The sequence below is a fragment of the Streptomyces sp. S3(2020) genome (assembly GCF_013044505.1).
Classification (GTDB): Bacteria; Actinomycetota; Actinomycetes; order Streptomycetales; family Streptomycetaceae; genus Streptomyces.
In genome coordinates, this window is sequence record NZ_JABERD010000057.1 from 1 (window position 1) to 51,764 (window position 51,764).

The 51,764-nt window shown below is 71.0% G+C and carries 48 protein-coding genes; 25 read left to right on the top strand and 23 right to left on the bottom strand.

Translation table 11 applies throughout. From position 1 onward, the window contains the following. Positions 1-47: 47 nt before the first annotated feature. Both HLK59_RS19760 and HLK59_RS19765 read right to left on the bottom strand, forming a co-directional pair. Positions 48-734 (bottom strand): ABC transporter ATP-binding protein, encoded by a 687-nt coding sequence (locus HLK59_RS19760; protein ID WP_171142797.1) that lies wholly within the window; start codon positions 732-734, stop codon positions 48-50. Beyond that, a complete protein-coding gene (locus tag HLK59_RS19765; RefSeq protein ID WP_171142798.1) occupies positions 731-1,264 on the bottom strand; it encodes a PadR family transcriptional regulator in 534 nt (177 codons plus the stop codon). The genes HLK59_RS19760 and HLK59_RS19765 overlap by 4 nt, the downstream gene beginning before the upstream one ends. Before the next feature lie 910 nt (positions 1,265-2,174). Between HLK59_RS19765 and HLK59_RS19770 the strand changes: the two genes are divergently transcribed. The 3 genes from HLK59_RS19770 to HLK59_RS19780 all read left to right on the top strand — a co-directional run bounded on the left by HLK59_RS19770 (position 2,175) and on the right by HLK59_RS19780 (position 4,801). Beyond that, positions 2,175-2,372 carry a hypothetical protein gene (locus HLK59_RS19770; RefSeq protein ID WP_171142842.1) on the top strand — a complete coding sequence of 66 codons (198 nt, stop codon included), beginning with the start codon at positions 2,175-2,177 and terminating at the stop codon, positions 2,370-2,372. Beyond that, a complete protein-coding gene (malQ, locus tag HLK59_RS19775; protein WP_171142799.1) occupies positions 2,373-4,451 on the top strand; it encodes a 4-alpha-glucanotransferase in 2,079 nt (692 codons plus the stop codon). It abuts the gene before it with no gap. A gap of 83 nt (positions 4,452-4,534) precedes the next feature. Further along, the gene (locus tag HLK59_RS19780; protein WP_171142800.1) at positions 4,535-4,801 is read left to right on the top strand and encodes a hypothetical protein; all 267 of its coding nucleotides are present in this window, start codon (positions 4,535-4,537) and stop codon (positions 4,799-4,801) included. A gap of 78 nt (positions 4,802-4,879) precedes the next feature. Here HLK59_RS19780 and HLK59_RS19785 read toward each other — a convergent pair whose 3' ends face one another. Beyond that, the gene (locus tag HLK59_RS19785) at positions 4,880-5,482 is read right to left on the bottom strand and encodes a TetR family transcriptional regulator (RefSeq protein ID WP_171142801.1); all 603 of its coding nucleotides are present in this window, start codon (positions 5,480-5,482) and stop codon (positions 4,880-4,882) included. Between the two features lie 156 nt (positions 5,483-5,638). Between HLK59_RS19785 and HLK59_RS19790 the strand changes: the two genes are divergently transcribed. Next, on the top strand, positions 5,639-7,084 hold the full coding sequence (locus HLK59_RS19790) for an FAD-dependent monooxygenase (protein WP_171142802.1): 1,446 nt from the start codon (positions 5,639-5,641) through the stop codon (positions 7,082-7,084). A gap of 18 nt (positions 7,085-7,102) precedes the next feature. On the opposite strand, the gene HLK59_RS19795 is transcribed toward HLK59_RS19790, so the two are convergent. Further along, positions 7,103-7,624, bottom strand: a complete 522-nt coding sequence (locus HLK59_RS19795) for a MarR family transcriptional regulator (RefSeq protein WP_171142803.1) — start codon at positions 7,622-7,624, stop codon at positions 7,103-7,105. Between the two features lie 143 nt (positions 7,625-7,767). Between HLK59_RS19795 and HLK59_RS19800 the strand changes: the two genes are divergently transcribed. The 3 genes from HLK59_RS19800 to HLK59_RS19810 all read left to right on the top strand — a co-directional run bounded on the left by HLK59_RS19800 (position 7,768) and on the right by HLK59_RS19810 (position 10,385). Continuing rightward, positions 7,768-8,724, top strand: coding sequence for an EamA family transporter (locus tag HLK59_RS19800; RefSeq protein ID WP_171142804.1), 957 nt, complete (start codon positions 7,768-7,770; stop codon positions 8,722-8,724). A 111-nt stretch (positions 8,725-8,835) separates the two neighbouring features. Continuing rightward, complete coding sequence (locus tag HLK59_RS19805; RefSeq protein ID WP_171142805.1) at positions 8,836-9,438, top strand: sigma-70 family RNA polymerase sigma factor; 603 nt, start codon at positions 8,836-8,838, stop codon at positions 9,436-9,438. Next, complete coding sequence (locus HLK59_RS19810; RefSeq protein WP_171142806.1) at positions 9,435-10,385, top strand: CU044_5270 family protein; 951 nt, start codon at positions 9,435-9,437, stop codon at positions 10,383-10,385. The genes HLK59_RS19805 and HLK59_RS19810 overlap by 4 nt, the downstream gene beginning before the upstream one ends. Before the next feature lie 58 nt (positions 10,386-10,443). On the opposite strand, the gene pepN (HLK59_RS19815) is transcribed toward HLK59_RS19810, so the two are convergent. Next, positions 10,444-13,020, bottom strand: coding sequence for an aminopeptidase N (pepN, locus tag HLK59_RS19815; RefSeq protein WP_171142807.1), 2,577 nt, complete (start codon positions 13,018-13,020; stop codon positions 10,444-10,446). 237 nt (positions 13,021-13,257) lie between these two features. Here pepN (HLK59_RS19815) and HLK59_RS19820 point away from each other — a divergent pair, with 237 nt between their 5' ends. After that, a complete protein-coding gene (locus HLK59_RS19820; protein ID WP_171142808.1) occupies positions 13,258-13,743 on the top strand; it encodes a DUF1203 domain-containing protein in 486 nt (161 codons plus the stop codon). On the opposite strand, the gene HLK59_RS19825 is transcribed toward HLK59_RS19820, so the two are convergent. Then, the gene (locus HLK59_RS19825) at positions 13,740-14,756 is read right to left on the bottom strand and encodes an aspartate-semialdehyde dehydrogenase (RefSeq protein ID WP_171142809.1); all 1,017 of its coding nucleotides are present in this window, start codon (positions 14,754-14,756) and stop codon (positions 13,740-13,742) included. The genes HLK59_RS19820 and HLK59_RS19825 overlap by 4 nt on opposite strands. 383 nt (positions 14,757-15,139) lie before the next feature. Here HLK59_RS19825 and HLK59_RS19830 point away from each other — a divergent pair, with 383 nt between their 5' ends. Both HLK59_RS19830 and HLK59_RS19835 read left to right on the top strand, forming a co-directional pair. Beyond that, on the top strand, positions 15,140-15,685 hold the full coding sequence (locus HLK59_RS19830; RefSeq protein WP_171142810.1) for a sigma-70 family RNA polymerase sigma factor: 546 nt from the start codon (positions 15,140-15,142) through the stop codon (positions 15,683-15,685). 1 nt (position 15,686) lies between these two features. Beyond that, entirely contained in the window at positions 15,687-16,421 is a 735-nt protein-coding gene (locus HLK59_RS19835; RefSeq protein ID WP_171142811.1) for a hypothetical protein, read from the top strand. Positions 16,422-16,489: 68 nt separating this feature from the next. Here the strand turns inward: HLK59_RS19835 and HLK59_RS19840 are convergent, their stop codons facing one another. Continuing rightward, entirely contained in the window at positions 16,490-19,783 is a 3,294-nt protein-coding gene (locus tag HLK59_RS19840; protein WP_171142812.1) for a S8 family serine peptidase, read from the bottom strand. 166 nt (positions 19,784-19,949) lie between these two features. Continuing rightward, positions 19,950-20,477: a CGNR zinc finger domain-containing protein gene (locus HLK59_RS19845; RefSeq protein ID WP_171142813.1), complete on the bottom strand. Its 528-nt coding sequence runs from the start codon at positions 20,475-20,477 to the stop codon at positions 19,950-19,952. A gap of 110 nt (positions 20,478-20,587) precedes the next feature. Here HLK59_RS19845 and HLK59_RS19850 point away from each other — a divergent pair, with 110 nt between their 5' ends. The 9 genes from HLK59_RS19850 (at position 20,588) to HLK59_RS19890 (ending at position 28,454) form a co-directional block, all read left to right on the top strand. Continuing rightward, positions 20,588-21,031, top strand: coding sequence for a VOC family protein (locus HLK59_RS19850; RefSeq protein WP_171142814.1), 444 nt, complete (start codon positions 20,588-20,590; stop codon positions 21,029-21,031). Between the two features lie 2 nt (positions 21,032-21,033). Further along, positions 21,034-21,918 carry a pyridoxamine 5'-phosphate oxidase family protein gene (locus tag HLK59_RS19855; RefSeq protein ID WP_171142815.1) on the top strand — a complete coding sequence of 295 codons (885 nt, stop codon included), beginning with the start codon at positions 21,034-21,036 and terminating at the stop codon, positions 21,916-21,918. A gap of 9 nt (positions 21,919-21,927) precedes the next feature. Then, positions 21,928-22,386, top strand: a complete 459-nt coding sequence (locus HLK59_RS19860; protein WP_171142816.1) for an NUDIX hydrolase — start codon at positions 21,928-21,930, stop codon at positions 22,384-22,386. Between the two features lie 93 nt (positions 22,387-22,479). Beyond that, entirely contained in the window at positions 22,480-22,881 is a 402-nt protein-coding gene (locus HLK59_RS19865; protein WP_171142817.1) for a hypothetical protein, read from the top strand. Further along, entirely contained in the window at positions 22,878-23,699 is an 822-nt protein-coding gene (locus HLK59_RS50495; protein WP_206327337.1) for a hypothetical protein, read from the top strand. The genes HLK59_RS19865 and HLK59_RS50495 overlap by 4 nt, the downstream gene beginning before the upstream one ends. 240 nt (positions 23,700-23,939) lie before the next feature. Next, positions 23,940-25,691, top strand: coding sequence for a TIGR03767 family metallophosphoesterase (locus tag HLK59_RS19875; RefSeq protein WP_171142818.1), 1,752 nt, complete (start codon positions 23,940-23,942; stop codon positions 25,689-25,691). A 112-nt stretch (positions 25,692-25,803) separates the two neighbouring features. After that, positions 25,804-26,943, top strand: coding sequence for a serine hydrolase domain-containing protein (locus tag HLK59_RS19880; RefSeq protein WP_171142819.1), 1,140 nt, complete (start codon positions 25,804-25,806; stop codon positions 26,941-26,943). Between the two features lie 267 nt (positions 26,944-27,210). Continuing rightward, the gene (locus tag HLK59_RS19885; protein ID WP_171142820.1) at positions 27,211-27,879 is read left to right on the top strand and encodes a hypothetical protein; all 669 of its coding nucleotides are present in this window, start codon (positions 27,211-27,213) and stop codon (positions 27,877-27,879) included. A 98-nt stretch (positions 27,880-27,977) separates the two neighbouring features. Continuing rightward, positions 27,978-28,454, top strand: a complete 477-nt coding sequence (locus HLK59_RS19890; RefSeq protein WP_171142821.1) for a hypothetical protein — start codon at positions 27,978-27,980, stop codon at positions 28,452-28,454. Between the two features lie 98 nt (positions 28,455-28,552). On the opposite strand, the gene HLK59_RS19895 is transcribed toward HLK59_RS19890, so the two are convergent. Together HLK59_RS19895 and pepN (HLK59_RS19900) are read right to left on the bottom strand one after the other, a co-directional pair. Continuing rightward, positions 28,553-29,599 carry a hypothetical protein gene (locus HLK59_RS19895; protein WP_171142822.1) on the bottom strand — a complete coding sequence of 349 codons (1,047 nt, stop codon included), beginning with the start codon at positions 29,597-29,599 and terminating at the stop codon, positions 28,553-28,555. A 214-nt stretch (positions 29,600-29,813) separates the two neighbouring features. Continuing rightward, complete coding sequence (gene pepN, locus HLK59_RS19900) at positions 29,814-32,387, bottom strand: aminopeptidase N (RefSeq protein ID WP_171142823.1); 2,574 nt, start codon at positions 32,385-32,387, stop codon at positions 29,814-29,816. Positions 32,388-32,579: 192 nt separating this feature from the next. Here pepN (HLK59_RS19900) and HLK59_RS19905 point away from each other — a divergent pair, with 192 nt between their 5' ends. Further along, the gene (locus HLK59_RS19905; protein ID WP_171142824.1) at positions 32,580-33,236 is read left to right on the top strand and encodes a DsbA family protein; all 657 of its coding nucleotides are present in this window, start codon (positions 32,580-32,582) and stop codon (positions 33,234-33,236) included. 207 nt (positions 33,237-33,443) lie between these two features. Here the strand turns inward: HLK59_RS19905 and HLK59_RS19910 are convergent, their stop codons facing one another. From HLK59_RS19910 to HLK59_RS19925, 4 genes are all read right to left on the bottom strand, one after another. Beyond that, positions 33,444-33,674 carry a hypothetical protein gene (locus HLK59_RS19910; RefSeq protein WP_171142825.1) on the bottom strand — a complete coding sequence of 77 codons (231 nt, stop codon included), beginning with the start codon at positions 33,672-33,674 and terminating at the stop codon, positions 33,444-33,446. Between the two features lie 67 nt (positions 33,675-33,741). Then, a complete protein-coding gene (locus HLK59_RS19915) occupies positions 33,742-35,181 on the bottom strand; it encodes an FGGY-family carbohydrate kinase (protein ID WP_171142826.1) in 1,440 nt (479 codons plus the stop codon). Positions 35,182-35,198: 17 nt separating this feature from the next. Continuing rightward, positions 35,199-36,263, bottom strand: a complete 1,065-nt coding sequence (locus tag HLK59_RS19920; RefSeq protein WP_171142827.1) for a 2-hydroxyacid dehydrogenase — start codon at positions 36,261-36,263, stop codon at positions 35,199-35,201. Further along, positions 36,241-37,098, bottom strand: coding sequence for a DeoR/GlpR family DNA-binding transcription regulator (locus tag HLK59_RS19925; RefSeq protein WP_240982525.1), 858 nt, complete (start codon positions 37,096-37,098; stop codon positions 36,241-36,243). Before HLK59_RS19925 ends, HLK59_RS19920 begins: the two co-directional genes overlap by 23 nt. A gap of 184 nt (positions 37,099-37,282) precedes the next feature. Between HLK59_RS19925 and HLK59_RS19930 the strand changes: the two genes are divergently transcribed. Genes HLK59_RS19930 through HLK59_RS19940 form a run of 3 tightly spaced genes read left to right on the top strand, consistent with a single transcriptional unit; the run spans position 37,283 to position 40,131 of the window. Next, positions 37,283-38,722 (top strand): FGGY-family carbohydrate kinase, encoded by a 1,440-nt coding sequence (locus HLK59_RS19930; protein WP_171142828.1) that lies wholly within the window; start codon positions 37,283-37,285, stop codon positions 38,720-38,722. After that, the gene (locus tag HLK59_RS19935; protein WP_171142829.1) at positions 38,719-39,342 is read left to right on the top strand and encodes a histidine phosphatase family protein; all 624 of its coding nucleotides are present in this window, start codon (positions 38,719-38,721) and stop codon (positions 39,340-39,342) included. The genes HLK59_RS19930 and HLK59_RS19935 overlap by 4 nt, the downstream gene beginning before the upstream one ends. A gap of 12 nt (positions 39,343-39,354) precedes the next feature. Next, a complete protein-coding gene (locus HLK59_RS19940; protein ID WP_171142830.1) occupies positions 39,355-40,131 on the top strand; it encodes an SAM-dependent methyltransferase in 777 nt (258 codons plus the stop codon). Positions 40,132-40,334: 203 nt separating this feature from the next. Here the strand turns inward: HLK59_RS19940 and HLK59_RS19945 are convergent, their stop codons facing one another. The 8 genes from HLK59_RS19945 to HLK59_RS19980 all read right to left on the bottom strand — a co-directional run bounded on the left by HLK59_RS19945 (position 40,335) and on the right by HLK59_RS19980 (position 48,894). Then, the gene (locus tag HLK59_RS19945) at positions 40,335-40,976 is read right to left on the bottom strand and encodes a superoxide dismutase (RefSeq protein ID WP_171142831.1); all 642 of its coding nucleotides are present in this window, start codon (positions 40,974-40,976) and stop codon (positions 40,335-40,337) included. A gap of 105 nt (positions 40,977-41,081) precedes the next feature. After that, positions 41,082-42,464 carry an amino acid permease gene (locus tag HLK59_RS19950; protein WP_171142832.1) on the bottom strand — a complete coding sequence of 461 codons (1,383 nt, stop codon included), beginning with the start codon at positions 42,462-42,464 and terminating at the stop codon, positions 41,082-41,084. A gap of 113 nt (positions 42,465-42,577) precedes the next feature. After that, positions 42,578-43,468: a TauD/TfdA family dioxygenase gene (locus HLK59_RS19955; RefSeq protein ID WP_171142833.1), complete on the bottom strand. Its 891-nt coding sequence runs from the start codon at positions 43,466-43,468 to the stop codon at positions 42,578-42,580. Positions 43,469-43,479: 11 nt separating this feature from the next. Continuing rightward, on the bottom strand, positions 43,480-44,811 hold the full coding sequence (locus HLK59_RS19960) for an LLM class flavin-dependent oxidoreductase (protein WP_171142834.1): 1,332 nt from the start codon (positions 44,809-44,811) through the stop codon (positions 43,480-43,482). A 76-nt stretch (positions 44,812-44,887) separates the two neighbouring features. Next, positions 44,888-45,613 carry an ABC transporter ATP-binding protein gene (locus HLK59_RS19965; RefSeq protein ID WP_171142835.1) on the bottom strand — a complete coding sequence of 242 codons (726 nt, stop codon included), beginning with the start codon at positions 45,611-45,613 and terminating at the stop codon, positions 44,888-44,890. Next, positions 45,589-46,434 (bottom strand): ABC transporter permease, encoded by an 846-nt coding sequence (locus HLK59_RS19970; RefSeq protein ID WP_171142836.1) that lies wholly within the window; start codon positions 46,432-46,434, stop codon positions 45,589-45,591. The genes HLK59_RS19965 and HLK59_RS19970 overlap by 25 nt, the downstream gene beginning before the upstream one ends. Further along, positions 46,431-47,498: an ABC transporter substrate-binding protein gene (locus HLK59_RS19975; protein ID WP_171142837.1), complete on the bottom strand. Its 1,068-nt coding sequence runs from the start codon at positions 47,496-47,498 to the stop codon at positions 46,431-46,433. The genes HLK59_RS19970 and HLK59_RS19975 overlap by 4 nt, the downstream gene beginning before the upstream one ends. 202 nt (positions 47,499-47,700) lie before the next feature. Beyond that, the gene (locus tag HLK59_RS19980; protein WP_240982526.1) at positions 47,701-48,894 is read right to left on the bottom strand and encodes an ROK family protein; all 1,194 of its coding nucleotides are present in this window, start codon (positions 48,892-48,894) and stop codon (positions 47,701-47,703) included. 424 nt (positions 48,895-49,318) lie between these two features. Here HLK59_RS19980 and HLK59_RS19985 point away from each other — a divergent pair, with 424 nt between their 5' ends. Next, entirely contained in the window at positions 49,319-49,897 is a 579-nt protein-coding gene (locus HLK59_RS19985; protein WP_171142839.1) for a biotin transporter BioY, read from the top strand. Positions 49,898-49,986: 89 nt separating this feature from the next. Here the strand turns inward: HLK59_RS19985 and HLK59_RS19990 are convergent, their stop codons facing one another. Continuing rightward, positions 49,987-50,715, bottom strand: coding sequence for a hypothetical protein (locus tag HLK59_RS19990; protein ID WP_171142840.1), 729 nt, complete (start codon positions 50,713-50,715; stop codon positions 49,987-49,989). Between the two features lie 240 nt (positions 50,716-50,955). Between HLK59_RS19990 and HLK59_RS19995 the strand changes: the two genes are divergently transcribed. Continuing rightward, positions 50,956-51,764 (top strand): serine/threonine-protein kinase (locus HLK59_RS19995; protein WP_240982528.1); only part of this gene is annotated, 809 nt, incomplete at its 3' end.

Sequence of the window (51,764 nt, forward strand, 5' to 3'; positions counted from 1 at the left end):
GGTGTCCAGGGGGCTTGGGCTGTCGCTTCCGGGGTGTCGCTCGGTCGTCATGCCGTCACTCCCGCCGGTGCCATGAGGCCGTCGGTCAGGCGTGCCTCGCGGTCCGCGTACGCGGCCACCTGGGCGTCGTGGGTGATGAGGAGGACCGCGGTGCCCTGCTCGCGGGCCGTGTGCACCAGGGCCGTCATCACCTGCTCGCCGGCCAGGGAGTCCAGTGCGCCGGTGGGCTCGTCGGCGAAGACCACCTTCGGCTCGGTGACCAGGGCCCGGGCCAGGGAGGTGCGCTGGGCCTGGCCGCCGCTCATCTCGCCGGGACGGAGGTCCTCCTGGCCGCGCACGCCGAAGCGCTCCAGCCACTCGCCCGCCTTCTCGTGGGCGGCACCCCGGGCGGCACCCGCCAGCATCAGCGGCAGGGCGACATTGTCGAGCGCGGTCAGCTCGGGAATCAGCTGGCCGAACTGGAAGACCACCCCGAACTCGGTCCGGCGCAGCTCGCTCAACCGCTTCTCGGGCAGGGTGTCGAGCCGTTCACCGGCGTAGGAGACCGAGCCGCCGTCCGGACGGACGATGCCCGCCAGGCAGTGCAGCAGCGTCGACTTCCCGCTGCCGCTGGCACCGGTGACGGCCAGGATCTCGCCCGCCCGCAGCTCCACCGAGGCACCGCGCAGGGCCTCCGTCCTGCCGTGCGCCTTGACGAGGTCACGGGCCGCCAGAAGCGGCACTTCGTTGCTCATGCTGTGTCGACCTCCGCGGTCAGGGTGGTCAGCCGGCCCGCCGTGGTGGTCATCCAACGGAGGTCGGCGTCGAGGTGGTTGAGGGCGTAGTCCGCCGAGAGCACGGTCGCGAGGTCCGCGCCCTTGGCCGTCTTGACCTGGGTGAGTTCACGCATCCGCGCCATGTGGGCGGTGCGTTGGGCACGGAGATAGGCCTCCGCGTCACCGTCGGCCAGGATCGCGACGACGACCTTGGCGAAGATCTCGTTGGTCACGAAGGGCGCGGGCGGAGTGATCTCCCCGGCCCACGTGGCGAGTTCTCGCCGTCCGTCGGCGGTGGAGCGGTACATCGTGCGCTCCGGTCCGCCGTCCGAATCGGTGCCCTCGACCTCGGCGAGGCCGTCGCGCACCAGTCGTTGAAGGGTTGTGTAGACCTGCCCGTAGGCCAGCGGACGGGCCTGCGGGAAGCGTTCGTCGTGGCGTCGCTTGAGGTCGTAGCCATGGCTCGGCCCCGTGGCGAGCAGCCCCAGCAGGATGTGGCGGGTGCTCATGGCGATCATTATGCACTCGCTACATGTACTGAGTGAATAGTGGTCGGTTATCGGTCACGACTGACCGGTCGGCGGTGGCTGGAACCGGCCACTGCCCCTGGTCCGGAGTCGTCCGAACTGTCCCCGAAGTGCCCCCATGTGACGTCCGATCAGGCACCGGGATTCGGCCAAGCGCCGCGCCCTGTGACGAAATCAGGGTTTTACAACGAGGGTCGACTCGATTCAAAGTACGGATCGATCGCATGATGATCACGGTCGGCGCCAGCACTGAGCTTCTGTTCGCTATGTGCTGAGACGGTCTGAGCGCCTCAGTGGCGCCCCGTGGTCGCGGAGAGTTTCCTCGACCGACGGCGACCGTTCATCCCGGCTCAAGCGCTTTCTGTCTGACGTAAAGCCAGAGAACCGTCTTCTGTCGCACCCTTCTCGATTCTGAGACAGGGGACTTTTCCGCGCGCCGATCGACGGTCGACTCCGGCTGCCGACATCGACATGAACTTGCCTTCTCTTTGGCATGCCCATGTCTATTCTTTGCCTTTTCTGAACGCACTCACAAAGTGACCGATTCCAGGTTCGAGGATGATGGCGAAAACCATGGGGTCCCAGGAATTGTCCCTGCCAGACATGCTGCGCGCGGTCGGTCGTGCCTGTCGGCGGGCCGAGGCCGGGCCCCGGCCGCTCCCTCTACGCGCCGCACTCCCCGGCTGCCCCCTTCCCTTGGCCGGAGGCCGGTCGAGTTCGGCGGCGCGGCGGGATCGGAGCGTACGCAACAGAATGTGAGGAGATGCACGTTGTAGCCATTGGTACGTCTGCCGCGGCGCCCATTGGGTAGGGCTGCGATACACCCGCAAGGTCGCCGTACTCGACAAGGAGGCCCCTCGTGGTCGCTCCCGCGCACCCCCGTTCCAAACCCGTGGCGCAGTTGCCGTCCCTCGAACCCGAGCCGCACTTCTGTGTGTTCAGCGCGGAGGGCGCCTGCGCCGAGATCCCGCTGACCAGTGAGGCACCGCTGCCCGACGCGGAGCCCCTCACCAGCGAGCCGCCGCTCGCCGAAGCCGCCCACCTGACCAGCGAGTCTGCGGTCTTCGAGCCGGACCCCGCGAGGCCGTAGATGGCGGCGCAGGGGTCGGCCGAACCGCCTTCCGAGGACCTGTCCCGCCTCGCCGAGCTGCATGGCGTCGCCACCTCCTACAGCCCGTCCCCGGACCGTACGGTCGCTGCCTCGGCCACCGCCGTCACCCTCGCCCTGACCGCCCTCGGTGTGGACACCGGCCGCCCCGCCGCCGCGCTGGCGGCCCGCGAGCGTGAGCTGCGCGACCGGCTGCTGCCGCCGACGGTGGTCTGCTGGAGCGGCAGCCCGCCCGCGTCCCTCGGGAACCTGCCCAGGGGCACTCGGCTGCGGATCGAGACCGAACAGGGCGAGACTCGCGCCGCCGCCGACCAACTCCCGCCCGGAGTACACCGGTTGACCGCCACCGCCCCCGACGGCCGGGTGGCCGAGTCCCATCTGGTCGTCGCCCCCGCCCGGCTCCCCACGGCCACCGGACGCTCGTACGGACTCCTCGTCCAGCTCTACTCCCTGCTCTCCCGGCGCTCCTGGGGCATGGGCGACCTCGGCGACCTCGCCGAACTGACCGCCTGGGCCGGGCGGGCGCTCGGCGCCGGGTTCGTGCAGGTCAACCCGTTGCACGCGGCGGTGCCCGGCGCCCCCACGGACCCCTCGCCGTACCGGCCCTCCTCGCGGCGCTTCCCGGACCCGGTGCATCTGCGCGTCGAGGACGTGCCCGAGTACGCCCATGTGACCGACCGCGAGGCGGTGCGGTCGCTCGCCGAACGGGCCGCGCGGCTGCGTGAAGCGGTGCTGGAGAAGGGCGCGTTGATCGACCGGGACGCCGTGTGGGAGCTCAAGCGGGAGGCGCTGGAGCTGGTGCGCGAGGTGCCGCTCGGCCCTGGCCGGCGGGCCGCCTACGCAGACTTCCTCGCCGAGGAGGGCGAGGCCCTGGAGGACCACGCGACGTGGTGCGCGCTCGCGGAGGTGCACGGCTCGGACTGGAGCCGGTGGCCCGAGGGTCTGCGCGACCCCCGCTCGGCCGAAACCGCCCGCGCCCGCACCGAGTTGATGGAACGCGTCGACTTCCACTGCCGCCTCGCCTGGCTCACCGACGCCCAGCTCGTCGCCTCGCAGCGGGCGGCCCGGGACGCCGGGATGCCGGTCGGGATCGTCCACGACCTGGCGGTGGGCGTGCACCCCGGGGGCGCCGACGCCTGGGCGCAGCAGGAGTACTTCGCGGCCGGGATGTCGGTCGGCGCACCCCCGGACGCGTTCAACGCGCGCGGGCAGGACTGGGGACTGCCGCCGTGGCGCCCGGACCGCCTGGCCGCCTCGGGCTACGCCCCCTACCGGCGCCTGCTGAAAGCCCTCTTCCGCTACGCCGGTGCCCTGCGCATCGACCATGTGATGGGCCTGTTCCGCCTCTGGTGGGTCCCGCAGGGACACCCGCCGACCGAGGGCACCTACATCCGCTACGACGCCGAGGCGATGCTCGCGATCCTGGTCCTGGAGGCCTCGCGCGCCGGGTCGGTGGTGATCGGCGAGGATCTGGGCACGGTGGAGCCCGGGGTGCGCGAGACGCTGCGCGAACGCGGGGTGCTCGGTACGTCGGTGCTCTGGTTCGAGCGGGACTGGGAGGGCGACGGCCGGCCGCTGCCGCCGGACCGCTGGCGCGCCGACTGCCTCGCCACCGCGACCACCCACGACCTGCCGTCCACCGCGGCCCGTCTGACGGGCGAACACGTCGAACTCCGCTCCCGGCTGGGCCTGCTGACCCGGGAACTCGCGGAGGAACGGACCGAGGCGGCGGCGGACACCGGGGAGTGGCTGGAGGTACTGGCACGGCTGGGCCTGCTGCACGGCACCGGCGGCGGCCACAGCACTTCGACGGAGGAGGCCGAGATCCAGGCCGTGCACCGGTTCCTGCTGCGGACGCCCGCGCGGCTGGTGGGGGTGTGGCTGCCGGACGCGGTGGGCGACCGCCGGCCCCAGAACCTGCCGGGCACCTGGGACCAGTACCCGAACTGGCGCCTGCCGATCGCGGACGCGGAGGGGAGACCGGTGACGCTGGAGGACCTGGCGGCCTCCCCGCGCCTGCACGGCCTGGTGGAGGTGCTACGAGGGGAGCGGCACGGGTAGTTCCGGATCGGACCCCCCTCCCACCGCCCACGTATGGCACCCCGGGCGCGCGAGGCCATAAGGCATTCGATACTTTTGGGATCGTGGACAAGAAGAACGCCCTGCGCGCCGGTGCCCTGGCTGCCGGTACGACGCTGATGATGCTGCTCATGACGTCTCCCGCGCTCGCGCTCACCCGCGACGACGGCGACGACCCCGGTCCGGGCCTGAGCGTCATGGAGACGCTGGGTCTCTACGTCGTGGCCCCGCTCGCGATCTTCGGGGTCATCGTCGCTCTGGTGATGGTCCTGGACAAGTCCCACCCGGAGCACCGGGTGAGCGCCAAGCCCAAGGCCGCCTCGAAGGCCTGACCGCACGCTTCCAGGGGCGCCGTCCTCGCCGTACGTGGGCGAGGGCGGCGCCCCTGACGTGTTCGCGGACGGTGTCGCTCAGGGGCTCGGTGCCGTCAGATACCGCTGCACCGTCGGCGCCAGCCACGCCACGATCTCCTCGGGTGCCAGCGCCACCGCGGACGGGATCCGCAGCACATAGCGGGTCAGCGCCAGCCCCAGCAGCTGCGACGACACGAGCGCGGCCCGCGCCGGCACCTGCTGGGGGTCCGGGCACGCCCGCTCGGCGATCGGCAGCAGCTGGTCCCGGAAGATGCCCTGCATCCGCTCGGCCCCGGCCGCGTTCGTCGCGCCGACCCGCAGCAGCGCCGTGAGCACCTCGTTCTCCTCCCAGGTGGCGAGGAAGTGCGTCACCAGAGCCCGGCCGACCTCCTTGCGGGGCAGCGCGCCCACGTCCGGCAGCCGCAGGTCGATGGCGACCGCCGCCGCGAAGAGGCCTTCCTTGTTGCCGTAGTAGCGCATGACCATGGACGGATCGATGCCCGCGTCCTTGGCGATCGCGCGGATGGTGGCGCGCTCGTAGCCGTCGGCGGCGAAGCGTTCGCGGGCCGCGGTGAGGATCGCGCCTCGGGTGGCGTCGGAGCGGCGGGGCGCGGCCGGGCCGGGGGGCGTGGTCGTGGTGTCGCTGTTGCTGCCGTTCATGCCTACGAGCGTAGGCCAACAGTCGTTTGCCAACAAGTGTTGACTCCTCTGCCCAGCCCTCGCTAGTCTCGTCAACGAGCGTTGGCAAACAATCGTTGGCAACCAATCGTTGGCAATCACTTGTTGGCAAACGGACGTTGGCATCAGGAGGCCACCATGAACGGCACCGCCACACACCGCACCGTGATCGTCGTCGGCTCCGGCCCCACCGGTCTGCTCCTCGCCGGCGACCTCGCCACCGCGGGCGTCCCCGTCACCCTCCTCGAAAAGCGCCCCCACAAGATCAGCAACCTCTCCCGCGCCTTCGGGGTGCACGCCCGCACCCTGGAGCAGCTCGACGCCCGCGGTCTCGCCGACCGGCTGCTCGCCACCGGCGACACCATCACCGGCCTGCGGGCCTTCGACCGCCTCACGCTCGACCTGGGCACGCTGGAGTCCCGCTTCCCGTTCCTGCTGATCACCCCGCAGTACGAGGTCGAGCGGCTGCTGGAGCGCCGGGCCCGGGAGGCCGGGGTCGAGTTCGCTTACGAGAGCGAGGTCGTGGGGCTGCGGCAGGACGCCGACGGGGTCGAGCTGGAGGTGCGGGGCGCGGACGGGACGGTCGCCGTCCGCCGCGCGGCCTATGTCGTCGGCGCCGACGGACACCACAGCGCCGTGCGCCGGGCGATCGGACTGGACTTCCCCGGGGTCTCCGTCATCAAGTCGCTGTTCCTGGCGGACGTCCGGCTCACCGAGCGGCCCGAGGACGTGCTCACCGTCAACGGCGCGGGCGACTGCTTCGCGATGATCGCCTCCTTCGGCGACGGCTGGTACCGGGTCATGGGCTGGAACCGCCGGCACGAGGTCCCCGACGACGTCCCCATCGACCTCGACGAGGTCAAGGACGTCACCCGCCGCGCCCTGGGCACCGACTACGGCATGCACGACGCCCGCTGGCTCTCCCGCTTCCACAGCGACGAACGCCAGGCGCCGCGGTACCGGGTGGGCCGGGTCTTCCTCGCCGGGGACGCCGCGCACATCCACTCCCCGGCCGGCGGCCAGGGCATGAACACCGGCCTCCAGGACGCGGCCAACCTGAGCTGGAAGCTCGCCGCGGCCGTCCAGGGGTGGGCGCCCGAGGGGCTCCTCGGCACCTACGAGACCGAGCGGCACCCGGTCGGCAGGGCGGTGCTGCGCAGCAGTGGCGGACTGGTCCGGCTGGCGCGGGCGCAGAGCCCGGCACTGCGGGCCGTGCGCGCGCTGGTCTCCGCCGTCGGCAACCTGGTGGGCCCCGCCCGCCGCAAGGCCCTCGGCCAGATCTCCGGCATCGGCTACCGGTACCCCGCGCCCCGCGGCGCCCACCGCCTCACCGGCACCCGGGTGCCCGACGTGGCCCTGAAGGGCGGGCGCCTGTACGAGGCCCTGCGCGGCGGCCGGTTCGTCCTGATCGCGCCGGAGGCCTACGAGGGCCAGGGGGCCCGCGAGGACCGGCTGACGGTGGAGCGCTGGGCGAGCGACCGCCGTACGGCCCTCCTGGTCCGCCCCGACGGATACGTGGCCTGGGCGGCGGAGTCGCCGGACGCCGCGGCCGTCGAGCGGGCGCTCACCGCCCACCTGGGGTGACCGGGGTCCGGGCCGTGCTCAGTTCGGTGGTGTGCGGGTTCCCGCCAGCAAGTGGCGGAGCAGGTCGGCCAGTTGGTCGACCTGCTCGTCGTCGAGGACGGACAGCGCCTCGGTCTCGGTGGCGAGGCCGGCACCGACCGCCTCGTCGAGGACGTTCAGCCCCTTGTCGGTGAGGGTGACCTGGAGGCCCCGGCGGTCGTGCGGGTCGGGGGAGCGGCGGAGCAGGCCCGCGCGCTCCAGTTTGTCGAGCCGGCCGGTCATGCCGCCCGTCGTGAGCATCAGCGTCGCGGAGAGCTGGCGGGGCGAGAGCGTGAAGGGCTCGCCGGCCCGGCGCAGGGTGGCCAGGACGTCGAACTCGCCGCGGGAGATGCCGTAGGGGACGTACGCCTTCTCCATCCGGTCGCCCATGGCCCGTGACAGCCGGAAGATCCGCCCGAAGACCTCCATCGCCCGGGTGTCGAGGTCGGGCCGTACGGCGCCCCACTGCTCGATGATCGCGTCGACGGGGTCCCTGGGGGGCTGCTGAGGCTTGGCGTCCATGGGGGGAGTATCCCGCCGCCGACCGGTCGGCCGCAAGAAAGTGGCTCACTGGCAAGTAGCTTGCCTGAAAGTGGCTTGCGTAAAAGTTGCTTAGCGCTAAGCTGCTTTCGAGCGAGCTACTTCCCCTCCCGAAGGGACCCGTCATGAACCGGTCCGCGACCATCCTCCTCACCGCCCTCGCCCCCGTCTCCTGGGGCACCACCTATGCCGTCACCAGCGAGTTCCTCCCGGCCGACCGTCCCCTGTTCACCGGGCTGGTGCGCGCCCTGCCCGCCGGGCTGCTGCTGCTCGCGGTCGCGCGGGTGCTGCCGAAGGGCGCCTGGTGGTGGAAGGCGACGGTGCTCGGGGCGCTGAACATCGGCGCGTTCTTCCCGCTGCTGTTCCTGTCGGCGTACCGGCTGCCCGGCGGTATGGCCGCGGTCGTCGGGTCGGTGGGGCCGCTGCTCGTCGTGGGGCTGTCGGCGCTGTTGCTGGGGCAGCGGCCGACCGCGCGGAGTGTGGTCACCGGGGTCGTCGCGGCGTTCGGGGTGAGTCTCGTCGTACTGAAGGCGGCCGGGGCGCTCGACGCCGTCGGTGTGCTGGCGGCCTTGGCCTCGGCCGCTTCGATGTCCGCCGGGACCGTGCTGACCAAGCGGTGGGGGCGGCCCGACGGGGTGGGGCCGCTCGCGCTCACCGGGTGGCAGCTGACCGCGGGCGGGCTGCTCATCGCGCCGCTCGCGCTGCTGGTCGAGGGCGCCCCGCCCGCGCTCGACGGACGGGCGGTCGGCGGCTACCTCTATCTGGCACTGGCGAACACGGCGGTCTCGTACTGGCTCTGGTTCCGCGGCATCGGCCGGCTCAGCGCCACCCAGGTCACCTTCCTGGGCCCGCTCTCCCCGCTGACCGCCGCGATCATCGGCTGGGCGGCGCTCGGACAGGCGCTGACACCGGTCCAACTGGCCGGGATGGCCGTGGCGTTCGGGGCGACGGTGGCGGGACAGCTGGGGTCGGGGACGGCGCGCGCGGCCCGCCGCTCGGAGCGGACCGGTCGCGGGGAGGTGCGGGACGCGGCAGGCCGCCAGGACACGATGGACGTGACCCGCGCGGCACTGCGACGGTAGCCCCACCCGGGGCGGGGCCCCGCCCCCCCCGTGAACCCGTTCGGCCCGGTTCGGCAAGTACAGGTTGAACACCGTCACTTCCACCGACCCCACCACACGGACGGACTGTCCATGACCGACTTGGCCGGCAGCGGCAGTGACGCCGCCCTCATCGCGGCGTCGCTGGAGGAACCCGAGTGCTTCGCGGCGCTCTTCGACCGCCATGCCCCCGCCATCCACCAGTACGTCGCCCGGCGGCTCGGCCGGGACGCGGCCGACGACGTCACCGCGGAGACGTTCCTGACGGCCTTCCGGATACGGGCCCGGTTCGACCCCGCCAGAGCCGGCGTCCGGCCCTGGCTGCACGGCATCGCGGCCAAGCAGATCGGCCGGCACCGCCGTGACGAGATCAGGGCGCTGAAGCTGCTCGCCCGCACCGGCCACGACCCGGTCGCCGAGAGCTGGACCGACTCCGCCGACGACCGCCTCGCCGCCGAGGCCGCCTCACGCCCGCTGGCCAAGGCACTGGCCGGGCTCTCCGCGGGCGACCGGCACGTCCTGCTGCTCTTCGCCTGGGCCGACTTCAGCTACCAGGAGATCGCCGAGGCCCTCGACATCCCCGTGGGCACCGTCCGCTCCCGCCTCAACCGCGCCCGAAGAAAGCTGCGCGCCGCGACCGGCGCGGCCGCCGGCCCCCTCCTCGAAGCTCGCGTACACGAAGGTGATCCCGCATGAACGAGCTCTCCGAACTCCGCGACCTGCGCGCCGACGCCCCCCTTCCCGACGGTGCACGGCTCGCCGCCCCCCGAAACCGGCTCACCTCGGCGTTCCGGCAGCAGACCCGCGCCGTGCCCCGGCGCCGGACGATCCTGGCCGGCGCCGCCACCGCGGGGGCCCTCGCCGTGACCGCAGGCATCGTCGTGGCCCTGCCCGAGGACGACACCCCCGCGAGGAAGGGCCCCCAGGTCCTGTCCGCCGGAGCCTCCGCCGAGGCCCTCGAACTCGCCGCCGCCACCGTGGAGAAGTACGACGGCACCGAGCCGCGGCCCAAGCAGTGGGTGTACGTGAAGAGCACCGCCTTCCTCCAGGGCAAGCCCCAGACCAGCGAGCTGTGGACCCGCTGGGACGGCACCGGCTTCGCCCAGAAGCCCGGCTTCAGCGTGGAAGTCGGCCTGGACCCGGACAAGATGTCGGTCTGGTACGGGCCCAACCAGGAGGAGAAGCTCAAGGAGGAGGGCTACGACGACCGCTCCCAGCGGCAGTTCTACCGCTTCCTCGCCACCCTCCCCAGCGACCCCGACCGCATGATGAAGCGCATCCGCGAGGAGCACGCCATCGGCTCCATCGAGGGCGAGACGCCCGCACAGCGCGACTGGCGGGAGATCGACGTCCTGTACCGGTCCGTCCTCATCCCGCCGAAGGTCCAGGCAGGCCTGTTCCGGGCGCTCGCGAAGATCCCCGGCGCCCGGGTGACGACGGGCGTCAAGGACCCGCTGGGCCGTAGGGCGATCGGGGTGAGCGTGACCTGGCCGGGGCGCACGGCCTCGGGCTCGAAGGGCAGGCAGGAGATCTTCTTCGACGCGAAGACCTACGGCTACCTGGGCCAGACCAGGAACGACGGGGCGTCGGTCGCCGCCCGCGACGACTGGGGTGTCGTCGACAAGCCCGGCGACCACCCCTGAGCACACGAAAGGGGCGCCCGGCACGAAGCACCGGGCGCCCCCATGGCCGTACGGACGACTACGAAGCCGCCGCGTCCGCCGCCTGGGCCCTCAGCGCGCGCTCCACGCCCGCGCGGGACTCCGAGACCAGGCGACGCAGGGCCGCGTTGGGCTCGGCGGAGGCCAGCCAGGCGTCCGTCTTGTCCAGGGTCTCCTGCGAGACCTGGATCGTCGGGTAGAGGCCGACCGCGATCTGCTGGGCGATCTCGTGGGAGCGGGTGTCCCAGATGCCCTTGACCACCTCGAAGTACTTGTCCGTGTACGACGCGAGCAGCTCGCGCTGCCCGGTCTGGACGAAGCCTCCGATGACCGCCTCCTGCACCGCGTTCGGGAGCTTGTCCGACTCGATGACCTGGGCCCAGGCCTCGGCCTTGGCCTCCTCGGTCGGGCGGGCGGCACGGGCGGTGGCCGCGTGACGCTCACCGGCCGCGGTCCTGTCCCGCTCGTACTCGCCCGCGATCTCCGCCTCGTCGAAGCGGCCGACCGACGCCAGGCACTCCACGAACGCCCAGCGCAGCTCGGTGTCGACGGCCAGGCCCTCGATCGTCTGCGAGCCGTCCAGCAGGGCCTCCAGGAGGTCCAGCTGCTCCGGCGTACGGGCCGTCGCCGCGAACGCGCGCGCCCACGCCAGCTGGTGGTCGCTGCCCGCGGCCGCCGCACGCAGATGCGCCAGCGTGGCGTCCGTCCAGCGGGTCAACAGGGCCTCGCGGGCGGTCGGGGCGGCGTACAGCTCGATCGCCAGCTTCACCTGGCGGTGCAGGGACTGCACGACACCGATGTCCGACTCCTTGCCGATGCCGGACAGGACGAGGGACAGGTAGTCGCGGGTGGCCAGCTCGGCGTCGCGGGTCATGTCCCACGCCGAGGCCCAGCACAGCGCGCGCGGCAGCGAGGACTCGAAGTCGCCCAGGTGCTCCGTCACGAAGGCCAGGGACTGCTCGTCGAGACGGACCTTCGCGTACGACAGGTCGTCGTCGTTGAGGAGCACGACCGCCGGACGGCGCTTGCCCAGCAGCTGCGGTACGGCCGTCAGCTCGCCGTCCACGTCCAGCTCGACGCGCTCGTCGCGGACCAGCTTGCCGCTGGCGTCGTCCAGCTCGTACAGGCCGACGGCGATGCGGTGCGGACGCAGCGTGGGCTCGCCCTGCGCGCCCGCCGGCAGGGCCGGGGCCTCCTGGCGGATCGCGAACGAGGTGATGACACCGTGCTCGTCCGTCTTGATCTCGGGACGCAGGATGTTGATGCCGGCCGTCCGCAGCCATTTCTCCGACCAGTTGCCCAGGTCACGGCCGGAGGTCTCCTCCAGGGCGCCCAGCAGGTCGGAGAGGCGGGTGTTGCCGAACGCGTGGCGCTTGAAGTACGCCTGCACACCGCCGAAGAACTCGTCCATGCCGACGTAGGCGACGAGCTGCTTCAGGACGGAGGCGCCCTTGGCGTACGTGATGCCGTCGAAGTTGACCAGGACGTCGTCGAGGTCGCGGATCTCGGCCATGATCGGGTGCGTGGAGGGAAGCTGGTCCTGGCGGTACGCCCACGTCTTCATGGAGTTGGCGAACGTCGTCCACGAGTGCGGCCAGCGGCTGTCCGGCGCGTACGCCTGGCAGGCGATCGACGTGTAGGTGGCGAACGACTCGTTCAGCCACAGGTCGTTCCACCACTCCATGGTGACCAGGTCGCCGAACCACATGTGCGCCAGCTCGTGCAGGATCGTCTCGGCGCGCATCTCGTACGCGGCGTCGGTGACCTTCGAGCGGAAGACGTACTGGTCGCGGATGGTGACCGCGCCCGCGTTCTCCATCGCGCCCGCGTTGAACTCCGGCACGAACAGCTGGTCGTACTTCTTGAACGGGTACGCGTAGTCGAACTTCTCCTGGAACCACTCGAAGCCCTGCCGCGTCACCTCGAAGATCGCGTCCGAGTCGAGGAACTCGGCGAGCGAGGGACGGCAGTAGATGCCGAGCGGGACGGACTGCCCGTCCTTCTCGTACACGCTGTGGACGCTGTGGTACGGGCCGACGATCAGCGCGGTGATGTAGCTGGAGATCCGCGGGGTCGGCTCGAAGACCCAGATGTCGTCCTTCGGCTCCGGCGTGGGGGAGTTGGAGATGACGGTCCAGCCGGTCGGCGCCTTCACGGTGAACTGGAAGGTGGCCTTCAGGTCGGGCTGCTCGAAGGAGGCGAAGACGCGGCGGGCGTCCGGCACCTCGAACTGGGTGTACAGGTAGGCCTGCTGGTCGACGGGGTCGACGAAGCGGTGCAGGCCCTCGCCGGTGTTGGTGTACGCGGCGTCCGCGACCACGCGGAGCACATTGGGGCCCGCCAGCAGGCCGGGGAGCGCGATGCGGGAGTCCTTGAAGACCTCGTCCGGGTCGAGCGGGTCCCCGTTGAGCGTCACCTCGTGGACGGCCGGGGCCACCAGGTCGATGAAGGTCTCGGACCCTCCCTCACCGGCGACGTCGAAGCGCACCGTGGTCACGGACCGGTAGGTACCGCCCTCTTGCGCGCCGGAGAGGTCGAGATCGATCTCGTACGAGTCGACGCTCAGCAGCTTCGCCCGCTGTTGCGCCTCTTCGCGAGTCAGGTTTGTGCCAGGCACGCGGTCATCTCCTCGTTATGTGTGGGTTCGGCGGTTCGGCCATCCTTCCACGGGTCCCGTACCGAACGCGATGTCCAAAACCCGCCGGTGACCGGGGCGGACACGCGCGGGGTGTCTCCGACGGTTGGGCAGGATACGTGCGGTCCGTCCTGGCCGGCGCCCCCGCGGACTGCCGCTGCAAGGGCCACGTCCGTATCCCGCCAGTCATCCGGCCGCCTCCGCGCCAGCCTGGGATCCATGACTACGTACACCGCACTGCCCGTCCCCGCGTCCGTCCTGAAGGAGCTGCGTGCTGCTGACGACGCGGGACGCCAGATGGTTCCCCTGACCGACGAGGAGGGCGGGGCACCGCTGCGCTGCTGTCTGCGGCGCAGCGCGCCCGGCGAGCTGATCGCCCTCGTCTCCTACGCCCCGCTGCGCCGCTGGGCCGCGGAGACGGGCGCCGAGCCGGGCGCCTACGACGAGCAGGGCCCCGTCTTCATCCATGCCGAGGAGTGCGCGGGACCGGAGCCCGCCGGCCATCCCTTCGCGAACGCCCACCGGACGGTCCGCCGGTACTCCGCCGAGGGCCGCATCCTGGGCGGGCAGCTGGTCGCGGCCCTCGACGACGACGCCTTCCGGAACGCGTTCGACGACCCGTCCGTGGCGCTCGTCCACGTCCGGGCCGTCGAGTACGGCTGCTTCCTCTACGAGGTGCGGCGCCCCCGGGCCGTCAGCTCCTAGGCCTTCAGCTCCTGGGCCACCAGTTCCGCGATCTGCACCGCGTTCAGGGCCGCGCCCTTGCGGAGGTTGTCGCCGGAGACGAAGAGGGCGAGGCCGTTGTCGACGGTCTCGTCCTGGCGGATACGGCCCACGTACGAGACGTCCTTGCCGGCCGCCTGGAGCGGGGTCGGGATCTCGGAGAGCTCCACGCCCGGGGCGGTCGACAGCAGCTCCGTCGCGCGCTCCGGGGACAGGGGGCGCGCGAAGCGGGCGTTGATCTGGAGGGAGTGGCCGGAGAAGACCGGGACGCGGACGCAGGTGCCGGAGACCTTGAGCTCGGGGAGCTCCAGGATCTTGCGGGACTCGTGGCGGAGCTTCTGCTCCTCGTCGGTCTCGTTCAGGCCGTCCTCGACGATCGAGCCGGCCAGCGGCAGGACGTTGAAGGCGATGGGCCGCTTGTAGACCTGCGGCTCCGGGAACTCGACCGCCTCGCCGTCGTGCGTCAGCTTGTCCGCGTCGGCGACGACCTTCTGGACCTGGCCGTACAGCTCGGCCACGCCCGCGAGGCCCGAGCCGGAGACCGCCTGGTAGGTGGTGGCGACGAGGGCCTGAAGGCCCGCCTCGGCGTCCAGGACCTTCAGGACCGGCATCGCGGCCATCGTGGTGCAGTTCGGGTTGGCGATGATGCCCTTGGGGCGGTCCGCGACGGCGTGCGGGTTCACCTCGGAGACGACCAGCGGAACCTCGGGGTCCTTGCGCCAGGCCGAGGAGTTGTCGATCACCACGGCGCCCTGCGAGGCGACCTTCTCGGCCAGCGCCTTCGAGGTCGCGCCGCCCGCGGAGAACAGCACGATGTCCAGGCCCGTGTAGTCCGCCGTCGACGCGTCCTCGATGGTCACGCCGTCCAGGACCGACCCCGCCGAACGGGCCGAGGCGAACAGCCGCAGCTCGGTGACCGGGAAGGCGCGCTCCTTGAGGATCCTGCGCATGACCGTGCCGACCTGACCGGTGGCTCCGACGATTCCGACCCTCACAGCGACTCCTTTGCGTGGCGTTTACATGGCCTGGACGTTTCCATCATGCGGCTCATCCGGGCCGGTGTGTCCAATCGTTTGCCCGAGGGGTGGGACGGCACTCCTGTCGGGGACGCGGTTCGAGCGTCCAGGTGCCGAGCGGCCTGACATGGAGGAACGTGCCCGAAATGCGGTGCGGGCCGGAAGATGCGGTGAGTTTCCGGTGCGGGAACAGATTTTCGTCGAGTTCGAGGACGTGGATCATGCCGGTCGCGACGACCACCCGCTCGGCCTCGGGTCCGGTGTGACGTACGACTCCCTGCCCCGCCTCGAACAATTCCGGGAATCGGACCGAACGTTTCCGCCCGCGCCGGCGTCATAGAGGAAACGCGGCTAGGGGAGGGGTGGCTGTGCTGCGCAGAAAGGCCCGTCGCGGCCAGGGGGACGGCGTCCATGACGGGCCGGACGACCCCCTCGACGCGGCTCAGGAACGTCGGGTGCGGGCCGTGCTCGCGCTCGGCGGCGTACCGCAGGCGGACCTGCCGGACGGGGTGCAGCAGGTCCGCCTGCGGTTGCTGGAGCGGGCGGCGAAGGGCTACGAGGCGCCGCGCGACGTCTCCGCGTGGGCGGCCGTCGTCGCCTCCAACCTCGCCATGGACTGGCACCGCTCCAAGCGCCGCCAGGAGCGGATCGGCGAACGCCTCGCCTCCCTGCGCCAGTTGGAGCATCCCTCCGGCGAGGACACCAGCGTGCTCTCCCTCGCCGTCGCCCAGGGACTCGACGAACTGCCCGACTCCCAGCGCCAGGTCCTCGTCCTGCGGTTCTTCGCCGACCTGCCGGTGCGCGACATCGCGCACGAGCTCGGCGTCCCCGAGGGCACGGTCAAGAGCAGGCTGCACACGGCGGTCCGCGCGCTGCGCGCCCGTCTGCACGAGGACGAGGTGGTGTGACATGACCGCCGAACACCGCGGCGTCGACGCGCTGATGGCCGCGATCACCGACGAACCACCGCCCGAGGACGCGGACGCCGCCTTCCTGGCCGAACACCGCAAGGCCGCCGCCGACGTGGCGCTGCTGCGCGAGCAGTTGGGCATCATCGGCGACGCCCTCGCCGAACCGCCGCCGTCCCCCGCCGTGTCCCCGAAGCCCGCACCGGCACGCCTCGCCCCGGCCCGCCGACGCGCCGCCCTCAGGTTCGCCTTCGGCGGCCTCGCGGTGGCCGCGGCCGCCTCCGTGGTCGCCGGGCTGGGCTGGCTGGTGGCCCAGGGCGGCGGCGCCGCGAACGACGCCACGGCCTCCAAGGCCGACGGCGACAGCGGCAGCGTCGGTGCCGAGGCGAGCCAGAGCGGCGGCACCCGCTTCGGCAGCCCGCACTACCTCGCCTGCACCCGTCTGGTCGCCGAAGGCACCATCACCTCGGTCGAACGCCTCGCGGACGGAGTGCAGCTGAGGATCTCCGTGGACGTGATCCGCTACTACAAGCAGGAGGAGCGGCGCCCGGAGCACCTCACCTACGTCGTCGAGGACACCTTCGCCCCCGGCCTCGTGCGCGGCGACCGCGTGCTGTTCGGAGTCCCGAAGGGCGACGCGGTGCCGGACCACTGGGTGGTCGGGGAGAAGCAGGTCGCCCAGGAGCGGGCGTGGATCACGGCCTCGTTGCCGGAGTCGCGCGGCCTGAGCTGCTGATCCTCACCGGGCAACGGAAAGGGCGGGCGCCCGATGGACGCCCGCCCCTCCCTGGTCGTACCCGATGACTACGGTGTGACCTTCTCGATCGTCACGCTGCCGAGGCCCGCGACCGTGCCGCGCGCGTTCACCAGCTGGACCTGACCGAAGAACTCACGGCCCTCGGGAGCGGCCGCCAGGGCGGTGACGTTCGCGGAGACGTCGGCGGTGCCACCCGTGCCCAGCTTGACCGCGACCGAGTCGTCGACCGTGACGGCGCCCAGGGCGGCGGAGAAGAACACGTCCTGGTAGTCGTAGGCCGTCGAACCGGCCGGGATCGCGTAGCCGATGACCTGGATGGTGTACGTACCGGCGGCGGGGTTCGCCACCGAGACGGACTCCTCCGAGTCGCCGTCGGCGGAGGAGCCGGCCTCGTCACCGTTGCCGTCCAGGACGACCAGGTCGAGGTCGGCCGCCGTGTCGGAGACGTTGCCGATGGCGACGTCCAGCGACTTGGCGCCCTCGGGGACCTCGACCGTGGTGACCTGGGTCTCGCCGTCGGCGATGGTCGGGCGGGCCGACTTGGCCGAGCCGAGCGGGCCGCCGACGAGCTTGCCGTCGATCGCGGCGAAGTTGTTCGTCACCTTCCAGGAGGCGGCGGTCGGGGTGCCGACCTTGGCCTCGGGCACGGTCACGACCTCCGGGTCGAAGGCGGCGTCGAGGACGGTGACGTCCAGCTTGTACGGGTTGTCGAGCACCGGCGACGTACGGCGCGACTCGACCTCGATCTCCCAGACACCGGCGACCGGGTTGGCGTACGAACGCACGTCGGGGCGGCAGCCGTTGCCGTCGAGGTAGTTGTTGTAGCAGTTCGGCGTGCTGGTGGTGTCCACCGGAACGCCGTACGGGTGGATCGCGATGAACCGGGTCTGGCTGCCGGTCTTCAGCCCGCCGATGGCGACCTCGAGGGACGTGGCGCCCTCGGGGACGGTCACGAAGTAGTGCTGCGAGCTGTTGCGCTGGACGGTGTTGGACGCCGAGTAGGTGTACTTCACCGGCGCCGAGACCACGACCGTGTTCAGGATCTGCTTGTCGACGCCCTCGGTCCTCGGGTCGTCGACCTCCAGGATCGCGCTCTTGAGACCGGCGGTCGGCGCCTTCGCGGCGATCTTGACCGTGACCGGCTTGTTGAGCTCCAGCTTGATCTCGTCCTTGCCGACGATCGAGAAGGTGCCGGCGGCGTTGTTCTCGAGGTGCAGCTCGTGACGGATCGCCTTGTCGGCGCCGGACGTACGGGTGATGGTGACCTCGTACGACTTCTTGACGCCGGCCTTCAGGCCGCCCTCACGGTCGTAGATGCCGGTGCCGAAGCCCGGCGTCTTCAGGAACTGGTCGATCGCGGTGTCGACCGGCGCCTTGACGGTGTAGTCGTGGGAGGTCGCGCCGTCCTTGATGGAGTCCCAGGCGTCCTCGATGTTGATGAGGCCCGAGCCCTCCTCGTACGCCTGCACACCCTTGATGTGGTCGGCGGTCGAGGTCAGCGCCGTGCGCAGGGTCTTCGGCGTGAGCTCGATGCCCTTCGCCTTGGCGGCGGACAGCAGCAGCGCCGAGGCGCCCGCGGCCTGCGGGGAGGCCATCGAGGTGCCCTGGAGCATGGCGTAACCGGCCGGCAGCGAGTAGCCGGACTCGGCGACCGGGGCGCCCGGCAGCCAGGTCTGGATCGTGTTGATCGAGGCACCCGGGGCGACCAGGGTCGGCGTGAAGCCGCCGTCCTCACGCGGGCCGCGCGAGGAGAACGGGATCAGGGCGTACGGCTTCGAGACGGTCGAGCCGTAGTTGGAGTACCAGGTCGCCTTGGAGATCGAGGCGCCGACGGAGATCACCTTGTCGGCCAGACCGGGGTCGCCGATGGTGTTGGCACCCGGGCCGGAGTTGCCCGCGGAGATCACGAGCTGCACACCGTAGGTGTCGATGAGGCGCGTGTAGAGCTCGGCGCGCGCGTTGTTGCCGTCGTTCAGCGCGGGGAGGCCGCCGATGGACATGTTGACGATGTCGACGCCACGGTTGGCGACGAGGTCGATCATGCCCTCGGTGAGCGCGGTGTTGGTGCAGCCGCCGGTCCAGGTGCAGGCACGGGAGGAGACGACCTTCGCGCCCGGGGCCGCGCCGTTCATCTTGCCGCCGAACAGGCCGTTGGCGGCGGTGATGCCGGCGACGTGGGTGCCGTGCTCGGACTCGATGACGCCGATGTTGACGTAGTCGGCCTTGTCGCCGGCCGCGTTGAAGACGACGTCCTTGCGGATCTCGACCACGAACGGCTGACGCTCGGCGACCTCGGTCGCCGGGTTGTCGGTACCGAACCAGCCGATCTGGAAGCCGTCCTTGTAGGGCTTCATCGCGGCGTCGTCGGAGAAGTCGAAGTTGTTGTTCAGGTCGACCCGGACGGTACCGGCGGCGGCGTCGTAGAGGACGCCCCACACGTCGGTGGTGTCGCCGTCGCGGTTGGAGTCGCCCGCGGCGTCGCCGCCCGCGGTGAACGACTCGCGGAACAGGTTGAACTGGTAGGAGCCCGCCGGGGCCTTCCAGGTGGCGCCCGCGATGGTGAAGGTCGGGCCGCTGACCGGGTTGTTCATCCGGCGCCAGGTGGCGTCCGCGTCGCCGACCGGGTCCGTGGCGGTCACCCAGTCGACGATCTTGCGCTCGCCGGTGGTGGTCTTCTGCAGCGCCGGGTGGCCGAGGTCGACGCCCGAGTCGAGGACGCCGATGGTGATGCCGCGGCCGTCCGCCTTCGGGTGGTCCTCCACGAAGTCGACGGCGCCCGTCTCGAAGGACGGGTTGTACGGGTTCTCGGCAGGGGTCTTCTTGCCGGGCGCCGAGGGGGTGGCCGCCTTGCTCGCGGTCGCGCCATTGGCGGTGTCCGCGCTCGGCGTCGGGTCGTCCAGCGCGATCTCCTGGCGCAGGTCGATGCCGTGCACGGAGGAGAGCTTGACGGCGGCGGCGATGGCCGAGTCCGCCTTCGCGGTGGGGACGGTGGCGCGGACGTAGCCGACCTTGTCGAAGGTGCGGCCCACGAGACCGCCGCTCACGGCGTCCAGCTGCTCGGCGACCTGCTCGGTCTGCCCCGGAGCGGTCGCGATCATCAGCGTGACGTTCTTGTCACCGTCCGCCTTGGCCTCGGCGAGCAGGTCCGCGTCGTCCGAACCGAGCTTGTCGTGGGCGGACTTGGCGCCCGGGTCGGCCGCGACGGGTGCGTCGGCAGCGGCGATGGCCATGGGTATCGGCCCGGCCGCGGAGAGCGCGGCCACGAGACCGGCGGCGACGGCGATGCGCACCACGCGTCTCGCGCCGCCCGAAATCGGTTCGCGCTGGGGGGTGAGGGTCATCTGCATCCCTTGTAGGTAAAGGAACGTGCGGTCTGCGATCGCACAGCTTTACGCATGGGAAGGATGTTTAGGGAGAGTTGACCGAATCGATATGGGCAGATGGGGAAAACCCGCTATCCCCTTTGGGGAGTTGAGTGACAAAAGGTGCGAAACGGCTTCTGGTCTCTCAGGTTTCTCTGGTACGCGCATAGTGCCGCGACGCCTTCGCCCGGTTTCCGCAGGCCGCCATCGAGCACCAGCGGCGCGTGCCGTTCCGTGAGGTGTCGAAGAAGTGCAGGATGCACGCCTCGTGGGCGCAGCCGCGGATCCGGTCGGGCGCGGCGGTGAGGAGCTCCAGGTAGTTGCGCGCGGCGAGCCAGGCGGGCCCCCAGGTGGAGTCGCGGAACTCCGGGACCTCGCCGGGCCCTTCGGCGGTGAGGGTGGCCCGGATCCGGCCGTGCTCCAGGATCGCGTCGAGCGGTGCCACGGCGGCTCCGTGGACGGCCGCGCGCAACGCGTCCCGCGTCTGGAGGGCGTGCCGCAGAGTCAGCGCGTCCGCCTCGAACCGCCCGTCGAGCGCGTTGGCCGCGAGCCACACCGCCAGCCCGTCGATGTCGCTCAGCAGGTCCTGCACGGCCCCCTCCCGCATCCACCGCGTGTTGAGCAGGTCGAGCGCGAGCGGCTCGCCCGTGAGGGGGCGGGGATCGGCGGACATGTGAGGGCTCCCTTCGGTGCTAACCGCTCAAGGGTACGTGACTGGTTGCGTCGGCTATCTGTAACCCTTAACATTATTCTGACAGGTTAGATCAGCTGAAGGGGACAGCCATGGCCTTGCGTACCGGTCACATCGGTCTGAACGTCACCGACCTCGACCGCTCCCTCGCCTTCTACCGCGACGTCCTGGGCTTCGCCCTGATCGGCGAGGGCAAGGAGGAGGACCGGCGGTACGCCTTCCTGGGCGACGGCGAGAGCCTCGTCCTCACGCTCTGGCAGCAGGCGGGAAAGGGCTTCGAGGGCGACCGCGCCGGACTGCACCACCTCGCCTTCGAGGCGGACTCCATCGACCGCGTCAGGGAGTACGAGCAGGCGCTGCGGACGTACGGAGTGGACTTCGCCTACGAGGGGGTCGTCGCCCACCGCGAGGGCGCGGCCTCGGGCGGCATCTTCTTCCACGACCCGGACGGCACCCGCCTGGAGATCTCCGTGCCGAGCGGCGCACAGGGCGCGCCGGCGCCCGTCGAGTCGGCTCCCACCTGCGGCTTCTTCTAGCCATGGGCGTCTATCACGCGGGCTCGCGGACCGTGCAGGACCGGGTCGGGGTGCGGGAGCAGGCGGATCACGTGGGCCGGGCGATCGGCGAGGGCATCAAACCGGTCGCGGCGGCCTTCCTGGAACTCCAGCCGCTCCTGGTCCTGGGCGCCGCCGACCCGTCGACGGGCCGGGTCTGGGCGTCGCCGCTCTCCGGGACGCCGGGGTTCGTCCGGGCCACCGGGCCAAGGCGGATATCGGTGACCGGCGGGCTCCTCCCGACGGACCCGCTGGCGCGGGCGCTCCACCGGGAGGACACCCTCGTCGGCACGATCGCCCTCGACCCCCGCACCCGCCGCCGGATGCGCCTGAACGGCCGACTCCGGCCCACGGAACGGGGGTTCGCGATCGAGGCGGACCGGGTGTTCGCCAACTGCCCGAAGTACCTCCAGCGCAGGGAGTCCTACGAGGTGACGGCCGGCCGGGAGAGCGGCGCCCCTCGCCGGAGCCGCGAACTCACCCCCGCCCAGGCCGAGTTCGTCACCGCCGCCGACACCTTCTTCCTGGCCACCGTCCACCCGGACGGCGCCGACGCCAGCCACCGGGGCGGCAACCCCGGTTTCGTGACGGTGACTTCACCCCGCGAGCTGAGCTGGCGGGACTACCCGGGCAACGCCATGTTCCTCACCCTGGGCAACCTCGCGGCGGACCCCGGAGCGGGCCTGCTGTTCCTCGACTGGACCACGGGCACGGCACTCCAGCTGACGGGCGAGGCGAGCACGGAGTTCGACGGCACGGAACGCAGGGTGCGCTTCACCCTGACGGAGGCCGTCGAGACACCCTCCGCGGTGCCGCTGCGCTGGTCGGCGCCCGAATACTCACCCGCGAATCCCGACCCGGCGGGCTAACTTCCCTGTATGCGCAAGAAGCTGAGGGTGGCGGCCTACGCCATATGCGTCCGCGACGACCAAGTACTCCTCGCCCGCTGGATCGACAACGACGGCTCCCCGGAGTGGACCCTGCCGGGCGGCGGCATGGAACACGGCGAGGACCCCTACGACACGGTGCTGCGGGAGGTGGAGGAGGAGACGGGGTACCACGTGGACATCACCGGACTGCTCGGCGTGCGCACCCGCCGCCACACCTACCGCGGCCGCCTCGGCCGCACCGTCGACCACCACGCCGTGGGGCTCGTCTACGAGGCCCGCGTCACCGGCGGCGAACTGCGCCACGAGATCGGCGGCTCCACCGACATGGCCGCCTGGCACGACCTCACCGCCGTGCCCGGCCTGAACCGCGTGGGCCTCGTCGACGAAGGGCTGCGGCTGTGGCGTGAGCGTCCGGTGACGGGACGGGTGGCGGGGCTCCGGGAGTAGCCGCTCCGGTTCGCCCGCCTGTGCCGTTTCCCTCCCGGAGCGGACACCGTTCTGGGATGCTGAACGCCATCGCCATTGCCGAGGGGGACGGCCATGGACTGGTCGACGTCCATCACATACGGCGCACTGGGCGGCCTCGTCGTGGAGATCGTCGTCTTCTACGGGCGGATCGCGACCTGGCAGGCGGCCAGGCACCGGGCGCTGTCGCGCAACAGACGGCGCGACAAGCTGCCGCGCTTCGACAAGTACGTGGATCCGCCCTCGGACGCCCTGGCCGCGCTGACCCGGATCTCCCTGGGCGCAGGCGCGGGCTGGCTCTTCGCCCCGCAGCTGACGGGTGCGCTGGCCACGGTCGCGGTCGGGGCGTCGGCGCCGGCGCTGCTGCGGCAGTTCGGGAGCGCGCGGGTGCTCCAGGCGGTCATCGCGGGGCCCGGCCCGGACCCCGCGGCGCCCGCCGAGCCCCCGACCCCGGCCGGCGAGGTCCTCGAATCATGAGCCGCCCCCGCCTCGCCCCACGCTACTGGGCCTCCCTGACGGACGCCCGCCCCGAAGAACTCGACCACCTCATCGAGCACGGCCGCCGCCGGGATCTGCCGCTGTGGCGGAGGTATGTGGCGTCGCTGCTGGACGTCCACGTGGTCGCGGAGCGAAGGGCGGAGGAGCGGGACTCGTGGGAGACGGTGGGGGAGGCACCGACATCCACCGTGCTCTACACACTCGACCCGGTCGTCGCCGTGGCGGGGCCGACGCATCCCCCCAGGCCGCGACAGAGGAGGGCCGGACTGGTCCTGGCAGCCGTGGTCGCCGCCGCGACAGTCATCGGCGTCCAGCTCCTCGCGACAGGTCCGGCGAACGACCCCGTGGTGATCGGCGGATCGCCGCACCAGAGCCCGCCACCCGGCGCACACCGTGAGTCGGGCGGCTTCGCCTGGGACACCCCCGAGGGGTGGCGGCGGGACGTGAAGTCGGGCGCGGAGGTGCACTACACCTCCCCGGACGGCAAGCAGGAACTCGTGGCGAAGGCCTCGCTGCGCAGCGGCGACCTCATGGAGGTCTGGAAGACCTCGGAGCGAAACGCGCAGGAGGGGGACGGCTACCGGAAGATTCGCCTGGAGGAGGCCACCTTCCATGGCTGGCCCGCCGTGATCTGGGAGTACACCTTCAGCCAGAACGGTGTCTCCTGGCACGCACAGCTCCTCGGCTTCGCCGCGGACGGCAAGACCTATCAGGTCAACACGTGGTACCAACCGGACATCGAGGCCGATGCCCGCAAGATCTACGAACGAGTCCGCGACAGCTTCACCGTCCTGTGACGGGACCCCACCCCTACCCCGCCAGATGAACAGGGCGTGACCTTCTCACCGCTGACCGACGAGCCCTCGTAGACGCGCAGGGGCCCCCAAGATCCACGTACGGTGATCGGCGTTGCGCGTTGCCGTCTCGTTCACGCGCAGGTCATTCCCGGTGCCAACGATCCAGTGTGAGCGGGTTGTTCACGACTGCGAGCTCCCCGCGACCACTGCCGACGCGTTCGCACTCGGGGAGACCGCGCCATGTCGCGCACACGCTCTGTCAACCGCCGTACCGTCCTCGCCGCCACCGGCGCGGCAGCCGTCTCCGCGGGTGTCGGCTACGCCCTGCGGCCCACCGACAGCCAGGCCGCCACCACCGGTACCGGTACCGGCGCCGCCGCCGAGGGGGCGCCCGTAGCCCAGTCCCGGCAGGCCCCCGCCGTCCCGCTCGCCCCGTACACCCGGGGCACGACCGTCGCCACCGTCGCCGCCGCCCGTACCGCCTCCGGCTTCCGCCGCCTCGGTGACGGCCCCGGCTGGGAGCGGGTGGTGCGCGGTGAGCTCGCCGCACCGAAGACGGGCCGCGCGGGCCGCCGTACCGCGCTCGCCGCGTTCGTACAGCTCACCGATCTGCACCTGATCGACGCCCAGCACCCGCTGCGCCTGGAGTACCTCCGCTCGACCGACGCGCACGCCTGGCGGCCGCAGGAGGCACTGACCGTGCACGGGGCGATCTCCCTCGTGGAGCGGGTCAACGCGCTGCGCGGCGCCCCCGTCACCGGCGCCCCGCTGCACTTCGCGATGACCACCGGCGACAACACGGACAACAACGCGAAGTCCGAGCTGGAGTGGTTCCTGAAGGTGATGAGCGGCGGCCGGATCAGCCCCAACTCCGGTGACCCGCGGCAGTACGAGGGCGTCCAGAACAGCGGGATCAAGCAGTACTGGCAGCCCGACACCACCGTCCGCGACGCCGACAAGCAGCGCGGCTTCCCGCACCTCGACGGCTTCCTCGCCGCCGCGATCCGCGAGCTGAACAGTCCCGGCCTGAACCTCCCCTGGTACTCCACGGTCGGCAACCACGACTCCATGCCGCTCGGCTGCTACGCCTCCCACGGCGACTCCTGGCTCACCGAGTACGCCGTCGGCGGCAAGAAACTGATGAGCCTGCCCGCGGCCGAGGCGAAGAAGCTCCAGGACGCCATCAAGAAGGCCAAGGACCCGCGCGGCGTCGGCTTCCGCGACCTCCTCAAGGCCCACGCCCGCGACATGCGCTCGGTGACACCGGACGAGTCGCGGGCCCCGTTCACGCCGCGGGAGTACATCCAGGCCCACCTGGACCCCGCGTACCGCGGCCTCGGCCCGGTCGGCCACGGCTACTCCACCGCCAACCTCGACGCGGGCACCCAGTACTACTCCTTCCGCATCGCCGAGGACGTCATCGGCATCAGCCTCGACACCACCGACGCGGGCGGCCACTACGAGGGGTCCGTCGGGACGGCCCAGATGAAGTGGCTGGACAGGACGCTGAAGGACAACAAGGACTCCTACGCCGTCGTCTTCAGCCACCACACCAGCAAGTCGATGGACAACACCCGCCCCGACCCGGCCCGCCCCGGCGAGCGCCGCCACACCGGAGCGGAGGTCGTCACCCTGCTCGGCCGCCACCGCAACGTCCTTGCCTGGGTGAACGGCCACATCCACCGCAACGAGATCACCCCGCACGCCGCAGGCAACGGCCGCTCCTTCTGGGAGATCTCCACCGCCTCCCACGTCGACTACCCCCAACTCGCCCGCGTCGTCGAGCTGGTGGACAACCAGGACGGCACGATCTCCCTCTTCACCACCTGCATCGAGTCCTCGGCCCCGCACCGCACGGACTTCGCCGACCTCTCCCAGACAGGACTGTCGGCCCTCTACCGAGAGCTCTCCTTCAACGCCCCCGGCGGACGCACGGACCTGGCGGGCACGACGGGCGACCGCAACACGGAGCTGGTCCTGAAGAAGGGCTGAGTCGGAGAAGGGCTGAAAGGCACTCAACCGGCGTACATGGCTCAACCTCGGTGATACCGGCCGTGTCTCACCCCCCGACCAGGCTCGACGCAGAGCACAAAAGGGGAGAGACATGACCGTACGGATGACCGTGGTGGCCGCCACCGCCGTAGCACTGTCGGTGGCCCTGGCGGCACCCGCGCTCGCCGCGGCACCCGCCAGAGGTGACCACGACGCGACCCGCAAGGCACTGGAAGCCGCCGTGAAGGACGGCGTGCCCGGTGTCACCGCCACGGCGAAGGACCAGCACGGCAGCTGGTCGGCGACCCCCGGGGTGGGCAACCTCCGCACGGGCCAGCCGCGTTCGGCCCACGACCGCTACCGCGTCGGCAGCATCACCAAGACCTTCGTGTCGACGGTGCTGCTCCAGCTGGAGGCGGAGGGCCGGCTGTCGCTGGACGACAAGGTGGAGAAGTGGCTGCCGGGCACCGTCCGGGGCAACGGCCACGACGGCCGCCACATCACCCTGCGCCAGCTCCTCAACCACACCAGCGGCATCTTCAACTACACCTCCGACGACCAGTTCGTCAGGACGTACTTCCTCAAGGACGGCTTCTTCGAGCATCGCTACGACACGAAGACGCCGGTGGACCTGGTGGCCATCGCGATGACCCACAAGCCGGACTTCGCGCCGGGCACGTCCTGGAACTACTCCAACACCAACTACGTCCTGGCGGGCATGGTGATCGAGAAGGCCACGGGCAGGCCGTACGGGGACGAGATCCGACGGCGGATCGTGGAGCCCCTGTCCCTGCACGCCACCTCCGTCCCCGGCACCCGGGTGACCCTCCCCAAGCCCAGCAGCCGCGGCTACTCCAAGCTCGCCGAGACGGCGACGGGACCGACGTACGACGTCACCGAGCTGAACCCCTCGCTGGCCTCCGCGGCGGGCGAGATGATCTCGGACTCCGCCGACCTCAACCGCTTCTACTCGGCCCTGCTGAAGGGCCGGCTGCTCCCGCCGAAGCAGCTCAAGGAGCTGAAGACCACGGTGACGGCCGAGGAGTACCCGAACGCCGGCTACGGCCTCGGCCTCATCGACCGCAAGCTGTCCTGCGGCGTCCACGTCTGGGGCCACGACGGCGGCATCCACGGCTCGAACTCGGTGGCGGTGACCACGACCGACGGCCGGCACTCGCTCGCCTTCAACTTCAACGGGGACTGGTCGGGGGACAGCGAGGCGGTGATCGAGGCGGAGTTCTGCGGCGACTGAGCGCTCCGCTGGATGAGCGGTGATGTGCCGTCGTTCGGCTGCGGCGCCGTCGTGGCTGGTCGCGCCCGCGCGGCAGTAGACGCACATCGATACCGCCCCGCGCCCCTTTTTGGGGCGCGGCCGAACCGCAGCGGACTTCGCCCGACCCGCTCAGCCCGCGATCGGCTCGCGGAGCGCAGGAAGGGCGGATCCGTCCCGGTCGGGTACGGGACGGATCCGGCGACCGGCCCGGACCCCGGTGTCAGTGGGGTCGGGTTGGATGGGGGCATGTCTGATCTCGAAGTGATCCGTGCTCTGCCCGCGGCCGATGTCATACGCGACCGGAGCAGGGCCCTCGCCGTGCTGGATGCCGTGATGAGTCCGGAACAGGAGGGGCGTTACTTCTTCTTCTCCTCCGGCTGGTCGGCCACCGAGGAGGTGGCCTCCATGAGCGACGGGTCCGGGAACGAGTACTCGATCGTCTTCTCGGCGGCCGGGGTCTACGCCCGTGGCTTCGACCACGAGTCGGAGATGAGCCCGTACCGGGAGGACCCGCCGGAGCCTTGGCCGGGGCTGTTCGACGGGCTGCCCGAGGTGTTCCGTCCCTATGTCACCGAGCCCGCCTTCACCGACGAGGACGGCACGCCGGTCGTGACGGTGTGCTTCTGGCGCGAGCGGGGCGACGCGGAGTGGAGGACGGGCGCACCCGAACCGGGTGCGGAGGACCACGGCAGCACCGAGTGGCTCTTCGACGTCCTGACGGACGGGCGGCCCGAGGCCTACAAGGAGTTCGCCGAGGACTACTACGAGGCCGAGGTGGACCTCGACGCCGTACGCCATGTCTACGCCCTGCGACCGCTCACACAGGCCGTCGTCTCCGCACTGAATCCGGATGTCGCGCTGGGCGATCTGGACAAGGAGCTGGCGCAGATCGGGTATCCGAGGGAGCAGCGGTGAATTCTGTGAATTGACTTTGACTGACCGGTTGTTGACAAAGGCTCGGGGGAAAGTCGAAGATCCGCTCGATATCCAGAGGATTTCCGAGGCGGCATATCGTGGCGTTGGGGCTGGCTGGTCGGGTTGTCCGGCGCTCGCAGGGGTTTCTTGAGCCCGGTGAGCAGGTCTGGCGGGTGGTGCTGGCACAGGGGGGACTCAATCCCTGGTTGCAGAGCGCCTTCTTTCTGAGCGGGCTCATCGGGGCGCGTCTCGCCGTCGCCTCGTGGGGCGGACCGGGTGTGTTCGGTCTGTTCTGGAGTGTCCTGGGTGCGGTGGGCGGGGCGTTTCTCGCCAACGTGTTCATCAGTCGGCGTGTGGTGTTGATGACCGACCGGGGCGTCGTCGTGCTGGAATACGGCCGTTTCAGCACAGTGAAGCCGACCCGGCTGGTGGCGCGGCTGCCGTTGGGTACGGCGATGGGCCCCCTGTCCGGCCTGTGGGCCCGAACCGAACTGGCCGGTGAACGGCTGTGGGTGCACCGGAGATGGCATGGGAGCGTCACCGCGCCGGCAGTGCCGCACGTCGGTGAGCGGTAGGCGGTCGCCCACATGAGGAGGGACCGCCGATCCCCCTCCGATCGGCGGTCCCTCCTCTCCCCTCCCCATCCCCCCCCTGGTCCCGCCCCGGTCCGTCACTACCGGGGCAGTACCACGACGTAGGCGGCCGGGTCGCGGTCGTTCGACGCCATCAGGGCCGTGCGGACCACCGCTGCCTGCTGTTCCGTCGACTCGCGGAGCTTCTTCGGGGTGATGTGGACGACCGTGATGCCGAGGCGCTCCAGGTGCTCGCGCTTGCGGGCGTACTCGGACCACAGGGCGTCCTCGTCCTGGCGGGGGGCCCGGGTGTCCAGTTCCACGGCCACCGCCTGCTCCGGCCAGTACGCGTCCAGGCCGCCCAGGTGAGGCCCGTCGGGCAGCCTCAGATCCACGTTCCAGACCGGGTCCGGCAGGCCGTGCTCCCGCACCATCCGGTACAGGCGGTCCTCCGCGATCGCCCTGCCCTCCGCGAGCAGGGAGTCCACCGCGTCCACCACGTGCGGGCGGCTCAGCAGCTTCGCGTTGTTCAACTCACGCACCACCGCCGCCGGTTCGCAGTGACCGCCCCGGACCGCCTCCGTGAGCAGACGCCGTACCACTCCCGCGTCCGACAGCTCCGCCACCGCGTCGGCCAGGGCGCGGGGCACCGGGGCCACCGGGAGGCCCGTGACCAGGTGCGGGGCCGGCAGGGACGTCGTACGGACGATGCGGGCGCAGCCCGTCGAGCGCAGCCGGCGCAGGCGCGGGACCAGGACGTCCAGCTTGTCCAGCGACATCAGCGGGGGCGCCGACGTGAAGCCGTGCAGCGTCAGCGCCGCCAGGCCGGTCAGCATCGCCTCCGCGTACGTCGGGGCGTGCGGCTGCTCGGCTCCGGGCTGGGCCGGGACCCCCGCGGCGCGCTCCTTCGCCGCGTACATCAGGACCGCGTGCAGACGCTCCTCGGCGGTCGGCGGGCCCGGGTGGAGCAGGATCACGCCCGGGAGGAGCTGCTGCCAGGCACCGCCGGGGCGGCACTGCTCGTTCGTCTCGGCCGACGAGACGCCGTGCGACCTCAACTGAGCGGCCGTCATCACCCGGCGGTGCACCTCCGAGAGGTGGCGGACCGGGCGGGGGGAGAGCGGGGGGACCGGGGTGTTGTGGTTCATGCAGCGGGTGTTCCCGCCGTTGATCTGATTCCTAACCGCTGTTACGTGCCTGTCGACGAATGCGGACAAGACGGTACTAAAGGACGGGTGTTCGGATGCCGAGTAGGCAGCGAAAACCCCTGGTCCGAATGGGGCGGACCAGGGGTTACGGCCGTTATTGCCTGAACTTCGTAACGGCTACCAAGAGCCCAAGCTCAGGGCAGAGATCGGGCGTTCAGCCCGCCGCCGCGTCGCACTCCTGCCCGCGCAGCGCCCTCGCCAGGTCGTCCCTCGCCTCCAGGACCAGACGGCGCAGCGCCGGTGCCGCGTCCTCGTGCGCCGCCAGCCACGCGTCCGTCGCCGCCACCGTCGCCCGCGACTGCTGCAACGACGGGAACAGGCCGCCGACCACGTCCATGCCGATCTGGATCGAGCGGTCCGTCCACACCCGCTCGATCGCCTCGAAGTACTTCGACGCGTACGGCGCCAGCAACTCCCGCTGAGAGGACTGGTTCCAGCCCGAGATCGTCGCCCCGACCAGGGCGTTGGAGAGCGCGTCGGACTCCACCACCTGCGCCCACGCCTGCGCCTTCACCGCCGCCGACGGGCGGGCCGCCAGACAGCGGACCTGGTGGCGCTTGCCCGACGCCGTGTCGTCGCGGGCCAGTTCGGCCGCGAGCGCCGACTCGTCGGCGACCCCGTGCGAGGCCAGCGGCTCCAGGAACGCCCAGCGCAGCTCCTGGTCCACCTCCAGGCCGTCGATCTTCGCCGTTCCCTCCAGCAGGCCCTGGAGCAGCTGGAGATCGGAAGCCGCCGAGGCGACGGAAGCGAAGAACCGCGCCCACGCCAGCTGGTGCTCGCCGCCCGGCTCCGCCAGCCGCAGCTCCTTCAGCGCGCCCTCGGCCAGCAGCCGCTCGCCCGTCGGGCCCCACTGCGGCGCCGCGTAGTTGACCAGCGCGGAGTTCGCCCACGCGTGCAGCATCTGGAGCACACCGATGTCCGACTCCCGGCCCGCGAACCGCAGCACCAGGTCGATGAAGTCCCGGGCCGGGAGCAGCGCGTCCCGCGTCATGTTCCACAGCGCCGACCAGCACAGCGCGCGGGCCAGCGGGTCGGTCACCGAACCCAGCGCCCCGCGCAGCGTCTCCAGGGAGCCCACGTCGAACCGTGTCTTGCAGTACGTCAGGTCGTCGTCGTTGACCAGCACGAGCTCCGGCGCCGGTGAACCCGCCAGCTCCGGCACGACCGTCCTCGGCCCCGCCACGTCCACCTCCACGCGCGCGTACCGCTCGACCGCCCCGTCCGCGCCCCTCCGGTACAGGCCCACCGCCACCCGGTGCGGGCGAAGTTCCGGATGGGCCTCGGCGGCCTCCTGGACCACCGCGAGTTCTTCCACCAGGCCCTCGGGGTTCAACAGCACCTGCGGGGTCAGCGAGTTCACCCCCGCCGTCTGGAGCCACGACCGCGACCACGCGGCCATGTCCCGGCCACTGGTCTCCTCGAGGACCGACAGCAGGTCACCGAGGCGCGTGTTGCCGTACGCGTGCCGCTTGAAGTAGCGCCGCGCGCCTTCGAGGAAAGCGTCCTGACCGACGTACGCCACCAGCTGCTTCAGGACCGAGGCGCCCTTGGCGTACGTGATGCCGTCGAAGTTGAGCTTGGCGTCCTGGAGGTCGCGGATGTCCGCGGTGATCGGGTGCGTGGAGGGCAGCTGGTCGGCGCGGTACGCCCAGGCCTTGCGGCGGTTGGCGAAGGTGATCCAGGCGTCCTCGAAGCGGGTCGCGCCGACGTTCGCGAACGTGCCCATGAAGTCCGCGAAGGACTCCTTCAGCCACAGGTCGTCCCACCACACCATGGTGACGAGGTCGCCGAACCACATGTGCGCCATCTCGTGGAGGATGACGTTGGCCCGCGCCTCGTAGGACGCCCGTGTCACCTTGCCGCGGAAGATGTACTCCTCGCGGAAGGTCACCAGGCCCGGGTTCTCCATCGCGCCGAGGTTGTACTCGGGCACGAACGCCTGGTCGTACTTCCCGAAGGGGTACGGGTAGTCGAAGTGCTCGTGGAAGAAGTCCAGGCCCTGCTTGGTGATCAGGAAGACGTCGTCGGCGTCGAAGTGCTTCGCCAGTCCCTTGCGGCACAGGGCGCCGAGGGGGATCTCCAGCGTCGTACCGTCGCCCAGATCGCGGGAGTAGGAGTCCGTCACGTAGTGGTAGGGACCCGCCACCACACAGGTGATGTACGTCGAGATCGGCTTTGTCTCGGCGAAGCGCCAGACGCCGTCGGACAGCTCCCCGACCCCGTTGCTCCACACCGTCCACGCCTCGGGCGCCCGCACCTCGAAGCGGAACGGGGCCTTGAGGTCCGGCTGCTCGAAGTTGGCGAAGACACGGCGGGAGTCGGCCGGCTCGTACTGCGTGTAGAGGTAGACCTCGCCGTCCTCGGGGTCGACGAAGCGGTGCAGGCCCTCGCCGGTGCGGGAGTAGGCGCACTGGGCGTCGACGATCAGCTCGTTGTCGGCGGCCAGGTCCTCCAGGACGATCCGGGAGCTGTCGAAGACCTCGCTCGGGTCGAGATCCCTGCCGTTGAGTGAGACGGCCGTCACACTCGGCGCGATCAGGTCCGCGAAGCTGGAAGCGCCGGGCTCGCTGCACCGGAAGCGGATCGTGGTCACGGACCGGAAGGTGCGCGGCGCCTCGTCCCCGCCGCCCACGGCGGAGCGGATGTCGAGGGACACGTCGTACCCGTCGACGGACAGCAGGGCGGCCCGCTCCCGGGCCTCGTCGCGGGACAGATTCTCACCGGGCACGGGCGGCACTCCCTCGGGGGTGTTCGGTATGTGGACAGCACCGATCCTGCCATGTGCCCCTGACGCGCGGCAGCAGAGAAAGACGGGCCGCAGCCGGGAACGACGGGCCGCGACGGGGAATGGCGCGGGGTGCGGACGACGTTCCCTCTTCGTTCGAACACCTTCCTTTCGAACGCTTTCCTTAGGAGACGCATGTCCGAGACCAGCTCCGCGAAGACGCCCGTCGACTTCTGGTTCGACCCGCTGTGCCCCTGGGCCTGGATGACCTCCCGCTGGGTCCTGGAGGTGGAGAAGGTCCGGGACATCGAGGTGCGCTGGCACATCATGAGCCTGGCCGTGCTGAACGAGGACAAGATCGACCAGCTGCCCGAGGAGTACCGGGAGATGCTGGCGACCAAGGCGTGGAAGCCGGTACGCGTGGCGACCGCGGCCTGGCAGAAGCACGGCGCGGACGTCCTCGGCCCGCTCTACACCGCGCTCGGCACCCGCTTCCACAACAACGCCGAGGGCCCGACCCTGGAGGCGATAGCCGCCGCGCTCGCGGACGCCGGTCTGCCCGCCGACCTCATCGACTACGCCGACCAGGAGGACTTCGAGTTCGACGCCGAACTGCGCGCCTCCCACAAGGAGGGCATCGAGAAGGTCGGCCAGGAGGTCGGCACCCCGGTCATCGCCGTCCCCGGCCCCGACGGCGAGCAGATCGCCTTCTTCGGCCCGGTCGTCACCCCGGCCCCCAAGGGCGAGGACGCGGCGCGGCTCTGGGACGGCACGCTCGCGGTCGCGTCGGTGCCGGGCTTCTACGAGATCAAGCGCACCCGGACCAAGGGCCCGGACTTCAGCAACCTGTGAGCGGAGCGGTCAGCTGAAACTCGCGGGAAGACTGAAGCCCTTCGACTGGTTCCAGCGCGGCTGGACCCACAGGCACTGCCCCGCGGCGGTGCCGCCCTGACACCGGAAGTGGCCGGGGGCCTCCTTCTTCCCGCGCAGCGACTCGATGTACTTCTCCGGAAGGGGAGCGTAGGCCCGCCGCTCCGGTCGGCGTGAGCCCGGAATCCGTCAGTCCTCGGCGGCCTTCTCCTCACGGAACTTCTCGGGGAGGCGGCCGCCGTCGTGCTTGTTGAGGTGGCGGTAGTACGACAGACAGCCCTCGGCGGTGCAGCGCCACAGGTTGTCCACCCGGTACCGCGCCCCCTTGTCCTCGCGAACGGCCGTCCTCTCCGCTTCGGTGAGCAGCCGGAAGTCCTGCATGGTCCCGCAGGTCGGGCAGGCCAGCTTGCGTGTCCCCATCAACCCCTCCTCGCGTACTTGGCGAACGCGCCCCCGAAATCGCCTGCTCCGCTTCGTCCACTCCGCTTCATCCGGTGACTCGGCCGCGCGCCCGTTCGCGTGCCGCCGTCAGCCGTGCCAGATGCTCCTCGTACCCCTTCGCGTAGTACGCCACCCGTCCGGCGTCCGGCTCCACCACCGCCGTCGGCCGGGTCCACGCCTCCGTGTCCAGCCCCACCCCGTACCGCTCGGCCGCAGCGAGCACCGCGCCCCGCGCCCCCACCTCGCCCTCGACGACCCGCAGCGGACGGCCGAGCACATCGGACAGCAGCCGCATCCAGGCGGGGCTGCGGGTGCCGCCGCCGCACACGGCGAGGGAACCGGTCAGGCCCGCCGCCTCCAGACAGTGCCGGGCCGCGTAGCCGATGCCCTCGCAGGTGGCCCGGACCAGATCGGCTCGCGTCGATTCCAGGGAGACACCGGTGAGTTCGGCGCGCAGCCGCGGTTCCACGAAGGGCGCGCGCTCGCCCGAGGGGGCGAAGTACGGCAGGACCCGGACCCCGTTCGCGCCCGGCGGGGTCTGTGCGAGCAGGCCGTCGACCTCCTCGTGCCGGACGCCCGTCGTCGACAGCACCCAGTCCAGGGCCGCCGTACCGACCATCGCCGGCATGGCACGCAGCCAGTGGCCCGGGCGGTCCGTGCAGATGTACAGACCGGCCGGCTCACCGGTCAGATCCACGTCGCCGGTGGCGACCAGGCCGGCCAGACATGTGCCGACGATCAGCAGACCGTCGCCGGGCGCGGTCACCCCGGCGCCCAGCGCGCAGGCGGGCAGGTCGTAGGGGCCGCCGGCGACACGGGTGCCGGCCGGCAGGCCTTCGCCGCGCGCCTCGGCCGTGGCGAGCGGGGCGCTGACCGGGGCCAGCAGACCGCGCCGGTGGGTCAGGCCCAGCAGTTCGACGACCCGGTTGTCGTAGGTGCGCGAGCGGGGGTCCAGGAACGGCATCGACGCGTCCGACACATCCGTCGCCGCCCGGGCCGCCCCCGTCAGCCGCTGGAACACCATGTCCTTGCAGTAGACGGCCGCCGTCGCCGCGTCCAGCGACTTCGGGTCGTGGCTGTCCAGCCAGGCCAGCAGGGGGCCCGGACAGCCCGGGAACATGGCGCCGCCCGTCCGCCGGAACACCGTCTCGAACGTGCCGTCCGCCAGCCATCGGTCGACCAGTTCGTGCGCCCTGCCGTCCATCCAGGACACCGCCGACCGCACCGGACGGCCCTCCGCGTCCACCAGCCACACCCCGTCGCCCTGCCCGGTGAGCCCGGCCAGCTCCACCGGCCCGGGCACCCGCGAGGTCACCTCGTCGAGGACGGCGACGACCGCCCCGTACACCTCGTCCATGTCCTGCTCGACGAAACCGCCGTGCAGGGCGAGGCCCACCGGACGTGCGGCGACGGCCAGTTCACGTCCCGAGCCGTCGAAGGCGGCGACTTTCACCAGGGACGTGCCCACATCGATACCCACGTACACGAGCGCCTCCTCGGGCCTCAGGTCAGACAGTGCGCCGGCGGGTCCCCGCGCAGCCAGCGGCCCACCTCCTCCGCGGCGAGCCGTGCCGCCTTCTCCGCCACCGCGCGCGAGGCCCCGCCCAGATGCGGGGTCATCACCACCCGCTCGGCCAGCCCCGGCAGCCGTGAGTCCGCCGGCACCGGCTCCCTCGCGTACGTGTCCAGCGCCGCCGCCGACAGCCGTCCGCTCTCCAGCGCGTCGCACAGCGCCTCCTCGTCCAGGAGGGGGCCGCGGGCCGCGTTCACCACGACCGCGCCCGGTGGGAGCAGGGCCAGTTCACGGGCGCCGATCAGGCCCCGGGTCTCCTCGGTCAGCCGGGCGTGCAGGGTGATCACGCGGGATCCGCGCAGGAGTTCGTCGAGGGACGCCACCCGCAGACCGTGGATCTCGCCGCGGACGTAGGGGTCGTGGACCATGACGCGCGCGCCGAACGCGCAGAGCACCCGGGCGACCCGGCTGCCGACCGCGCCGTAGCCGATGAGCCCGACGGGGAGGTCCTCCAGCTCCAGTCCGCTGTTCTCGTAGGTGTAGTACGTCGACCCCTCCCAACTCCCTTGCCCCGCGAGGAGGTTGTGGGCCTGGGGGATACGGCGGAGGGCGGCCAGCAGCAGGCCCACGGTGAACTCCGCGGTGGCGGCGGCGTTGCGCCCGGGGGTGAAGCAGACACGGACGCCGTGCGCCTTGGCCGCCTCCAGGTTGACGTTCACCGGTCCGCCCCGGCAGACGACCACCAGGCGCAGCGAGGGCGAGGCGGCCAGGACCCGTTCGGTGACCGGGCCCATCTGCGTGACCAGCACCTGCGCACCGGACAGCGCCCCGATCAGCTCCTCCTCGGCGTCGCTCGCCTCCCTGACCTCCGCGACCGGCCCGAACGGCTCCCGGGGCCAGCCGAGTGTCAGCTCACGTACCTCCACGGCCTGTTCACCGACCTCGTCGGCCACCGCGCGGGCGATCAGGCCGGGCAGGACGAAGTGGTCACCGGCCGCGGTGATCCGCAGGGTCTCGCCCGTCTCGCGCAGCTCACGTAGCTCCGGCCGGGTCATCGCAGCCCCTCGTCACGTTCGTCATGTTCGTCGCGGTCGTCGGGCCCGTCGCGCAGACCTCGTAACGGACCTGGTGCTCGTCCAGCTCCCGCAGCGCCTCCGCCGGAGCCCCGTCGTCGACCAGGACCAGGTCGAAGCGGGAGAGGGGCGCGACGCGGTGCAGGGCGGTCCGGGCGAGCTTGGTGTGGTCGATCAGCAGGACGTTGCGGGCGGCCGAGTCGAGCATCGCCCGCTTCACCGACACGATGTGCTGCTCCTGGTGGTAGGCGTAACCCCCGTGCACGGCCGACGTGGACGCGAAGCAGACGTCCACGCGCAGCGACTGGACCGCCTCGACGCAGGAGACGCCGAGGAAGGAGGAGTGCAGGGGGTCGTAGTCGCCGCCGAGGGCCATCAGATGGATGCCGCGCTGGTCGGACAGGAGGTTGAGCGCCTCCAGGAAGTTGGTGACGACCGTCAGCGGGGTGATCCCGGCCAGGCGGAGTCCGCGGGCTATCTCCAGGGCGGTGGTGGAGTCGTCCAGCATGATCGCCGTACCGGGCTCGATCAGCCCGAGCGCGTGGTCGGCGACGGCGGCCTTCTGCGCCCGCATGGCCTTCAGGCGGTACTGCACGTTGGACTCGAAGACCCCGGACGGCTGGGCGGTGACGCCACCCCTGAACTTCCTGACGATTCCCTGCCGTTCGAGCTCGTCGAGGTCCCGGTGGATCGTCATCAGGCTCACCCCGAACCGTTCGGCGAGCTCCGCCGCGGTCGCCGAGCCGTCGGCGAGGACCTGCTCGGCCATGGCGGACCGACGGGCCGCGGGGCCCTGCTGCGTGGTGCCGGCACTCATCGTTTCCCGATCCGTCGTCCTGGGCGCCGGCGAAGCAGGCACCGCACGGTGTTCACCCGTCGAGTCGACTCGACAACAGAGGGTGTAACGGTGGAAGACGGCCGTCAATCCCTCGCGCGGGGGTAAATCTCAGGGCAGAGTGAGAAGTTAACGGTGTGCGATGTGCAATGCGCGGGAGGCCGGGATGTCGCAGGAGGCATGGCTGGGGATCGACCTCGGTACGCAGAGCGTGCGGGTCCTGGTCGTCGGCGCCGACGGTGCGGTCCTGGGCAGGGGGACGGCCCCGCTGGAAGGCCGGCGCGACGGGCCGCGGCACGAGCAGGACCCGGGGGAGTGGTGGGCGGCGGTGACCGTGGCGTCCCGGGCGGCGCTGCGGGACCGGCCCCGCGTCGCGGGCCTCGCGGTGTGCGGCACCTCCGGGACCGTCCTGCTGACGGACCCCGCCGGCCGGCCCGTGAGCCCCGCGCTGATGTACGACGACGGACGGGCCTGGGCCGAGGCGGAGCGGCTGCGGTCGGCGGGCCTCGCGGTACAGCACACCTGGGGACTGCCGAAGGCGCTGTGGCTGGCCCGCGTCCATGGCCGGGGAACCGTCACCCACCAGCCCGACATCGTCACCGCCCGTCTGACCGGCCACCCCGTCCCCACCGACTCCAGTCACGCCCTCAAGACGGCATACGACGTGGCGGCCGACGCCTGGCCCGACATCCCCGACGTCCCTGGCGCACCCGGACTGCCGGACGTCGTCCGCCCCGGCACCCGGCTCGGCGAGGTCTGTCCGGCCGCCGCGGAGGCCACCGGCATTCCCGCCGGCACCCCCGTGATCGCCGGCATGACCGATGGCTGCGCGGCCCAGATCGCGTCCGGCGCCCTGCGCGAGGGCTCCTGGAACTCGGTGCTCGGCACCACCCTCGTCCTCAAGGGCGCCTCCCCCCTCCCGGTCCGCGACCCCGCCGGGATCGTCTACAACCACCGTGCGCCGGACGGGAGCTGGCTGCCCGGCGGGGCCTCCAGCGTGGGCGCCGGGGTGCTCACGGCGGCGTTCTCGGGGGCGGATCCGGCGGCGATGGACGAGCGGGCCGCGGTACACGAGCCGGCCGGCGCGATCGCCTACCCCCTCGTCTCCCCGGGCGAGCGCTTCCCCTTCCTCGCCCCGCAGGCGACCGCCCTGGTCCTCGGCGAACCCGCGGGCGACGCCGACCTCTGGGCCGCGCTCCTCCAGGGCGTCGCCTTCACGGAACGCCTCTGCCTGGACTACCTCCACCACCTCGGCGCCCCTCTCGACGGCCCCCTCGGCTTCACCGGCGGCGGCGCCCGCAGCCCGTACTGGAACCAGCTCCGCGTTGACGTCCTGGGCCGCCCGGCCCGGGTCCCGGCACAGACCGAACCGGCCCTGGGAATGGCGGTGCTGGCGGCCCACGGGGTCACCGGTGTGGCGCTGCCGGACATCGCCGAGGGCATGGTCCGGATCCGTACGGTCGTGACACCGCGCCCGGCCCGCACGGCCCTGTTCGCGGAGCCGTACGCCCGGCTCGTGGACGAACTGGCCACCCGCGGCTGGCTCCCGGAACCCGTCGCGGCCCACGCGCACCGCCGTCTCACCCTGGATACTGCGGACTCATGAGTACGACCCTCCTGCTGGCCCGCCACGGCCAGACCGTCTGGCACGCCGAGAACCGCTACGCGGGCGTGAGCGATGTGGCCCTCACCGACGAGGGCCGGGCGCAGGCCGCGGCGCTGGGCCGGTGGGCCGCCGCGCATCCGGTCGACGCGATCTGGACGTCCCCGGTGTCCCGGGCCGTCATCACGGCCCAGCCCGCCTGCGACGCCCTCGGCCTCACTCCGGTGCGCGAACCCGACCTGCGCGAATGCGACTTCGGGGTGGTGGAGGGCCGTACCCTCGCCGAGTTCGCGGCACAGGACCCGGTGGCGGCGGAGGCCTTCCGCGCGGACCCGGTCGCGCATCCGTTCCCCGGCGCCGAGGACCCGGTCGAAGCCGCCGCGCGGGGCACGGCCGCCCTGCGCCGCATCGCGGCCGCCCACCCGTCCGGGCGGGTCCTGGTCGTCGCCCACAACACCCTGTTCCGTCTGGTGCTGTGCGAACTGCTGCGCATCCCCCTCGCCGACTACCGCCGGACGTTCCCGCGGCTACGCAACGCGGCGGTCACCGAACTCCGTGTGACCAGCGGCGATTCCTTCGCACTCGTCTCCCTCAATGTGCCGTGTGAGCAGGGCCGGTCGTAGCACCATGGGCTCATGACGGAGATCGACACCTCGGTACCCCACTCGGCCCGCATCTGGAACTACTGGCTGGGCGGCAAGGACAACTACCCCGTGGACGAGGAGGCCGGCGACGCCTACACCGCCGTCTTCCCCGGCATCGTCACCATCGCCCGCAGCAGCCGCGCCTTCCTCGGCCGCAGCATCCGGTACCTGGTCGAGGAGGCGGGCGTACGTCAGTTCCTGGACGTCGGCACCGGGCTGCCCACGGTGGACAACACCCACGAGGTCGCCCAGCGCGGCGCCCCCGAGTCGAAGATCGTCTACGTCGACAACGACCCGCTCGTCCTCGCCCACGCCCGCGCCCTGCTCACCTCGACGCCGGAGGGCGTGACGTCGTACGAGGACCTGAGTCTGTACGACCCCGAGCGCATCCTGGAGGCGGCCTCCAAGACCCTCGACCTCACCCGGCCGACGGCCCTGATCATGAGCGGCATCCTCGGCCACGTCACCGACTACGACCAGGCACGCGACCTCGTCACCCGCCTCCTGGCCGGCCTCCCCCCGGGCAGCTACCTCTCGCTCAACGAAGGGTCCCGAGGCACCGACCCGGACTACGAACAGGCCCAGGACGCCTACAACGAGACGGGCGCCGTCCCCTACTTCCTGCGCCCGGTCGAGCAGATCATCGCCTACTTCGAGGGCCTGGAGCTGGTCGACCCCGGCATCGTGTCCGTCCCCCTCTGGCACCCCGACGGCGGCACACAACCGGAACCGATCGGCCAGCACGGCGGAGTGGGCCGCAAGCCCTGACACAGACGCCCGTCGACCACCCGGGCTATGCGTACGGTGAGTGCGCGACACGAGTGTCCGGTTGGAGTTGGTGTTCAGCGATCGGGGGAGGCGTGGGGTGCGGAGAGCCCCCGCGAGTCATGTCCTCGCGGGGGCTCTCCGTCTTTCCGCCTGCCGGTGAAGGTTGAGAAGACGATCACGAGGCAGGACGACTCATACGCGCCTCACGGCGCCAGCAGCAGCACGTCCGCGCGGGACTTCGCGGCCTCGTGACGCCGGGCCACGTCCTGCCAGTTGACGACGGCCCACATCGCCTCGATGAAGTCGACCTTCTGGTTCTTGTACTGGAGATAGAAGGCGTGCTCCCAGGCGTCGAAGACGAGGATCGGCACCGAGCCCTGCCCGACGTTGCCCTGGTGGTCGTAGACCTGCTCGACGATCAGCAGACCGCTGAGCGGCTCGTAGGCGAGGACGCCCCAGCCCGAACCCTGGGTCGTGGCCGACGCCTTGGTCAGCTGGGCCTTGAGGTTGGCGAAGGACCCGAAGGACTCGGTGATGGCGTCCGCGAGCTCGCCCACCCCGTCCACGGCCAGCGGCTCGCCACCGCCGTCGCCGGTCATGTTGTGCCAGTAGATGGAGTGCAGGATGTGCCCGGAGAGGTGGAAGGCCAGGTTCTTCTCCAGGCCGTTGATCGCCCCCCACGTCTCCTTGTCCCGCGCCTCCGCCAGCTGCTCCAGCGTGTCGTTCGCGCCCTTCACATACGCCGCGTGGTGCTTGTCGTGGTGCAGCTCGATGATCTCGGGGCTGATCACGGGGGCGAGCGCGGAGTAGTCGTAGGGCAGTTCGGGAAGCGTGTAGACGGGCATGAAGGGGTCCCCTCAAAAGCTTGTTGCAACTAGCTTGCAATAACAAGCTAACAGCAAAAAGCCCCCGTGTGATCCAGCACGGGGGCTTTCGGCCGGCCGGGTCCGTCAGCTCGCCGAGGCACGCCCGCGCTGCCGGGCGTAGCCGACCGCCGCCAGGAACAGGGTCATCCCACCCGTGAAGTACAGCTGCACCCGCGTATCCGCCTCCCGGGCCATCAGTACGAAGATCGCCGCCATCCCCGCCACGGCGACCCACGTCAGCACCGGGAACGCCCACATCCGTACGGTCAGCAGTTCCGGTGCCCCGCGTTCCAGGCGGCCCCGCAGGCGCAGCTGGGAGACCGCGATGAAGCCCCAGACGACGAGGATGACCCCGCCGATCATGTTGAGGAGCCAGGAGAAGACGTCGTCGGGCCGCCAGTAGCTCAGCACCACACAGGCGAACCCGAAGACCGACGAGGCCAGCACGGCGACCCGCGGGACCCCGCCCGACACCCGGCCCAGCGCCTTGGGACCCTGGCCGCGCGCGACCAGGGAGTAGGCGATGCGCGAGGAACCGTAGATGTTGGCGTTCATCGCACTCAGCAGTGCCACCAGCACGACCACGTTCATCAGCTGACCCGCACCGGGGATACCGAGCGAGTCCAGGGCGGCGACATACGGTCCCTTCTCGACGACCGCGGCCGAGTCCCACGGGACCAGCGTCACGATGACCGCCATCGAGCCGATGTAGAAGAGCGCGATGCGCCACATCGCCGTACGGACCGCGCTCGCCACCCCCCGCACCGGGTCCTCGGACTCCGCCGCCGCGATGGTGACCGTCTCCAGACCGCCGTACGCGAAGACGGAGGCGAGGATGCCGATGACCAGCCCCTCGCTGCCGTTGGGGAGGAAGTCGGAGAGGTTCGACGCGCCGGGGGAGTCCGTGCCCGGAAGCACGCCCGCGACCGCCAGCACGCCCAGCACCAGGAACAGACCGATCGCGCCCACCTTCAGCGCCGCGAACCAGAACTCGAACTCACCGAAGTTCTTCACCGCGGCGAGGTTGGTCGCGCAGAAGACCACCATGAAGAGCGCCACCCAGGCCCACTCCGGCGTCCCCGGCAGCCAGCCCGTCACGATCTTCGCCGCGCCGATGCCCTCCAGGCCCACGGCCGTGCAGAGCAGGATCCAGAAGGACCACCCGGCGGTGAAGCCGGCCCAGGGCCCGATCGCCCGCTCGGCATGCGCGGAGAAGGAACCCGAGGAGGGGTAGGCGGCCGACATCTCGCCGAGCATCCGCATCACCAGCATCACGAGGAGACCGGAGAGGACGTAGGCGACGACGATCGAGGGACCGGCCGCGGCGATACCCGCGCCGGAACCCACGAACAGGCCCGCTCCGATGACACCGCCGAGGGCGATCATCGACAGGTGGCGCTGCTTGAGGCCGTGGGACAGGGAGACGTCCGGCTCTTGTGGAGCCTCGACGGAGGTGGTGCTGGGCATGGGCGTGGTTCGTCCAGTGCGTGAGACGGGCAAAAACGCCCACAGTCTTGGCGGCCTCCCTGGTCAGAAGGGGAGGCCGCCCACCATCCGGACGTATCCGGTACGGACCGTGACTACGCCGCCACGCTCGTGTAGTGCGACGCGTCGCCCTCCACCGCGTAACTCTCCTTGCCCTCGACACCGACGGGGATGTCCCCGGCGACGGTCACCCGGTGCAGGCGGCGCGCCTGCCGGTCGTAGTTGTCGACGGCGTAGTGCTGGGTGATGCGGTTGTCGAAGAGCACGAGCTGGTTCTCGGACCAGCGGTGGCGCAGGATGTGCTCCGGCTTGGTCACATACGACTGGAGCAGGTCGAGCAGCTTGCGGGACTCGCCCACCGACAGGCCGACGATCCGCTGGGCGAACCCGCCGATGAACAGCCCGCGTTCGCCGGTCAGCGGGTGGACGCGGACCCCGGGGTGGGCGGTGCGGTACGTGATCGAGGTGAACTGGGCGCGCTGGGCGGCCTTCTCCTCGTCGAGGTCCTCCGAAGGGACCGCGTAGTCGTAGTCGTTGGTGTGCTCGGCCCACAGGGTGTCGGCCAGCTGCCGCAGCGGCTCCGGGAGGCTGCGGTAGGCGGCCGCCGAGCTGGCGATCAGGGTCTCGCCGCCGTACGGCGGGAGCGTGATGCTGCGCAGGGTGCTGGCCTGCGGCGGGTTGAGGACGAAGGTGACGTCGGTGTGCCAGTGGTTGGCGCTGCCCTGCTCGCTGTCGACGGGCAGCACGTTCGCCGCGCCGTCGACGGCGGGCACCGTCGGGTGGGCGGTGGTGAGGTCGCCGAAGTGGCGGGCGAAGGCCTGCTGGCCCTCGTCGTCCAGGTGCACGTCGTCGAAGACGAGCGCCTTGTGGACGTTGAGCGCCTCACGCAGGGCGCCGACCGTCTCCTCGTCGAGCGGCTTGGCGATGTCGACGCCGGAGATCCGCGCGCCGATGTGGGCGGTGACCTTGGTGATCTCGATGCTCATGGGATGTCCTCTCAGACCAGGGTGGCGGTGTACTGGTTGGCGGGGCGGGGGAGGCCGTAGCGCTCCCGCAGGGTCCGGCGCGGTCCGTACTCCTCGCGGAGCAGGCCGCGGGCGCGCAGGATCGGGACGACGTGGTCGACGAAGAGGTCGAGGCCGGACGGCAGGACGGCCGGCATGATGTTGAAGCCGTCGGCGGCACCGAGCGTGAACCACCGCTCGATCGCGTCGGCGACCTGTTCGGGCGTCCCCGCGAAGGTGAGGTGCCCGCGCCCGCCGCCGAGCCGCCCGACGAGCTGCCGCACGGTGAGGGACTCCCGCCGGGCGAGCTCGACGATCAGCGTGTACCGGCTCTTGGCGCCCTCGATGGCGTCCTCGGTGGGCAGATCGGCGGGGAGCCGGCCGTCCAACTCCAGGCTTCCCGGCTCCAGTTGCAGCAGCCGCTCCAGGCGGTCCACCCCGTGCGTGTACACGATGTGGTCCTCCAGGACCTGCTCGGCCGCCCGCGCCTCGGCCTCCGTGGACCCGATGACCGGGACGATCCCGGGCAGCACCTTGATGTGCTCCGGGTCCCGGCCGGCCGCCGTGGTACGTGACTTGAGGTCGGAGTAGAAGTCCTGCGCGTCCTTGAGGGTCTGCTGCGCGGTGAACACGGCCTCGGCGTACCGCGCCGCGAACCGCTTCCCGTCCTCGCTCGACCCCGCCTGCACGAGCAGCGGGTAACCCTGGGGCGAGCGCGGCACGTTGAGGGCGCCCTCGACACTGAAGTACGTCCCCTGGTGCCGGGGCGGATGGATCTTGCCGTCGTCACCCCACACACCGGCCGACTTGTCGCCGACGATCGCGTCGTCCTCCCAGCTGTCCCAGAGCTTGAGGGCGACATCCAGGAACTCGGTGGCGCGGGCGTACCGTTCGGCGTGCGCGGGTTCGGCTTCGAGCCCGAAGTTCCGGGCCGCTTCGGCACCGGCGGTGGTGACGATGTTCCAGCCCGCCCGGCCGCCGCTGATGATGTCCAGCGAGGCGAACTTACGGGCCAGGTTGTAGGGCGAGTTGTACGACGTGGACGCCGTGGCGATCAGCCCGATGTGCTCGGTGGCCGTCGCCAGCGCGGTGAGCAGCGTGAGCGGCTCCAGCGCACCGGCCGGCCGCTGCGCGATGTTCCCCCACAGCTGCGGGCCGTCGGCGAGGAAGAGCGAGTCGAAGGTGCCGCGCTCGGCGGTCCTGGCGAGCCTGACGTAGTGGTCCAGCTCGACATGCGCGAGCGGATCACTCTCGGGCAGCCGCCACGAGGCTTCGTGGTGCCCGGTGTTCATGAGGAAGGCGTTGAGATGGAGCTGGCGGGTCATGCGGGGTCCCTGTCTGTGTCTTTGGTCTTTGTCTTTCAGCCCGTCCGGCGTTTGAGGACGAGGAAATCCCCGACGCTCACCCCACTCCCTCGGTCACCCCCAGCGCCGCAAGCAACCGCTCCCGGTACTCCCCGAGCAACGGATCCCGATACGACCGCGGATGGGGCCGCTCGATGGTCAGATCGAGACCCACCCGCCCCTCCTCCAGCACCAGCACCCGATCCGCCAGCACGATCGCCTCATCCACGTCATGCGTGACCAGCAGCACCGACGGCCGATGCCGCTCCCACAACTCCCGCAGCAGCGCATGCATCTTGATCCGGGTCAGCGCGTCCAACGCCCCGAACGGCTCATCGGCCAGCAGCAGCTCCGGCTCCCGCACCAGCGACCGCGCCAGCGCCGCCCGCTGGGCCTCGCCCCCGGACAACTCATTGGGCCAGGCCCGTTCCCGCCCCTTCAGCCCGACCTCCTCAAGGGCCGCCCGCCCCCTGTCCTCCCCGTCCGTCCCCAGCAGTACGTTGTCCAGGACCCGGCGCCACGGCAGCAGCCGCGAGTCCTGGAAGACCACGGACACCCGCTCGGGCGCGGTGAGCTGACCACTGCCGACGACCTCGTGGTCCAGCCCCGCGATCGCCCGCAGCAGCGTGCTCTTGCCGGACCCGCTGTGCCCGAGCAGGGCGACGAACTGTCCCGCGGGAATGTCGAGGTCGATACCGTCGAGGACGACCCGCCCGTCGAACGACCGGGTCAGACCCCGGAGTTGGACGGCCGGCCGGGTCAGCTGCTCAGTGTGCGCCGCCATGACAGCACCCTCCGTTCGATGAGGCGGACCGTGCTGTCGGAGGCGAGTCCGAAGATGCCGTAGACGACGAGTCCGACGAGGATGACGTCCGACTGGCCGTAGTTCTGGGCCTGGAACATCATGTAGCCGAGTCCGCTGGTGGCGTTGATCTGTTCGAGGACGACCAGGCCGAGCCAGGAGCCGGTGACACCGAGCCGGAGACCCACGAAGAATCCGGGCAGTGCGCCGGGGATGACGATCTGCCGGATGAACTGGTACCGGTTCAGCCCCTGCACCTCGGCGAGTTCGACGAACCGGCTGTCGATGCCGGACAGCGCGGCGTGGGTGTTCAGATAGATCGGGATGTAGACGACGATCGCGATGATGGCGATCTTGAAGGTCTCGCCGATGCCCAGCCAGAGGATGAACAGCGGGATCAGACCGAGGGTCGGGATCGCCCGGTTGAGGTTCACCGTCCCGTCGATGAGCGCCTCCCCGACCCTGCTCAGCCCGGCCGCCAGCGCGAGGGCGACCCCGGCGACGAGGCCGATAGCGAACCCGGAGGCGGCGCGCTGGAGCGAGGTGAGGATGTCGCCGATCAGGGTGCCGTCGGTCCACAGATGGGCGCCGGTCTCCACGACCGTCCAGGGCGCCGGGATCGCGGCCGGGTCCAGCCGTCCGGCGGCGGAGGCGACGGCCCAGAGGACGAGGAAGAGGGCGGGGCCGATGAGACGGCTGGCCGGCAGACGGCGGCCGGGCGACAGGCCCCGCCGTTTGCGTCGTACCGCTTTCGAGGGTTCCGCGACGACCGGTGCCGTCGCCGTCGTGGTCACAGCACTCACTTCCGGTACTCCTCTGCTACGGACTTCGCGGCGATGCCCTCGAAGCGGTGGTCGAAGAGCGAGGACACGTCGAACTTCTTCACGAACCCGCCTTCCGCCAGCAGATCGGCGGTCTCCTGCTCCCAGCGGATCGCCTCGTCCCAACTCGGCGAGAACAGCGGCTTGTTGGCGAGAGCGGTGATGCCCTGCGCCTGCGCGAGAGTCAGGTTCTGCGTCTTGACGTAGAACTCCTCGTTCCAGATGTCGGGGTTCTCGTACGTCCAGACCTGGCCCTTCGCCCAGAAGGGGATGTAGGCGGCGACCGCGGCCGCCTTCGCCTCGTCGCCCAGCACGGTGGCCGGCGCCCACAGCAGGTTGAGCAGGTCGACCACGTCCGTGGTGATCAGCCGGGCACCCTTCGCCTCGTACTGCGCGATGTACGCGGGCGACTGGGTGTTGGGCAGCGGGGCGATGTCCACCTGGCCGGACTGAAGGGCGGTGAAGAACTGGTTGCTGGTGAGCGGGACCAGCTTCACGTCGTCGTACGCGAGGCCCGCCTTCTTCAGCGCCCGCAGCAGCACGACACCCTGGGCCTGACCCTGCGAGAAGGCGAGCTTCTTCCCCCGGAAGTCCTCGACGGAACGTATGTCGCTGCCGGGCTTGGTGGCGAAGACGTAATTCGGCTTACGGGTGATGTTGATCGCGACGATCTTCGTGTCGAAGCCCTGGTAGTGCGCCTGGATCGGCGGAATTCCCGCGTTGTTGGCGAGGTCCAGGGACTTGGCGCGAAAAGCGTTGATGACATCGGGTCCTGCGCCGATGTTCACCCAGCTCGACACCTTGAAAGGCAGCGCGCCCAACTCGGCGAGTTTGAACTGGAGTTGCTGGGTGCCGGAGTAGGACGAGACCTTCAGGCCGGTGCCGGCCGGGACCTTGTCGGCGAGCGGGGCGGTCGAGGCGCCCCTGCTGCCGGTGGCGGCGCTGGACTCGGCGCAGCCGCTGAGCCCGGCGACACCGGCCGCGGCGCCCACGAGCGAGGTCAGGAACAGCCGCCGGTCTATGCCGGACGTACGGGAAAAAGGCATGGGAGGACTCCCTGAATTGATGCATGAGAAAAACGCGTTGAACGGCGTACGGAAGAAATTTCACGCAGCAGAAATGAGCGCGTCACACGGGGCGACAGGTCAGCAACAGAAGGTGCGACAGTGCAGGTGAGGGCTCATGAACAAGATGCTCCCGGTCGTGCGGAACCCGTGTCAATATTCGGAGTTTCTGAATTAAGTCCGCTCAGGTGATACGGCCGGTGGATACGGTCAGCGGATCCCGGTAAAGCATGTCGAGGGCCACCGAACCGCCCGCCACCGCCAGTACGGAATCCGGGAAACTCGTCGGGATCACGGCCGCCGCCCGCTCGGGTCCGACCTCGTCCCGCAGCGCGGAGAGGCAGTCCTCCCGATGGATCGCGCCGACCTCGGTGACGACGACGACCTCCGGGTTGAGGATGTCGAGCAGCAGCCCGGCCGCCCGCCCCGTCATCCGCGAGCGCTCCACCAACAGCCGTGCGGCCACCGGATCCCCGTCCGCCGCCCCCTTCACGAGACGCATCGGGTTCACCCCGGCGTCGACACCCGCCGCCCGTGCCCGCTCGCACAGCGTCCGCTCGCTGAGCTCGACCTGAAGGCAGCCGACCCGCCCGCACCCGCACTTCCGCGTGCCGCCGCCGAGCGGCAGATGGGCGATCGCGCCGGCCTGCGAGCGCGGCCCGTGGTGCACCTCGTCGTTGGTGGCGAACGCGGCGTCGACCACATTGCCGACGAACAGGTGCAGCACGCTCCGGCTGCCGCGCGCCCGCCCGAACAGCCGCTCCGCGTTGACCAACGCCCGCGCGTGCCCGTCCACATGGACCGGCAGCCCGGTGCGCGCGCCGATCAGCTCCCGCACCGGCACGTCCCGCCAGCCCAGCAGTTGGTGCTCGACGACGGTCCCGGCCTCCTGGTCCACCCAGCCGCCGGCCGCGAAGCCGACGCCGAGCGGCCGACACCCCGGCGCGGCCGCGAGCAGCGCGCCCAGCCCGTCGGCGGCCCGCGCCAGCACCTGCCCCGGCTCGGTGACGCCCTCGTGCTTGAGCTCCCGCGAGGCCACCACGCGTCCGCGCAGATCGAGCAGCGCGACGGTGGTGTAGGGCACCGCCACATGGACGCCGCCCACCACGAAACGCGTGGAGTCCAGGTCGACCGGCACATGGGGCCGCCCCACACCCTTCGACTGCCGGGGCACGGCGGCCTCCCGGATCAGCCCGAGCCGGGAGAACCGGGCGCAGTAGTCGGTCACCGAGGCGGGGGAGAGCCCGGTCAGCCGGGCGATGGTGGAGCGCGCCACGGGCCCGTGCTCCAGCACGGACCGCAGCACGACACTCGCGCTCGTCCGCCGCCGGTCGGCATCGGAGGCACGCGCGATGGGGGAGGCAAGGGTGGTGGGCATGGCGATCATCCTCGGGAGCGGTTCCGACACTGCGCCGTCTCGGAGGGGAGGCGCGCCGGAGCGGCCTCACCGGGGGCGGCGACAGGCAGCCGCGCTCACGCGTCGCAGGTCGACATGGCGACGCGACGTGAGGGTGAGGGCCTGGGCAACCATGGCTCGAAGGGTAGGGGTGTCGGCCGGATCCGGCCAGGGTGCGATGCCTTGTTTGGTGGGACCCTACAGACGCCGTTCACACTCGACACGTGAGTGAAACGTCCCGGCCTCAGTGACCGGTGTCACGCCGTACCGGGTGTAACCGACATCCTTTGTATGGAGACCACCAAGCCGTGACTCCCGCCTTTGTCGAGCGCTGACGGTGATCGGCGCGAGGCGGCCGGGATAGCGTCGCGATGTCCCCCGCCGTTCACACTCCCGCGGAGTCCCCATGAGCACCGCCGTCGCCCCCGTCCGCCCTGGCCAGGTCCTCGCCGACCTGCTGCCGGCCTCCCGAGTCCGCGACATCGCGCTCGTCGTCGGCGGCGCCGCGCTCACCGGTCTCGCCGCCCAGATCTCGGTGCCGGTGCCGGGCTCCCCGGTGCCGGTGACCGGCCAGACGTTCGCCGTCCTCCTGGTCGGCATGACCCTGGGCGCCGGCCGCGGCTTCCTCTCCCTCGCGCTGTACGCCGTCGCGGGCGTCGCGGGCGTGCCGTGGTTCGCGGACGGCGGCTCCGGCGCGGCCGCCGCCTCCTTCGGCTACATCCTCGGCATGATCCTCGCCTCCACGGTCGTCGGCGCCCTGGCCCGCCGCGGCGCCGACCGCTCGGTGTGGCGCACCGCGGGAGCGATGCTGCTGGGCGAGGCGATCATCTACGCCGTCGGCGTCCCGTACCTGGCCTACGCCGCCGACCTGTCCGCCGCCACGGCGGTCGACGTCGGCCTCACCAACTACCTGATCGGCGACGCGCTCAAGGCCGCCGTGGTCATGGGTCTGCTGCCCACCACGTGGAAGTTCGTCAAGCGCTGACGCGGTCGGGAAATCAGGAGAATCGGGAAAGAGGCTCGCCGGGTCGCATCGCGACGTCAGACCGGCGGGCCTCTTCCATGTCCCGGCGCTCAGTGCGTGCGGATCTCCTGGCGCGGCCTGCGCGTGGACCACCACATGCCGGCCGCACCGGCGGTCAGCAGCGCCGCGCCCGCCGCCCCCAGCGGGAGCAGGTCACGGGCGGGACCGGTCTTGGGCAGCTCCTTCTCGCCGCCCGGCCCCACGGGCTGGTTGTCGGTGCCGAGCAGCAGCGGGGTGGCCGGGGCGTTCGGCGACGGGTTCGTCGTACCGAACGGAACCGGGCCCTGCTGCCAGAACGTCTTCTTTCCGTCGCCGGTCTGTACCGGCAGACAGATCTTGCCGGTCTTTCCGAGATCGAATGTCGCGTCCACGGCGTACGACTTCGACTTACCGGCCGCGAGATTGTCGATCGGGCAGGCGAAACCGCTGTTCGAGCCCTCCGGAAGATCGCTTTCGGCAATCGAGGAGCACCCTTGAACACTATTGACCGTGAGGCCGTCGAAGCCGACGACCAAAAGCTGGATCTTTCCGCTGTCCTTGGTCCCCTCGTTCTTCACCGTGGCGGTGAGGTCGGTCTTTTCGGAACTGTTGTCGACCGAGATCTGTTCGGGCAGCAGCGTGATCAGCTTCACGCCCGCCGGTGCCTCGTCGACGGCCTTTCCCCCCTTGCTGCTTCCGGGTCCCTCATCCGCTCCGGCGGCGGTGGAAAGGATCAGCACGGCCGAAAAAGATGCCGTGACCAGCGATCCCGCGATGGTCGTCATACGACGAGAACTCATGTTCGTCCCCCTTGGCTGCGCCTGAATTCGCAGTACTTGAAGAGCTACCACAAGATTTCTCCGCACTATGCTGGTACGGCGCGAAGTGTGACCATTGTGTTGAAGTAGGCGTTGACCGGTGCGTGGTTGAGGGGGTGTGACGGATTGCCGGGGAATACGGGAAACACGAGGAGCGGTGGGGCTCCCGGGATATTGGTGACGGGACGTTATCGCCTGGTCGAGAGCATCGGACAGGGGGGAATGGGGCGGGTGTGGCGGGCCGCCGACGAGATGCTCGACCGGGAGGTCGCGGTCAAGGAGATGCGCATAGACGGCCTCGACGCGGAGGACGCGCGCACCCGCAGGGAACGCACGCTGCGCGAGGCCCGGGCCACGGCGCGGATCGACCACCCCAATGTCGTACGGATCTATGACGTCGTCGACGAGGGCGAACGGCTGTGGATCGTCATGGAGTTGGTCGCCGGCCGCTCCCTGGAACGGATGATGGTGGAGGACGGCCCGCTCGGCCCCCTGGAAGCGGCCCGCATCGGCGTCGGCCTGGTCACCGCACTGCGTCAGGTGCACGCCCGTGGCGTCCTGCACCGGGACATCAAGCCGGGCAACGTCCTGGTGGAGCGGAACGGACACCGCGTGGTCCTCACGGACTTCGGTATCGCGGCGATCCAGGACGCGAAGGCGCTGACGATGGTCGGCATGCTGGTCGGCTCACCCGACTACATGGCCCCCGAGCGCATCTCCGGCCGCCCCCAGGGCCCGCCGTCCGACATCTGGTCCCTGGGCGCGACGCTCTGCGCGGCCATGGGCGGCCACTCCCCGTTCTCCCGCGACACCACACTCGCCACGCTCCACGCGGTCCTCTACGAGGAGCCCGAACTCCCCGCCGTGGCAGGTCCGTTGCGCGACATCCTGGCCGCCCTCCTGGAGAAGGACCCCGACGTCCGCCCGGGGCTGGAGGACCTGGAGACCGCGCTCCAGCCGGTGGCCTTCCCGGCACCCACCCCGACCGTGGCGGTCACGAGGACAGAAGACTGTCTCTTATACCCATGTGA

Bases quoted from the DNA above. Each gene is read 5' to 3' on its own strand.
- HLK59_RS19760 (WP_171142797.1), bottom strand. From the start codon at position 734: ATGAGCAACGAAGTGCCGCTTCTGGCGGCCCGTGACCTCGTCAAGGCG.
- HLK59_RS19765 (WP_171142798.1), bottom strand. From the start codon at position 1,264: ATGAGCACCCGCCACATCCTGCTGGGGCTGCTCGCCACGGGGCCGAGC.
- malQ (WP_171142799.1), top strand. From the start codon at position 2,373: ATGGCGGCGCAGGGGTCGGCCGAACCGCCTTCCGAGGACCTGTCCCGC.
- HLK59_RS19785 (WP_171142801.1), bottom strand. From the start codon at position 5,482: ATGAACGGCAGCAACAGCGACACCACGACCACGCCCCCCGGCCCGGCC.
- HLK59_RS19790 (WP_171142802.1), top strand. From the start codon at position 5,639: ATGAACGGCACCGCCACACACCGCACCGTGATCGTCGTCGGCTCCGGC.
- HLK59_RS19795 (WP_171142803.1), bottom strand. From the start codon at position 7,624: ATGGACGCCAAGCCTCAGCAGCCCCCCAGGGACCCCGTCGACGCGATC.
- HLK59_RS19800 (WP_171142804.1), top strand. From the start codon at position 7,768: ATGAACCGGTCCGCGACCATCCTCCTCACCGCCCTCGCCCCCGTCTCC.
- HLK59_RS19805 (WP_171142805.1), top strand. From the start codon at position 8,836: ATGACCGACTTGGCCGGCAGCGGCAGTGACGCCGCCCTCATCGCGGCG.
- HLK59_RS19810 (WP_171142806.1), top strand. From the start codon at position 9,435: ATGAACGAGCTCTCCGAACTCCGCGACCTGCGCGCCGACGCCCCCCTT.
- HLK59_RS19820 (WP_171142808.1), top strand. From the start codon at position 13,258: ATGACTACGTACACCGCACTGCCCGTCCCCGCGTCCGTCCTGAAGGAG.
- HLK59_RS19835 (WP_171142811.1), top strand. From the start codon at position 15,687: ATGACCGCCGAACACCGCGGCGTCGACGCGCTGATGGCCGCGATCACC.
- HLK59_RS19840 (WP_171142812.1), bottom strand. From the start codon at position 19,783: ATGACCCTCACCCCCCAGCGCGAACCGATTTCGGGCGGCGCGAGACGC.
- HLK59_RS19845 (WP_171142813.1), bottom strand. From the start codon at position 20,477: ATGTCCGCCGATCCCCGCCCCCTCACGGGCGAGCCGCTCGCGCTCGAC.
- HLK59_RS19850 (WP_171142814.1), top strand. From the start codon at position 20,588: ATGGCCTTGCGTACCGGTCACATCGGTCTGAACGTCACCGACCTCGAC.
- HLK59_RS19855 (WP_171142815.1), top strand. From the start codon at position 21,034: ATGGGCGTCTATCACGCGGGCTCGCGGACCGTGCAGGACCGGGTCGGG.
- HLK59_RS19860 (WP_171142816.1), top strand. From the start codon at position 21,928: ATGCGCAAGAAGCTGAGGGTGGCGGCCTACGCCATATGCGTCCGCGAC.
- HLK59_RS19865 (WP_171142817.1), top strand. From the start codon at position 22,480: ATGGACTGGTCGACGTCCATCACATACGGCGCACTGGGCGGCCTCGTC.
- HLK59_RS50495 (WP_206327337.1), top strand. From the start codon at position 22,878: ATGAGCCGCCCCCGCCTCGCCCCACGCTACTGGGCCTCCCTGACGGAC.
- HLK59_RS19875 (WP_171142818.1), top strand. From the start codon at position 23,940: ATGTCGCGCACACGCTCTGTCAACCGCCGTACCGTCCTCGCCGCCACC.
- HLK59_RS19880 (WP_171142819.1), top strand. From the start codon at position 25,804: ATGACCGTACGGATGACCGTGGTGGCCGCCACCGCCGTAGCACTGTCG.
- HLK59_RS19885 (WP_171142820.1), top strand. From the start codon at position 27,211: ATGTCTGATCTCGAAGTGATCCGTGCTCTGCCCGCGGCCGATGTCATA.
- HLK59_RS19895 (WP_171142822.1), bottom strand. From the start codon at position 29,599: ATGAACCACAACACCCCGGTCCCCCCGCTCTCCCCCCGCCCGGTCCGC.
- HLK59_RS19905 (WP_171142824.1), top strand. From the start codon at position 32,580: ATGTCCGAGACCAGCTCCGCGAAGACGCCCGTCGACTTCTGGTTCGAC.
- HLK59_RS19910 (WP_171142825.1), bottom strand. From the start codon at position 33,674: ATGGGGACACGCAAGCTGGCCTGCCCGACCTGCGGGACCATGCAGGAC.
- HLK59_RS19920 (WP_171142827.1), bottom strand. From the start codon at position 36,263: ATGACCCGGCCGGAGCTACGTGAGCTGCGCGAGACGGGCGAGACCCTG.
- HLK59_RS19925 (WP_240982525.1), bottom strand. From the start codon at position 37,098: ATGAGTGCCGGCACCACGCAGCAGGGCCCCGCGGCCCGTCGGTCCGCC.
- HLK59_RS19930 (WP_171142828.1), top strand. From the start codon at position 37,283: ATGTCGCAGGAGGCATGGCTGGGGATCGACCTCGGTACGCAGAGCGTG.
- HLK59_RS19935 (WP_171142829.1), top strand. From the start codon at position 38,719: ATGAGTACGACCCTCCTGCTGGCCCGCCACGGCCAGACCGTCTGGCAC.
- HLK59_RS19940 (WP_171142830.1), top strand. From the start codon at position 39,355: ATGACGGAGATCGACACCTCGGTACCCCACTCGGCCCGCATCTGGAAC.
- HLK59_RS19945 (WP_171142831.1), bottom strand. From the start codon at position 40,976: ATGCCCGTCTACACGCTTCCCGAACTGCCCTACGACTACTCCGCGCTC.
- HLK59_RS19950 (WP_171142832.1), bottom strand. From the start codon at position 42,464: ATGCCCAGCACCACCTCCGTCGAGGCTCCACAAGAGCCGGACGTCTCC.
- HLK59_RS19955 (WP_171142833.1), bottom strand. From the start codon at position 43,468: ATGAGCATCGAGATCACCAAGGTCACCGCCCACATCGGCGCGCGGATC.
- HLK59_RS19960 (WP_171142834.1), bottom strand. From the start codon at position 44,811: ATGACCCGCCAGCTCCATCTCAACGCCTTCCTCATGAACACCGGGCAC.
- HLK59_RS19965 (WP_171142835.1), bottom strand. From the start codon at position 45,613: ATGGCGGCGCACACTGAGCAGCTGACCCGGCCGGCCGTCCAACTCCGG.
- HLK59_RS19975 (WP_171142837.1), bottom strand. From the start codon at position 47,498: ATGCCTTTTTCCCGTACGTCCGGCATAGACCGGCGGCTGTTCCTGACC.
- HLK59_RS19980 (WP_240982526.1), bottom strand. From the start codon at position 48,894: ATGCCCACCACCCTTGCCTCCCCCATCGCGCGTGCCTCCGATGCCGAC.
- HLK59_RS19985 (WP_171142839.1), top strand. From the start codon at position 49,319: ATGAGCACCGCCGTCGCCCCCGTCCGCCCTGGCCAGGTCCTCGCCGAC.
- HLK59_RS19990 (WP_171142840.1), bottom strand. From the start codon at position 50,715: ATGAGTTCTCGTCGTATGACGACCATCGCGGGATCGCTGGTCACGGCA.